Here is a 56,383-nt window from a genome sequence, read left to right as displayed (position 1 = left end):
CGTTATGCCCTGACCGCTGAGCGTTTTGGCGGCCAGCGGGCACGCGACATTGGCCTGCTGGCAGAAAGTTACCCCGCCGGTGAGCTGGATCAGCACGTCGAACACTGGATCGCCAACCTGCTGCTCAACAGCCCTGCGGCGATGCGCGCCAGCAAGGACTTGTTGCGCGAAGTGGGCAACGGCGCCCTCACCCCGGCGTTGCGCCGCTATTGCGAAAACGCCATCGCGCGAATTCGCGTCAGCGCCGAGGGCCAGGAAGGCTTGCGCGCCTTCCTGCAAAAACGTCCGCCCAGCTGGCAAGCACAGGAGCCGCGTTCATGAGCCCACTGACGACTGTGCTGGTGGCCAACCGCGGCGAAATTGCCTGCCGAGTGATGCGCACCGCCAAGGCCATGGGCCTGACCACCGTGGCGGTACACAGCGCCATCGACCGTGATGCGCGCCACAGCCGCGAGGCGGACATCCGTGTCGACCTGGGTGGCAGCAAGGCCACCGACAGCTACTTGCAAATCGACAAGCTGATTGCCGCCGCCCAAGCCAGCGGCGCCCAGGCGATCCATCCCGGGTATGGGTTTCTATCGGAAAACGCTGGTTTTGCTCGCGCGATTGAAGCCGCCGGGTTGATCTTCCTCGGCCCGCCCGCATCGGCCATTGATGCAATGGGCAGCAAATCGGCCGCCAAGGCGCTGATGGAAAAAGCCGGCGTGCCGCTGGTGCCGGGTTACCACGGCGAAGCTCAGGACCTGGACACCTTCCGCGCGGCCTGCGAGCGCATCGGCTACCCGGTGCTGCTCAAGGCCACCGCGGGCGGTGGCGGCAAGGGCATGAAGGTGGTCGAGGACGTCAGCCAACTGGCCGAGGCCCTGGCTTCCGCCCAGCGTGAGGCACTGTCGTCGTTTGGCAACGGGCAGATGCTGGTGGAGAAATACCTGATCAAGCCGCGTCATGTGGAAATCCAGGTCTTTGCCGACCAGCACGGCCACTGTTTGTACCTCAATGAGCGCGACTGCTCGATTCAGCGTCGCCATCAAAAGGTCGTGGAAGAAGCGCCGGCGCCGGGCCTGAGCGTTGCACAGCGCAAAGCCATGGGCGAAGCCGCCGTGCGCGCGGCCCAGGCCATCGGTTATGTGGGCGCGGGCACGGTGGAGTTTTTGCTCGACGCGCGTGGCGAGTTTTTCTTCATGGAAATGAACACGCGGCTGCAGGTGGAACATCCGGTGACTGAGGCGATCACCGGCCTCGACCTGGTGGCCTGGCAGATCCGTGTCGCCCAGGGCGAGCCGCTGCCGATCACCCAGGACCAGGTGCCCTTGATCGGGCACGCGATTGAAGTGCGCTTGTATGCCGAAGACCCGGCCAATGATTTTCTGCCGGCCACCGGGCAGCTCGCGCTGTACCGCGAGTCTGCACCCGGCCCGGGCCGTCGCGTGGACAGCGGGGTAGAACAAGGCGACAGCGTTTCGCCGTTCTACGACCCGATGCTGGGCAAGCTGATTGCCTGGGGCGAAGACCGTGAACAGGCGCGCCTGCGCTTGTTGAGCATGCTCGATGAGTTCGCGGTGGGTGGGCTCAAGACCAACCTGGGCTTTTTGCGGCGCATCATCGGCCATCCGGCGTTTGCGGCGGCTGAATTGGATACCGGGTTTATTCCGCGCTATCAGGCTGAGTTGTTGCCGGTGCCGGGCGAGTTCAGCGACGAGTTCTGGCAGGCCGCAGGCTCAGCGCTTATGCAGAATCTGCCGGCAGGTGATGGGCCGTGGGCGGACACGCGGGGGTTTCGCGCGGGGCTGCCTGCCGAGGTTTCGCTGCATTTGAGCAGCGGCGCGCAGGATCGTCGGGTAACGTTGGGTGGAGGCGCTGCGCAGTTACGCGGCGAGCAGTTGTGGCTTGAGCACAACGGCGTACGCCGCGCCCATCTGTCGGTGCGCGGCGAAGGGTGCGTGTACCTGCGCTGGGACGGCGAGATGCATGCAGTGAGCCTGTTCGACCCGATTGCAGCGGTCGAGGCCAGCCAATCTCATCAGGGTGGGCTCACGGCGCCCATGAACGGCAGCATCGTGCGGGTGTTGGTGGACGTCGGCCAGGCCGTCGAAGCCGGTACACAATTGGTGGTACTGGAGGCGATGAAGATGGAGCACAGCATTCGCGCGCCGCACGCAGGCGTGGTCAAGGCACTGTTTTGCCAGGAGGGTGAAATGGTTGCCGAAGGCAGTGCCTTGGTGGCGCTTGAAACAGCGGACTAAAACTTCGCCGTGGCCTGCACGACAACGCCGAGGATTCGGCATTCGTCGGTGAACAGCTGCTTGGGGTAGGTGGGATTGAGCGGCACCAGGTAACGCTGGCCGCTTTCTTCCATTAACTGGCGAAAGGTCGCCTGGGGGCTGTCGGCCCATTGGGCGACCACCAGTTTGCCGGGTTCGGCGTCAATGGCCGGGTCCACCAGAATCAACATGCCAGCGCCAATGCTCAAACCACTGGGGGCAGTCATCGCGTCTCCCGTCACCGGCAGCCAGTAGGCTTCGCCTTGGGCGTGGTAATCGGTTAGTTCAAAACGTGCGGCGCCGTAGACCGAGCGCTCTTCACGTATTTCGCAGACGCCCTTCCAGTCGCTGACCGGGTAGCGAAAATACGGGTTGTAGTGTTTTTCCAGGGGCGGGGCCTGATCGGCTTTCTGCCGAATTTCCAGCGCAACCTCCAGATACTCCAACCCTAACTCGGCGAGCACCCGGTTCATGTCCGCCAGGCTTGGCACGCGGCGCTTGTTGAGCCAATGGCCCACGCCGCCCTGAGACATGCCCAGGCGTTCAGCCAGTTCATCCTGCGTGACCTTGCGGTCTTTCATGTTGGCTTTGACCAACGCTATCCAGTTATCCATGGGCCGTGACAATACGTTGTGCAGATGCCACGACAATAAACAGTTTGTAGTAATCCATCAAATGACATAAATACGATTCGTATTAGTATCAGGCGCAGGTTTTCGACATTCACTCAGAGTAGCCACCCTCATGACGACCCGCCCGTATCATCTGCCCGGCACCGCTGAAACCGAACAACTGTCGGGGCTGCGCACCAGCGGCGCGGCCCAGCGCGCATTGGATCATTACTTGAAAGAGGATGTGTCGGCACCGCTCCCGGAAGAGAGCTTCTTCGACATCAAGCCCAACGTCAGCCACGAGGATGCCCTGGTGCATGCTTCGGAGTTGTTACGCAGCGCGGCAGCGGCGGCCTACGAACTGGCGAGCAGCCGGCAGGGCAACCAGCGGGACCTGGCGTTTTCAGTGGTGTATTTGATTGATATGGCGAAGGTGATGGTGGAGCGGACGTTGCAGTCGCCAGCGGCTCAGGCAAACGCATAACAGACACGAAGCAAAAATATTTCTATCCCACGGATAAAAACATTTGACTTGCAAATGATAATGATTATTATTGGGCTCAGCTGATCGCGAGATCAGTCGATAGACCAAGGGACCTTAGGTCGGACTCTTGGAATATCTCCTCATCAGGCTAATCACGGTTTTTGACCCGGCTCTTTGGCCGGGTCTTTTTTTTGCCAGTTTCCCTGGCATGGCTTCAGGCTAATGAAGACTGTGTGTTGCTTGATGGCGCGCATGGTAGCAAAAGACCATCTTCAAAAGAAAGCCGAACGAGCGCTCCAGGCTCGATCTTTCCGAAATAGCGCTTGAGAATCAATCTCATAGATTCTAAGCTGCTGCTGCGTCAGGGATGATGCCCCCTCCCCCGTGCAAAAATATTGCATCAAGATTTTGCCTGACTCCTGTGTAAGATATCCGCCACAACACTCATATTCAGGCAATCAGACTATGACCGTGGCCTTGACCTCCATCAAGATCAGCACCGACTTCGACAGTGGCAACATCCAGGTTCTGGATGCGAGTGATGCCTATCAGTTATTGCTGGCGATCAAACCCGACACCCGCAGCGCACACTTCCAGTGGTTCCACTTCAAGGCCGAAGGCATGCACGTGGGCCACACCCACACCTTCCGCCTAAGTAATGCGAGTCAGTCCTCTTACAAAAATGCCTGGAGCGGCTACAACGCCGTGGCGTCCTACGACCATATCAACTGGTTTCGCGTTCCCACGCGCTTTGATGGCGAAACATTGCACATCAGCCTGGAAACCCGCGAAAAACAGGCCTGGATCGCCTACTTCGAACCCTACAGCCGCGAGCGTCACGACGCCTTGATCGAGCAGGCCTTGAACCGCGCCGGTACCCAGTTACTCGCCACCGGCAAAAGTGCCGAAGGCCGTGATATCCAACTGCTGCGCCGCGGCAAGGGTGGCGAGGGCCAGCGCAAGGTCTGGATCATCGCCCAGCAACACCCCGGCGAGCACATGGCCGAATGGTTCATGGAAGGCGTCATCGAACGCCTGCAACAGGACGGTGACGCCGAGCTGAAAAAGCTGTTGTCCGTGGCTGACCTGTACCTGATCCCCAACATGAACCCCGACGGCGCCTTCCACGGCCACTTGCGCACCAATGCCATGGGCCAGGACCTCAATCGTGCCTGGCAGAGCGCCAGCCAGGAAATCAGCCCTGAAGTGCTGTTCGCCCAGCAGCAGATGGAAAAATACGGCGTCGACCTGTTTCTCGATATCCACGGCGACGAAGAAATCCCCTACGTGTTTACCGCCGGCTGCGAAGGCAACCCTGGCTACACGCCTCGCATCGAAGCGCTGGAAAAACACTTTCGCAGCCACTTGAGCGCATTGACTCGCGACTTCCAGACCACCCACGGTTATACCCGCGACCTGCCGGGCGAGGCCAACATGACGCTGGCCTGCAATGCCGTCGGAGAGAAATTCGACTGTCTGTCGCTGACCCTGGAGATGCCCTTCAAGGACAACGACGATGCGCCCAACCCGAAAACCGGTTGGTCAGGTGAGCGCTCCAAACAGCTGGGCAAGGACGTATTGAGCACGGTTGCCGATATCGTCACGGCACTGCGCTAAGCCGCCCCGCCCCCGGCATCAGTCCTTGGTGCCGGTCATGCTTTGCAGCACGCCGTCACGGCGAACCAACCCGTGAAACAGCGCCGCCGCCAGGTGCAACAGCACCGTCAGAAACAGCAGATACGCCAGATACCCATGGGCCTTGCGCAACACCGCAAACAACGGCGCATTCGCCCCCACCAGCGCCGGCAACTGCACTGAACTGCTGAGCATCACCGGGTCACCGGCCGCCGAAATCATCGCCCAGCCCAGCAACGGCAACACCAGCATCAACGCGTACAACAGCACATGAGAGGCCTTGGCTGCCAACCTTTGCCACAGCGGCAAATCATCCGGCAGCGGCGGTTGCCGAGTGGAAAAACGCACCACCAGCCGCACGATCACCAGTGCCAGAATCGCAATCCCCAGCGGCTTATGCAGGTGAATCAGCCACTCATGGCGCTCCGACACCGACGCCGCCATGCCCGCACCGATAAACAACATAGCGATGACCATCAGCGCCATCAGCCAATGCAGCACACGCGCCAGCGGCGCGAAATAGCGTGGTTGAACATTCATGGCTTCGACTCCTGAGGGGCGCTGTGCAGCGGGCTGACTTCACCGGCACGACGCACGTACGAGCTGGCGTAGGCTGCCGAACGCGCCGCCAGCAGCGGGTCGTCGGAGGCCTGGATGCCACTGGGCAAAATCAGCGGATCAAAGTTGATATCACGGCAATCGCCGTCCGCTTGCGGCTGGCTGCTCTGCAGTACCAGGGTGCCGGCGTTGAGCACCTTGTGTTCGCCGGTCCAGGTTTTGCTCGCATCGTCCAGCGGGTCGCCGGGGTTGGCCAGGGTCATGTTCAACTGCCAGCGCAGCGGGCCGGATGCCAGACGCTGCACCAGGTCTTTTTCAAGAAAGTCACTGCCTGAAGGCGCGGTATCGCCCGCTGCATCCTGGCTCTGCGGCACGACGCCCCAACGCACTGCCTGGCGCTTGCCGTCAGCGCTGACCAGATAAAACGCATTGATGCCGTTGTAGGTTTCTGTCGCATAGCTGGCCGACGGCTTGGCCGTCTTGACCCATGCCAGGAACGGCGCGGTCTCCGGGTGCGCGGCAAAAAACGCCGGCATGCCCGCCGGGTTCGGCTTGCCGGTGGCCGGGTCTGGCGCGCCCGCCTTGAGCATCTGGAAAAAGGCTTCAGGCGTGCCCACCGGGAACACCGGCATGCTGTTCATCCCCGTGCGCCATTGCTGGCCGTTGGCTTGGCTGAACTGCAAGGCAAAGCTGCGGATCGGCACACTGCTGTCCGGCGCGTAAGGGTTGCCGCTGGGCAAGGCAAATCGACCAATCACCGGCGTTTTCGCTTCGCTGAACACTTGGGCACTGGAATACGCCCGCGCCTCGGGGCTGCTCTCGAAGTAACCCGCCACGCACACGCCCTTGGCATGGTTGCGGCGAAAGCCAGGGTGCAGGCCGTTATTGGTTTCCAGGGCATTAACCAGGGTTTTGGGGCGCAGGCGCTGTGGGTCGAGGGTGCCGTTGACGTAGGCAAACGCCCCGGCAACAACGGCAACCACGGCACCGATACCGGCGAGCCGTGCGATCAGGCTCGCGGTACTCAACGCAGGACGGGGCGGTGATGAGTGATCTACCATGAAGTGACTCCAGGGCCAGAGGCCTAAGCGGTGAAACATAAGGTCGGAGCATTAAGACGAACGCCGATCCGCTCTATTCCCACGCCCTGTGTTTATTTTTCAGGCTTGGGAATAACCTTCAACGTCAGACGTCTCTCTAGTCCCAGCGTAGCGACCAGCCAGATTCCCATGCACGAACTCGACGAACAGTTACGTGAACTGATCCCCAGGATGCGGCGCTTTGCCGTGTCCCTGACCCGTAACACCAGCAGCGCCGACGACCTGGTGCAGTCGACCCTGGAACGCGCAATCACCCGTTGGGCCGATAAACGCATCGAAGGCGACCTGCGCGCGTGGCTGTTCTCGATTCTTTACCGGCAATTCCTCGACGCCCACCGCCGCAGCCGGCGTTACGCGCGCATGCTCGACTTCTTTACCGGCCGTGACGACGCGCAACCTTCCGTGGAGCGCACGGTGATGGCCCAATCGGCCTTGCAGGCTTTCGACCAACTCAACACCGAACAGCGCGCCCTGCTGCTCTGGGTGTCGGTCGAAGGGTTAAGCTACAAGGAGGTTGCCGTCATCCTCGAGGTGCCCGTCGGCACCGTCATGTCGCGCTTGTCCCGGGCGCGCCAGGCCCTGCGCCAACTCAGCGATGGTGAAATTGCCAGCCCTTCCCTGCGGATACTCAAATGATCAGCCTGCCCCCCAGCGAACGCGATTTGCATGCCTACGTCGATCACCAACTGCTGGAGAGCGATCGCCGCGTGCTTGAAACCTACTTGGCGGTCCACCCCGACGTCGCCGCCCAGGTGCATGCCTGGCAACAGGATGCGCAAGCACTGCGCGCGTCATTGAGCGGGGCCTTGCAACAACCGGCCAACCCCGAGCTGGACCCGGCGCTGATTCGCCAACGCATCAAACACCAATCGCGCCGCCACTTCGCCACGGCTGCCGTGCTGTTGATCGCCGTCAGCCTGGGCGGTGTTGGCGGCTGGCACGCCCGCGAAGCGACCCAGCCTGCCCTGTTGCCGATGGCCGACGCCATGCAAGCGTTCCGCCTGTTTGCCCAGGACGGCATCATGCCCGCCGACTACAACGCCCAGGACGGCGGCTCGATGCAGGCCTGGCTGGATCGCTACTTCAACCAGGCGCACCGCCTGCCGGACTTGAGCCAGGCAGGTTTCAAACCGGTCAGCGGGCGCTTGCTCACCACTGAGCAGGGCGCTGCCGCCATGGTGCTGTACGAAGACCCGCAAGGCCGGCGCATCAGCTTCTACATCCGCCCGCCCGGCCCGGAAAACGGCTTTCTGCCCCGCGGCAGCCGCAGCGCCGATGGCTTGCAGGCCGAGTACTGGTCCGGCAGCGGCTACAACTACGCGATGGTCAGCCCGGTGGACCAGCCAACCACGCAGATGATGAAGTTCTAAAAGCCCACGTCCAGCACCACGTTGTCCAGATAGATGCCGCTCGGCGGCGTGGTCTGGTCGGTATAGACCTTGGCGTTGTAGTTGAACACCTGGCTGCCGGTGCCCAGGCCGTTGCCAGGGTTGACCTCTGCCGTTGAACTGGCCCGACGCGCCGTGCCCACGCTGCCCCAGCGGGTCGTGCTGGCACTCTTGAAGATGTCGTAAGCAAGGAGGTTACCGGCGGACACCATCTGCCGGCGGCCACCCACACTCACCGGGTTCTGCCCATCACTGAGGCCCACGGTGTAGGCGCTGCCCTTGGTACAGGCCACGCTGGCCTGCCCGTTGACAGTGGAAAATGCACTGACCACCGGCGCGCTGCCAAAGGCGATGGCGGGCGTAGTGATCTGGCAGTCATTGACCACGGTCATGCTCACATTCAGCGTGGTGGTGCCGTTGTTGATCTCGCGGCCCGCGCAAATCCCACCAATGCCAATGCCCGAACAGTAGTTCCAGTTCCAGGCGATATTCAGGGTTTCGCTGTACACACCTGCAGCCACGTTACTGCCGATGGTGGTGGCGAAATACAGCGGCACAACTTTGGTGCCCGGCCCGAACACCAGGCCAAGGGAGGCGGCAATGCCGCCACTGCCGCCAAAATCGAACGCGGTGCCGCGCGTCATTGGGAACGCGGTGGTGTTGTTGGCGTAGATCGTATAGCTGATGACGTCCCCGGTCGGCCCGACCAGGCCGCCTTGCGCGGAACCGGTGACGGTCGCATAGAAATGGTCACTCGAGGTCAAGACTGACAGCAGCGCTGACGTGCAGCTCAAGCCAGCGTTGGTGGTCGAACTCGGCTGGGAGGTGGTGCGCACGGTCATTGAACTCACCGTGGTGCCGAAACTGGCCGGCACGGTGGCGCCCACCGTGCACACCGCCTGCACCTGCACCGACACTCCCAGGCTTGCCAACAACAGTAACCGCAACAGCCAATCCTTGACCCGCACACACACACTCCTTATGTCATTGGCACACCAGTGGCCCAATCAGCGGTACCTGCTCCTGCGTGGTATCCAGTTCGAACGTCGCCTGGCAGGTCTGGCCATCGCCGACGGTGACCTGCAAGGTGTTGTGCGCCGCCAGGTTTTCCAGGTAGACCAGGCCGTCCCACCCCACCACCGCCAGCGCGCCGCTTTGCTCGTGCCGCACCTGGCTGCCCAGGGGCAATTCCTGATGCTGGGCGTCGACCAGGGTGATGCTCGCCGCGAGCACCTGGCGCACCGGAAACTCCAGCAAGTAGCCACTGCCCCGGCGCACGGCCACGCGTTGTTCGACGTTGGGCACTTGCATGTTGGCCGGCAGGTTCAGCGGGTCGATCTCGTATTTGGCCCGGTAGTAGGCGCTGGTCCACGGCACCAGCAAGTGCCCGTTGCGGTCGGTCTCACCCACCACTTGGTTCTCGTAGCGCACCGGTACGCCGCCAACGCCATCGGTGCTCACCACCACAAACGCATCGTCGACACGGTTGGCAGCGAACACGTGGTGGTCCATCCACACCAGCGAGCCACTGGCATCCGCCCAACGGGTTTGCGCGTCGCGGTTGCCATACACGCCGGCCTGCAATTGCACCGACTGCAGGCGCCAGGTCAGGTCAGCCTGTCGATAAGCCGGCCCGTCACCGCTGGCGTAACCCAGGTTAAAGCCCACGCCGCCCTCGGCCGGCACTGCCCGGCTGTAGTTGACGCGCTGCTGGCTTTCTCCGGTTTTGCTGCGTTCGCTGCCCACGCTGAGGCTGCCGTAGATGTCGAAGGGCACCACCACTTGGGCCTGCACTGCCCAGCTGCTGTCACCAACTTCGTGGTTGGCCGACAGGTAAAAACTGCTGTTGCGCCACAGCGCTTTGCTCCAGGTCATGTTCACCAGGCGGGTACGAGAATCATCCGCCGCCTGCACATCGAAATACCCCACGCCCAAACTGCCGAAGTCGTTGAGGTTCAGGCTCAAGGTCGCTTGCTGGCTGCGCTTGCTGAGGCTGGCATAGGGCGTGTCGACCAGGCTCAGGTCGGCGTATTCATCGCGGCGCTCTACCCGTTGATAAGACACGCTGTAACGCTGATTGCTGTATTGGTAGCCCAGGCTCAGTTGCTGGCCTGTGCGCCCGTCTAACTGGCTTTGGCTGACGGCGGTATTGAGCACGCCGAAGTTGCCCATGCGCAGGTTGCCGCCGACACCGCCCAGGGCCAGGTCACCCGCGGCTTCGGCGTGGCTTTCCAGGGTAAACGCATCCGACAGCCCGTACCGAAAGGTACCGCTCGCCACGCCGGCGCCGTAGCCAAAATCGCGCACGGTGTAGTCGCGGCGCAGGTTCCCCGCCGCCACCGAAAAGTCCGACAAGCCCTTTTGCAACAGCGTACTCGTGACGTAGAACGGCACCGTGGTCGAGACCTGCCGGCCCAGGGCGTCGGTGGTCACCACCACCGCCTCACCCGCGCCGTTGATGAACGGCACGTTGGTCAGGGTGTACGGCCCAGGCTGCAGGTCGGCGCTGCTGGTTTTGTAGCCGTTGATAAACAGGTCCACCGACGACGGCACGGCGGCCTCACCGGCAAACTGTGGCAGCGGGTAGGTGACCAAATCCGGACGCACGCCAAAATCGCGCGACACCTGTACCCCGCCAAGACGCACTGAGGTGCTCCACGGCAAGGCGCCACTGATCACATCGCCGGCCTCATAGGTCAGCAGGCGCTCGTCGTCGGAAAACCGCCACGTGGTGTCATAACGCCGATAGCCGTTGTACAGGCTGCTGCCGGCTGTCTCCCGGCCAAGGGTGGTGCGGTACTGGCCGGTGTTGGACAAGGTGCCCCAGGTGTCGAACAACCTGACTTCGTTGAAGATGCCGAGGTAGGTGCCGGCGTCATCGGTGTCGTTGAGGTAGGCATCATAGTTGAGCAGCGCGCCAAAGCTGGTCAGCGCCTGGGTGCGCGGGTAATTGTCGCGACTGCCGATAAATTGCTCCGGCAACCAGGCCGGCGGCACGCTGAGCATCAGGCGCTGGCCCTGGCTGTCGTAATCGGTGTGCATGCCTGGCAGGTTTTCCAGCGCAACCTCGGCGGGCACCTCACCCGGCAGCTTCATACCGATGTCCTGCAACACCGATGCCGGCAAAAACAACTGCCCGGCACGCTGATTGACGGCGACCACGCGCCCGGTATCCCTCTGGTTGACCACCAGTTCCAGAAACAGCTGCGCATCGGCAATAGCCTCCATACTGCTGGGAGGGGGCGGCAATGGCGCGGCCACGCTCGGCGCCGCAAACACCAGGCCAGACAGGCCACTCACCACCCACACCGATCGCCATAAACCTCTCGCCCGTTCATGGCTCACCAAGGCTTTGCGTCCATCAATGGACATCTCCATCCGTTAACACCAAGGGCTGCTCCATGCCCTACCGCACTGATTTATCGCCCGGGTGCAAGGTTCTCCAATTGCGTCGCACCATTGACTCGCACCTGCAGCGGCTGATCAGCCGGCAGCCCCTCCGGCACCGGCCAGCGCATGGTTGCGCCCGGCAGCACATAGCCCATCAGGCCTTCCACCAGCGGCCGCGGCTGGCCGCCCTGTTTGAACGTGGCGTCGGTCAAGCGCGCGTGCACGGCGCCCTGGTTGCGCATTTCGACGTAGTTGCGCCCGCCCACTGTGACCTTTTTCCAGCTCAGGTCCGGCTTGCCGGCGCTTTTGGGATCGCGCTCGCGTGTACCGTCGACCTTGCTCCAAAGGCCCGGGCCATAGGCGAACAGCGGCACCGAATAGCGCATCTGGAAGCGAATCGCGGCGGCCGTCTTGCCATCAGCCGGGGCCGCAGGCGGCGTGGCCGGGGGGATTTCATCGATGATGATCCGGTAGGCCAGTTCCCGGCCCGGCGGCACCTCTTTGGTCCGGGTCAGGCGCACCAGCTGTTTCTGCCCCGGCTCGATTTTCGCCACCGGCGGGCTGCCGATCACGTCGCGCTGGTTCTGGTACTGCTCGTCAAAACCGCTCTGGGTCCAGGCAAACACGCGGATTTGCAGGTTGGCGGTCTCCGTGCCGCGATTTTCCAGCCACAGGGCGCTGGCCTGTTGGTCGGCCTCCAGCACCGGGTCAATCGGCCAGATCAGCACGGAGCTTGCCGCCTGCGCCTGCCCTGCCGTCAACGCCAACAACGCGCTCAAACCTGCTACCCAAAAGTGCCGGGAAGCTGCATACATAAGTCTTACTCCTCATTGCCAATCGCCTTACCACGACAGCTGCACCTGCAACGTGTCGCTGTACGTCCCCCCAGGCGTATTACCCGGTAACTGCACTCGCCCATAAATCGGCAAGGTGATGCTGGCTGCGTTGCTGTAGGCCACGCTCACGCTTTGGCTGATGCCCAGGCTCTGGCTGAACGCCGCGTCCCGAAACAGTTGATAAGCCACTTGGGCAGTGCCGCTATTGAGCTGCATCCGCCGACCGCTGTTGTTGTGCAAACCGCCATCGACACTCATGCTCAGCGCAACCCCGGGCGTACATTGCAGGGTCACGCCCGCCGTGAGTGCGACAGACGCGGTGCTGGTCGCCAGGGCCGAATAAGTGCCGAAGGCCAGGCTGCCGTAGTTCGTGCCGCCACCCACCACCAGGCATCCAGGGGTGATGGTCGCGCTGACCTGGAACGACTGACTGGTCACCGCCAGCAGCGATACCGGCATGCCCCAGCCGATGCACACCACACACGCCGCCCACCCTGCCCGGCTCATGGCGCTTAGAACGTCAGCGTCACGTTGACCGTGTCGGTGTAAGTCCCGGCCGGCAGCCCGGCCTTGCCGTTGGCCTTACCGTAAATATTCACCGCCTGCGCCACACCCGTGCTGGGCGCCAGGTTGATCACCCCACCGATGGCGAGCAAATTGGAGTGACCACTGTCGGTGAACAGGTCATACGGCACGTAATTGGCCACACCGTCGTACAGCGCGCGGCCACCGCCCACGGACTTGCCGTCGTTGGCGCCGGCAGACACGGTCAGCGTCGGTGAAGTGCCCGCCGAACACAGAATCGACAACGCGCCACCGCCGCCGCCCAGCACCTGGCCGTCGGCTTCAGTGAACAGGCTGTTGGCCGTACCGAAGTTCAAGTTACCGAAGCTCATCCCGCCAGTGGCTGCCGCGCCATTGACCTGGCAACTGCTGGTCAACACCAGCGTTGCGGTGACGGTGCCGGCGACCGTGGCCGCCTGCGCACCCGACACCCACACCAGTGCCATCAATGGAAAAACTGCTTTTGATACAAGTGCATGCATGATGTTCATCCTCATGATTTACCAATCCAGAGTCACCGTCAGGGTGTCTGTGTAGATGCCGGCCGGTAGGGCCCTGGTATTCGCCACCACCGAGCCGAATACCGGGATCGGTACTTGCGTGCCCTTGGTCACGACGAAATTGCGTTGTTGGCCAACGCTGTAAGTGCTGTGGCCCAGCGGATCAGCCGACAGCCGATACGGAATGGTCTGACGCCCGTTGCTCAAGCGTCGCGTGGTGCCATCGCCGTGCGCGCCGCCGTCGATAGTCACGGTGAAACTGCTGACCACCGACGGGTTGCAGGACACCGACAGCGGCGCCTTGTCGCCATCGGAAACGGCTGCGCCCAGTGGGTTGATCCAGGTCGGGCCCTGGCTGCCAAAATCGAGCATTGCCGTGCCGCCCACAGGGCTCACGGGCGCGCTCACGGGCGAGCTTGCGGCGCCCTTGCTCACCTCACAACTGGCAGTTATCACCAGCCGCGCATGAATCTGCCCGGCCACGGCCGCCTGGGCGTCCTCCGCCAGCAGCAACAGGCCGCCCATGGCCACGAGGGCCCAGCCCCGGCTTACCATGTGACCGTGACCTTGAGCAGGTCGGTGTAGCGGCCGACGGCGGGGATGTCCTTGAGCGGTTCGATGCGGCCATATAAGGGCAAGTCGACGCTGCCCGAGTCCGGCACGCGGCCACTGAGCGGTTCATTCACGGGCAAGGCAATACGTCGCGCGGCGTCGGCGTAAAGGCGATAGGGAATAGGTTTGCTCGAGGGGGTCGCGGCGCTGAGGTAGCGCACTTCGCCGACGCCGCCATGCAGGCCGCCGTCAACGCGCATTTGATAGGGTGTGTCCGGGTTGCATTCCAGGCGCGGCTGGCGCTGGCTGATCAAGGCCGCACTCAACGGGCCGGCCGGGTCATCCAGACGCGGGCCGCTGCCAAAGTCCAACACGCCCAGCTGCTCGATACCCGCATCGCGGGTGATGCCCACCAGCTGGCAGCCCCGTTGCACGTCGATGCGCACTTCTACCTGAAGTTGCGCAGCGTAAACCGTGTTACAGAGTATGGCGCCCATCACTGCCAATACTGCTCGTCCCTTCACAGCCCCAATTCCTTATACAGGGGTGACAACTGTGTATGAGGTTAGCCATTTAAGGAGAAACCGCCAGTTTGCCCAGGATTGCCCCTAAGCCATGCTTTTTCGAGATAGCTGGCGGCGCGCTTCTCTATTGGTCAAATCGCCTCGGGCGCCCTAAAGTGAGCGACCACCGCACGACAGAGTGACTTGCATTGGCTGTGCTTCCCCTGATTCAGCGTTTGCTGGGCAAAAAAACCGCCGTCCTGGCCCCCTCGCCTATCCCGGCGTTCTTTGAGAACAAAGCCAGGCAACAGGGCTATACCCTGAGTGCAGGCCAAAACCGGGCGATTGCCGCCCTCGCCCGCGAGACCCAGCACCTGCTCGCCAACCGTGCAACGCGCAGCCTGTACCTGCACGGCCCGGTGGGGCGCGGCAAGAGCTGGCTGCTCGATGGGTTCTTCCAGGCGCTGCCGATTGCCGACAAGCAGCGCGTGCACTTCCATGCGTTTTTTGCCCGCCTGCATCGGGGCATGTTTACGCACCGTGAGCACGACGACGCCCTGAGCGTGACCCTCGATGAGCTGCTGGCGGGATGCCGGGTGCTGTGTTTCGACGAATTCCATGTTCACGATATCGGCGATGCCATGCTTATCAGCCGGTTGTTCAAGGCCTTGTTCGAGCGCGGCGTGCTGGTGCTGGTGACCTCAAACTATGCACCCGAGGGGCTGCTGCCCAACCCGCTGTACCACGAACGCTTCAAACCGGTGATCGACCTGATTGCCGCGCGGATGGACGTGCTGGAGGTCAGCTCACCCCAGGATTTTCGCAGCTTGCCCCAAGCGCATGCCGAGCAGCACTTCAGCGCCGGCCAGTATGTTTGGCCGGGCACGCCCGCCCAGCGTGAAATGCTCGGGCTGCCCACCACCGATTGCCCTGCGCAACGCCTGACCGTCGGCAACCGCCAGCTGATATGTCGCCACCATCAGGCGCCAACCATCGCGTTCACCTTCAACGACCTGTGCGAACAACTCACGGCCGTGATGGATTACTTGCTGCTCTGCGAGGACTTCGACCACTGGATTGTCGACGGGCTGCCCCAGTTGGCAGACTGCCCGATTGCCGTGCAACAGCGGTTTATCAACCTGGTGGACGTGCTGTACGACCAGGACAAACGCCTGACGCTGATCGGCCAACACCCCTTGGCGCATGCCCTTGAAGGGCAGGCCATCGACCTCGCTCGCACCGCGAGCCGTCTGAACCAATTGCAAACCGTCTGCCCGCAACCGGCGCCTCACCCGGTATCATGAGCGCCTTTTTACGCCCTCTTGCCGAGTGACTGCGCCGTTCATGAATACCCTCGCCCAACTCAAGGCCGGCCAACTGGCTGGCATCACGCGCCTGGACCTGTCCTGCGGGCTGACCGAATTCCCGCGGGAAATCTTCGAACTGGCCGACTCCCTGGAAATCCTCAACCTCACGGGCAACGCCCTGAGCAGCCTGCCCGACGACCTGCATCGCCTGTCGCACCTGCGCGTGCTGTTCTGCTCGGACAACGCCTTCACCGAGCTGCCGGCGTGCCTGGGCCAGTGCGCACAGCTGAGCATGATCGGCTTCAAGGCCAACCAGATCAGCCACGTGCCCGCCGCCGCCCTGCCGCCGCAGTTGCGCTGGCTGATCCTCACGGATAACTGCATCAGCCAATTGCCCAGCGAATTGGGCGAGCGGCCGTTGCTGCAGAAACTGATGCTGGCCGGCAACCAACTGGCGCACCTGCCGCAAAGCCTGGCCAACTGCCACAACCTGGAACTGATCCGCATCGCCGCCAACCGCCTGACTCAACTGCCGCAGTGGCTGCTGACGCTGCCGAGCCTGACCTGGCTGGCCTATGCCGGTAACCCGGTGGAAATGGCCGTGGCTGTGGCGGGCGATGACGCGACTCCGAACATCCCGTGGTCGGAACTGGAACTGGGCGAAGTACTGGGCGAAGGCGCCTCGGGGATCATTCGCAAGGCGGCGTGGCGACCGCGGGGGTTGTCTGTCGCAGTCAAACTGTACAAAGGCACGATCACCAGCGACGGCTCTCCGCTGCACGAAATGCAGGCCTGCATCGCCGCAGGGCTGCACCCCAACTTGATCAAGGTGGAAGGCCGCGTGGTGGGCCATCCCGATGACCAGGCCGCGCTGGTGATGGACCTGATCGACCCGAGCTATCGCAACCTTGCCGCGCTGCCGAGCCTGGCGTCCTGCACGCGCGATATCTACGCGCCCGACACGCGCTTCAGCCCCGAAGTGGCCTTGCGCATGGCGCGCGGCATAGCGTCGGTGGCGGCCCATTTGCACCGGCACGGCATTACCCATGGCGACCTGTATGGCCACAACATTCTGTGGAATACAGAAGGTGATTGCTTGCTCGGGGACTTTGGCGCGGCGTCGTTCCATGCCACGGCGGACACCTTGGAAACCCAGGCGTTGCAGCGTATTGAAGTGCGGGCGTTTGGGGTACTGCTGGGGGAGTTGCTGGAGCGGGTTGACACGCCGTTCAACGACCAGGCGTTGGTCGCGCTGCAAAAACGCTGCTGCCAGCCTGATGTGTTGGCGCGGCCGAGCTTTGAAGAGATCGAGACCTTGCTGCAATCTCTGCCACACCACTGATCAAATGTGGGAGCGGGCTTGCTCGCGAATGCAGTGTGTCAGTCACCCAATCAGTGACTGACACTACGCATTCGCGAGCAAGCCCGCTCCCACATTTTTTACCGCGTTCTATTCAGCGATAAATCAGCCAGCCAGGCCGACGAACATATCCTGCACGTCGTCATGGTTGTCCAGGCCTTCCAGGAAGGCTTCGACTTCGGCCATTTGCTCATCGGTCAAACCACTCACCGGGTTCTTCGAGATGTAGCCCAGCTTGGCCGACAACACCGTGAAACCCTGCTCTGGCAGGGCTTTCTGCACGGCATCCAGGTCGGTGGTTTCGGTGATGAACAGGGTCGTGCCCTCTTCTTCGCCGTCTTCAAAATCCTGGGCGCCGGCTTCGATAGCCGCCATTTCCGGATCAGCGTCCGGCGTGTCCGGCGACGCTTCGATCAGGCCGACGTGGTTGAAGTCCCAGGCCACAGAGCCCGAAGCACCCAACTGACCTTTGCGGAACGCCACGCGGATTTCCGCCACGGTGCGGTTGATGTTATCGGTCACGCACTCGACGATCAGCGGCACCTGGTGCGGGGCGAACCCTTCGTAGGTCACGCGGTGGTACTGCACGGTTTCACCCAGCAGGCCGGCGCCTTTCTTGATCGCACGCTCCAGGGTTTCCTTGGGCATCGAAGCCTTTTTGGCTTGCTCAACCACCAGACGCAGGTGGGCGTTGGTCGCGGTGTCGGCTCCGTTGCGGGCGGCGATGGTGATTTCTTTCACCAGCTTGCCGAAGATCTTGCCCTTGGCATTGGATGCCGCTTCTTTATGTTTGACTTTCCACTGTGCGCCCATGACTCACTCTCTTCTGTCCATCGCGCCGAGACGTCTACTGGCCGGCGCTTTGGGGGCAGAGTTTATAGGGCAAAAAAAATTCGTTCCAGCAAAAAACCGTCAACACGCCAACTCGAAAAACGCCTGGATCAGGCGCAGTGAGCGGCGTCGCTGCATGCAACCGAGCATGTGCCGGTTGACCAGCCCGTCGCCCTGCAAGGGAATGGCATGCACGCGCGGATCGCGGCTGACCTCCATTGACGACACCACCCCCACGCCCAGTTCAGCGGCGACGGCTTCGGTCACCGCCTCACGGCTGTCCAGTTCGAGCAAGACTTTGGGCTGCACAGCGGCGCTGGCGCACGCGCTGTCGAAGGTGCGCCGGGTAATCGAGCCGGGCTCGCGAAGCACCATGATCACTTCGTGCAATTGCTCAAGGCGAATGCCCGCCGGGTCGGCCAGCCACGGATGCCCTGCCGGCACCAAGGCGCAGATGCGCGATTCGTTCAGGGCTTGCAGGTGCAGGCCATTGCGCGGTTCCACCTCGGTGAGCACCGCCACATCCGCATGCTCGGACAACAGCGCCGCCAGGGTTTCCTGAGCATTGCCCAAGCGCAGGTTGACGGTGATGCCCGGGTAGCGCGCACGTAACCTGGCGATCATCGGCATCACCAGATGCGGGCCGTCGGCCGCCACCTCCAGGCGCCCGGTGAGCAACTGACGGTTGGCTTCCAGCAGGGTCTGGGCCTCGTCCACCAGGCCGAAGATCGCGCGGGTGATCGCCGCCAGGCGCGTGCCCTCCTCGGTCAACTCCACCCGCCGCGCCGTGCGCCGTAACAACGGGATCTGATAGTGCTCCTCCAGAGCCTTGATGTGCCCGGTCACCGCCGGCTGGCTGATGAACAGCCGCGCCGCCGCTCGGGTGAAACTGCCCTCGCGGGCTACGGCATCGAATGCACGCAGTTGGAACAAGTTCATAGCTATCGGCCTCACTGATAGCTCGCATAACAACAAACAATTTGATTGATAACAAGCCAAACTGCAATTTAGGCGCCGTAGATTCAACCCCCGAGACTTGCGAGGACTTGAGATGACCACCGCCGCGCCCATTCTGCTCACACCCGGCCCGCTGACCACGTCCGTGCGTACGCGTCAGGCCATGCTGGTGGATTGGGGTTCATGGGACCAGCGATTCAACCAACTCACCGCCAGCGTCTGCGAGCAGTTGCTGGCGATTCTCAACGCTGCCGACAGCCACCACTGCGTGCCCCTGCAAGGCAGCGGCACCTTTGCCGTCGAAGCCGCCATCGGCACCCTGGTGCCGCGCAATGGCAAGGTGCTGGTGTTGATCAACGGCGCCTACGGCAAGCGCCTGGCGAAGATCTGCGAAGTGCTCGGCCGCGATTTCAGCACCTTTGAAACCGCCGAGGATGAACCGACCACTGCGGCCGATGTGGACCGTCTGCTGCTCGCCGACCCGGCCATTACCCACGTGGCGCTGATCCACTGCGAGACCAGCACCGGCATTCTCAACCCGCTGCGGCAGATCGCTGAGGTGGTGAAAAGCCACGGCAAGCGCTTGATCATCGACGCCATGAGTTCCTTCGGTGCGCTGCCAATTGACGCTCGCGAAGTGCGGTTCGACGCACTGATCGCCGCCTCGGGCAAATGCCTGGAAGGCGTGCCGGGCATGGGTTTTGTGTTTGCCAACAAACAGTCGCTGGCCGCCGCCCAAGGCAACTGCCACTCCCTGGCGATGGACCTGTTCGACCAGCACCGCTACATGGCCAAGACCGGGCAATGGCGCTTCACCCCGCCAACGCACGTGGTCGCCGCCCTGCACGAAGCGCTGCGGCAATACCACGAAGAGGGCGGCCTGCCTGCGCGCCACCAACGCTACGCACGCAACTGTCAGGCGCTGCTGGACGGCATGGCCGAACTGGGCCTGCGCAGCCTCCTGCCGGCAGCGATCCAGGCGCCGATCATCGTCACCTTTCATGCGCCAAAGGACCCGCGCTACCAGTTCAAGGACTTCTACGAGCGGGTCAAGGCCAAGGGTTTCATCCTTTACCCCGGCAAATTGACTCAAGTGGAAACCTTCCGCGTTGGCTGCATCGGCCACGTCGAAGCGGCCGGCATGCGCGCAGCGGTCAAGGCGATCGCGCAGGTGCTGCAAGAAATGGAAGTGCTGGACGTCTGATTGCCCCATTACCCACAGGATTTGAACCATGAACTATCAAAACCCCAACACCCTCCAGGCCGTTATCCTCGATTGGGCCGGCACCGTGGTCGACTTCGGCTCGTTCGCCCCCACCCAGATTTTCGTCGAAGCCTTCGCCGAATTCGACGTGCAAGTCTCCATCGAAGAGGCCCGTGGCCCGATGGGCATGGGCAAGTGGGACCACATCCGCACCCTTTGCGACCAGCCGCAGGTGGCCGAGCGTTACCGCAAGGCGTTCGGCCGTACGCCGACGGATGATGACGTGACCGCCATCTACCAGCGCTTCATGCCATTGCAGATCGAGAAGATAGCCGAACACTCGGCGCTGATTCCCGGCGCCCTCGACACCATTGCGCGGCTGCGTGTGCAAGGCATCAAGATCGGTTCCTGCTCCGGCTACCCCAAGCAAGTCATGGACAAGGTCGTCGCCCTGGCCGCCACCAATGGCTACTTCGCTGATCACGTGGTCGCCACCGACGAAGTCCCCAACGGCCGCCCATGGCCGGCCCAGGCACTGGCCAACGTGATCGCGCTGGGCATCGATGATGTGGCGGCTTGCGTGAAGGTCGACGACACCGTGCCGGGCATCCTCGAAGGCCGCCGTGCGGGCATGTGGACCGTCGCTCTCACCTGCTCGGGCAATGCGCTGGGCCTGACCTACGAGCAATTTCGTAACCTGGACGCCGCCACCCTGAACAGCGAGCGCAAACGCATCGAGAAACTCTTCGAAGGCGCGCGCCCGCACTACCTGATCGACACTATCAACGACCTGCCTGCAGTGATCACCGATATCAATCAGCGCCTGGCGCGCGGTGAAATGCCGCAAAGCCACTGATTGAGGTCAAAACAACGGCATTTACGCCAGGCAAAGCGCTCAAAACCGGCATACAGTTAAAGGACTCCGTCACCAAGAACGGAGGTTTGCCCTGATGAGTGAGGAACACAGCGATGCCGTGGAAAAACTCCGATACACGCTACAGCACCATGTCGATTGCGCTGCACTGGTTGATGGTGGTGCTACTGGCGGTGGTTTACGCCTGCATAGAGTTACGCGGCCAGTTTCCCAAAGGCAGTGGCGCGCGTACGTTGATCGTCGAAATGCACTTCATGTTTGGCCTCACCGTGTTCGTGCTGGTGTGGCTGCGCCTGTTCGCGCGCAGCCTGGGCGTTGCGCCGAAAATCGTGCCGGCACCCCCGCAATGGCAAAGCCTGTTGGCCACGCTGATGCACGTTGCGCTGTATGCGTTGATGATCGGCATGCCGATCGCCGGTTGGCTGATTGTCAGTGCCGAGGGGCATTCGGTGATGTTCTATGGCATTGAGCTGCCGCCGTTGATCGCTGAAAACAAGGCTCTGGCCAAAGAGATTGAGCACTGGCATGTGCTGTTCGGCAAGGTCGGCTACTGGCTGATCGGGCTGCATGCATTGGCGGGGATCATTCACCACTACATCCTGCGCGACAACACGGCGCTGCGGATGATGCCCGGTCGAGTCAAAACCGGCGGCTAAGCCTCTACGCAAACCCTCGTCGGCCTTGCAGGCCGCCGGTATGCACGAAGATCAGACGAGTGCCGGGGGGAAAACGCCCGGCCTCGATCTGCTGCTTGAGCGCCAACAAGGCCTTGGCGGTGTAAAGCGGCTCCAGCGGCACACCACTGGCCTGTTCCGTGGCGTGCATGAATTCAAGCAATAACGGATCGACCTTGGCGAAACCGCCTCGGCTTGCGTCCATCAACTCATACCCTTGCTGCACGATAGCCTGCACGTTTTGAGCGACGCCGTGGTCGTCCGGCACCGCCATTGCGCCATAGACCGTGCGCGCGCCCGCCTCGGCCAACGTCAACCCGGCCAGCGTCGTACCGGTGCCCGCCGCCAACCACCACGCGTCGTAGTCGGCCCAGCCCAGGGTGTTCAATTGCGCGCGCACTTGATCGACCAATGCCGCACAACCCAAGGCACCGGCGATTCCACCGCCGCCTTCCGGCACGGGGTAAAGTTGCGGGTATTGTGCGTGCCACGGCAACCAGAAATCCGCCGCATGCCGCGCGCGATAGCCGCCGTAACCGAGCCAATGCAGCTGCATGCCGAAGGCTTTCAGGTCGAGCACAGTGGGTGTGTCTTGCGGATGGCCGCGCAACAGGCCTACGGTCGGGAAACCGAAGCGTTTGCCGGCCGCCGCCAGCGCGTGCAGGTGGTTGGAGTGCGCGCCGCCGAGGCTGATGACTCCGCGGGCTCCGGCCGACTGGGCATCGGCCAGGTGCTGGGTGAGCTTGAACCACTTGTTGCCGCTGATCAGCGGGTCGATGCGATCCAGACGCAGCACGGCCAGCTCGACGCCGTTCAGCCAATCCAGCTGCAACAGTTCAAGGGGCGCGTGGGGAAGCCAGTCGAAAGGGCCCATCGGGAGGCATCTGAATAGAAAAAGGGGCGGTAGTCTAACACCGCCCCTTTTTCCGTCTTACAGCTCGGCAGCGAGGCGCGAGCCCTGATTGATGGCGCGCTTGGCATCCAGCTCGGCCGCCACGTCGGCGCCGCCGATCAGGTGCACGTTCTGGCCTGCGGCGACCAGGCCGTCCTGCAGCTCGCGCAGCGGGTCTTGCCCGGCGCAGATGACGATGTTGTCCACCGCCAGCAGCTGCGGCTCGCCGTCGGCGCCGATGCGGATATGCAGCCCCTGGTCATCGATGCTCAGGTATTCGACGCTGTTGAGCATCTGCACACGCTTGTTCTTCAGGCCTGTGCGATGGATCCAGCCGGTGGTCTTGCCCAGGCCGTCGCCGACCTTGGAGGTTTTGCGTTGCAGCAGGAACACTTCACGCGCCGGCGCATGCGGCGCCGGCTTGATGCCGGCAACGCCACCACGGGCTTGCAGTTGCGTGTCGATGCCCCACTCCTTCCAGAACGCTTCGCGGTTCAGGCTGGTGGACACGCCGGCGTGCACCAGAAATTCAGAGACGTCAAAGCCGATACCGCCAGCGCCGATCACCGCCACGCGCTTGCCCACCGGCTTGCGCTCAAGAATCACGTCCAGGTAGCTCAGCACCTTGGCGTTGTCGATGCCTGGAATCGCTGGCGTACGCGGCGCAATGCCGGTGGCGAGGATAATCTCGTCATACCCGCCCGCCGCCAGTTGCGCGACATCCACACGGGTGTTGAGGCACACCTCGACGTGGGTGGTCTGCAATTTGCGCTTGAAGTAGCGCAGGGTTTCAAAGAACTCCTCTTTGCCCGGCACGCGCTTGGCGATATTGAACTGGCCGCCGATTTCGCTGGCGGAATCGAACAAGGTCACTTGATGGCCGCGCTCCGCCGCCACGGTAGCCGCTGCCAGGCCTGCAGGACCGGCGCCGACCACGGCGATTTTCTTGATCTGCTTGACCGGCAGGTAGTTCAGCTCGGTTTCGTAGCAGGCGCGCGGGTTGACCAGGCAGGTGGTCAGCTTGCCGCCAAAGGTGTGGTCCAGGCAGGCCTGGTTGCAGCCGATGCAGGTGTTGATTTCATCGGCGCGGCCGGCCGCCGCCTTGTTGACGAACTCCGGGTCGGCCAGAAATGGCCGCGCCATCGAGACCATGTCGGCATCGCCTTCGGCGAGGATCTGCTCGGCAATGTCCGGCGTATTGATGCGGTTGGTGGTGATCAGCGGAATCTGCACCGCACCGCGCAGCTTGGCGGTGACTTTGCTGAACGCGCCACGCGGCACTTTGGTGGCGATGGTCGGGATGCGCGCTTCGTGCCAGCCGATACCGGTGTTGATAAGGGTCGCACCGGCCTGCTCGATGGCCTTGGCCAACTGCACGATTTCTTCCCAGCTGCTGCCGCCTTCGACCAGGTCGAGCATCGACAGGCGGAAGATAATAATGAAGTTCGGGCCCACGGCTTCACGCACGCGGCGCACGATGTCCACCGCCAGGCGCATGCGGTTTTCGTAGCTGCCACCCCAACGGTCGGTGCGGTGGTTGGTGTGGGCGGCCAGGAACTGATTAATGAAGTAGCCTTCGGAACCCATGATTTCCACGCCGTCGTATTCGGCGACCTGGGCCAGCAGCGAGCAGGTGACGAAATCCTGGATCTGCTTTTCGATGCCTTCTTCGTCCAGTTCCTTGGGCTTGAACGGGTTGATCGGCGCCTGGATCGCGCTCGGTGCGACTTGCTTGGGGCTGTAGGCATACCGCCCGGCGTGGAGGATCTGCATGCAGATCTTGCCACCCGCTTCGTGCACGGCCTGGGTCACGATTTTGTGCTTCTGGGCTTCCTCGTCAGTGGTCAGCTTGGCCGCACCGGCATACACGCCGCCCTCGTCGTTCGGGCCAATCCCGCCGGTGACCATCAGGCCGACACCGCCACGGGCGCGCTCGGCAAAGTAGGCGGCCATGCGCTCGAAACCACCTGGCTTTTCTTCAAGGCCTGTGTGCATCGAGCCCATCAGGGTGCGATTGCGCAAGGTGGTAAAACCCAGGTCCAACGGGGCCAGCAGGTGCGGGTAGGCAGCAGCGGTCATGGTACAGCTCCACAACGGATCATCACGGGACGTGGCAGGCTCGAATGGCCTGGCATCGGTTTATGCCCCACAGACTAAGAGGCGATGGACTGCCGCTCAATGACTGAAACTGACAAGTTATTGATCCAAATGCACAGCGCCCCTTGGCAAGCAGGTGCCTGAGCCCTACCCTAGTCGGCGAACCCTGCACACGGTCTGTTGTCTGTTGCCCCATGCGTAAACTTCTAGCGTTCACCCTCGTCATGGCCCTGGTTGCCGCCGTCGCCGCGTATCTGGTCTGGACCCAGGAGCGCCCTGTGGCGCATTACCTGTCGGACCTGCGCATTTCCCTGGCCGTCAATGAAGGCGAGCCTGCCGATCGTGGCAACTTGCTGGGCATTCAGCCGGAGTTGTTCCCCGCCGATTACCAGAGCCTGGAACGCCTGCACCTGAAGCTCGCGGCGTACCTGCAAAAGGCCCGTGATCAGGGGCTGATCAATCAAAAGACCATCGTGGTCCTGCCCGAACATATCGGCACCTGGCTGATGCTCAGCGGCGAAAAAAACGAGTTGTACCAGGCGGTCCATTTAAAAGACGCGATGAACTGGCTGTCGGCCAGCAACCCTCTGCAGTTTGCGCGCGCATGGATTAGCGCCACCGGCGATAACCGCATGGATGACGCCTACCTGCGTATGAAAGCCTCCGCCATGGCGCGCGACTATCAGCTGTTGTTCGGCGGCCTGGCCAAAGAGTTTGGCGTCACGCTGGTGGCCGGCTCCATCACCCTGCCCAACCCGAGTGTCGAACAAGGCCAACTGCATGTCGGGCATGGTCCGCTGTACAACGCCAGCCTGGTGTTCGGTGCCGACGGTTTGCCAGTGGGCCAGCCACAGCGCCAGTTCTACCCCATCTACGATGAGCGCGGTTTTATCCAACCGGGCGATGAAAATATCGTCAACGTGGTCGACACCCCGGCTGGGCGCCTGGGCATCCTGATCGGCAGCGACAGCTGGTACCCGGACAACTACCGCAAACTCAACGAGCAAGGCGCGCAGTTGGTCGCCGTGCCGGCATTTGTGACTGGCCGCGACACATGGGATCGCCCATGGCGCGGGTTCAAAAGCGTGTCGACGCCACCCGAAATCAGCCTCAAGCCCGAGGAACTCAGCGAAGGCGAAGCCTGGCACCGTTTGACCCTGATCAGCCAACAGCCGATCAGCCAGGCAAGCGCCGGCATGAGCGTGTTCTTGCGTGGACAGTTCTGGGACTTGGGCACTGCCGGGCACAGTTTTCTCAGCAGCAACGGGCGAGTCAACGCCGACAGCGGCGCCCGTGGCGCACGCCTGCTGAATATCTGGTTGTAGCGCCTTGAAGCCGGTGCGCCTCGGGGATCTGTCGGTGGGCTTCGTGCACACCCTGGCGGACGCCATTCAAAGCCACGGCCTGGACCCGCAACCGCTGCTGCTGCAATACGGCCTGGACGCCGCGCGCCTCGCCGAAGCCGGTGCGCGTCTGTCGATCCCGCGTTACATGCGCCTGGGCCATGCGGCCATCCAACTGACCGGCGACCCGGGCCTGGGCTTGCGCATGGGCCAGCTCAGCCGCCTGAGTCAGGCGGGCCTGGCAGGCGTCACCGCCGCGCAAGCGCCCAACGTGCGTGAAGCCGCGCGCACATTGACGCGGTTCGAGGCGCTGTACGGCTCCAACTATCGCGGGCAGTCGAGTTTTCACGAAGATGCCGAAGGGGCGTGGCTGCGGTTCTATTCCATCAGCCCCTACAACGCCTACAACCGCTTTGTGGTGGATTCGATCATCGCCGGCTGGCTGCAGCAATTGTCCAGCCTGGCCCAACAACCGGTGCAGGCGCAGCGCATCGACATCGAATTTGAAGCGCCCCCCTATTGTGACCAGTACGCCATGCTGGGTGACGGCCCGGTGCAATTTGGCGCCGACGCCAATCAACTGCGCCTGACCCAGCAAACCCTGGCGATGCGCAACCCGCAGCATTGCCCCAGTACCTGGCAGCTGTTGTTGAAGTTGTGTGAAGCAGAGCTGGAGCAGTTGACGCGCACCCGCAGCCTGCGCGAGCGCATTACCCGTTTGCTGGGGCCGATGCTCAATGGCGGCCGGGAACCCGACCTGGAAGAAGTGGCGGCACGCTTGAAGCTGCCCACCTGGACCCTGCGCCGCAAACTGGCTGAAGAAGGCACACAGTTTCGCGCGATTCTCAACGACACCCGTCGCGATCTGGCCATGACCTACATTCGTGACACGGAACTGGCGTTCGGCGAAATCGCCTACTTGCTCGGTTTTGCTTCGGCCCAAGCCTTTCAACGGGCGTTCAGGCGGTGGAACAACCAGACTCCAGGGGAATTTCGCCGCAGTCAGCGGCATTCCGCCTGAAGTCGGTATTACAGCTCGGTGGCGTCATCGACCGGATCCAGCGGATCCAATTCAAACGCGTGGTACTCCAGCAGTTCTTCTTGGTAATCGTCCATGATGGACTCCTTGTGGGTTTAAAGCGGCTGCCAATAAATGACCCGCACAGCCAGCCTAAAGTGCCGTGATGACGAAAAAATGTCTGCGCCATGACGTTCCTGCACATCCTGATTAAACGTAGCAGCGCTGGGTTCATTTAGCGCTCGACATTTGACGTGCGATTGCAATCATTGCAAATGCAACCAGATTTCCATTAGGGTACGAACCTCTGTTGCCCGGAGCTTCAACCAATGCCCGCCTCTACCGCTAACGCCGCGCAGCTGTGTATTGACGCACTGAACGCCGCCGAACCATCGCGCAGTTCGCCGCTGTACACGGTGATGACCATGGCCGATACCCTGGAACTCAGCAGGCACGCCTGGGTGATTCGCGGCCAGTCACGCAGCCGGCGTGTGGGTAGCTGGCCCAGCTGGTTCGCGCGTAATACCGGCGAAAAACCACTGCTGTACCTGCACAGCGCAGCGTCGTCGGCGCAGCTGTGTGCGTTGTCGGATGAGACCGCGCAGCGCGGCATCCTGTGCAACGACATCGAGAACCAGCCTTCGCACTGGCCCAAGGGCGCGCAACCCTCCCTGCCGCTGTGGCTGGCAAACCACCCGCGTTGCACACCGTATGATCCGGCCTCGGGTGAGGAAGCCCGCGCAATTGTGCTGGCGGGGTTACGCGCGCTGTATGTGGACGGCAAGCCGGGCTTTTATTACCTGGCGCTGCATGATCAAGAGACCGCCGTGACGTTGGATGCGCAAGACCGTGAGGATGCGCTCAAGGGCATGTACCCGATCCGACGTCGCCAAGGGGATGTGCGATTGCTCGGTGCAGGTCGGGCGCTGGTGGAAGTCGCTTATGCTGCACAGTTGCTTGAACAGGACTGGAGCATCACGGCGCAGCTGTGGAGCTGCCCCAGCTACACGCGACTGGCCCGCGAGGCTGCGGCCGCTGCGCGCTGGAATCGGCTGCACCCCATGGCGCCCCAGCAGAGCTGTCACTTGCGTGAAAGCCTGGCCGGGGATACCACGCCGGTCATCGCCGTCACCGGTTATCCGCAGCCGATTGTCGATCAATTGGCGCCGTACGTTGACGCGCGTTTTGTGGCGTTGGGCGCAGGCTCGGTGCAGGCCGCTGCGCCGAGTCGTTTCTGGATCGTGGTGTGTGCGTTGAGGGCGTTGGCGGATGAAGGGCGTATTGACGCACAACAGGTGGAAATAGCGATGAAACGCTATCCACTTAAATGAATGGGAAACGCGATAAAAAATGTGGGGGCGGGCAAGCCCGCTTCCACATTGGATCTGCACCGCGTCTCAGATCTTGCGTCGGTTACGGGTTTGCACACCCGCCTCCACCGCCAACCCCGCCGCACGCTCCAGGGTGTCGGCAAACAACTGGCGCTGCTCCGGCTCGATTTGCGACAGGAACAACTCGTCGACGGTGCTTTCGTAGATCGTCCACATTTTTTTGCGCAACACCCGACCCGCGTCGGTGATCGAGGCAAACGCCGCTCGGCCGTCGCCGTCTGAACGCGAACGCACCACCAGGCCGTCCTTCTCCAGACGGTCCACCAGGCGCGTCAGGTTGTAGCGCTCGATCGCCAGCACATCGGCCAATTCGTGCATACGGCGAGTGCCCTCGGGGCCGCTTTCCAGGCCCCACAGCGCGTCATACCAGGCGTACGGCGGCAGGCCCGCCTCAGCCAGCCGACGCTCGATTTCACGGATGACCGTCCTGTGGGCCCTGACAAAACGGAACCATACATCAGGCTCATTCGACGACATGCAACACCATCCGGGAAATTTCAAGAAGGTTGCAATAGTAGCTCATCCCGCGATAGATTCAGGCATGTCGTTGCAATTGCAACTACATTGGCGCCGCTCCCACAAGGAGCTCGCTGCTTCAAATCCGCCTACCCTGGAGCTTCACATGACCCCCAATAACGCTGTAAGACTGGACGACGATCCACAGGAAACCCGCGAGTGGCTGGAGTCCATCGAATCGGTGCTGTCCACCGAAGGCCGCCCGCGCGCCCATTACCTGATAGATCAGTTGCTGGATTTCGACGTAGCGCGCCATGGTGACTTCTACGGGCGGGTGACCACCCCCTACGTCAACACCATTCCCGTCGACCGCCAGTTGCCCTACCCCGGCAACCTGGCCATCGAGCGTCGCACCAACGCGTTTATCCGCTGGAACGCCATGGCCATGGTCTTGCGCGCCGGCAAACATTCCGGTGTGGGTGGGCATATCGCGACTTATGCGTCAGCTGCTGTGCTGTACGACGTAGGTTTTGACCACTTCTTCCGTGGGCGTACCGACACGTTCGATGGCGATCTGGTGTACATCCAGGGCCATTCCTCTCCCGGCATCTATGGCCGCGCGTATCTGGAGGGGCGCATCAGCGAAGCGCAGTTGGATAACTTCCGCCGCGAGGCCGGTGGCGAAGGTTTATCGTCCTACCCGCACCCGCGCTTGATGCCGGACTTCTGGCAATTCCCCACCGTGTCCATGGGGCTGGGGCCGATCACTGCGGCCTACCAGGCGCGATTCATGCGCTACCTGGAATTTCGCAACCTCAAGCAACACCAGGGCCGCAAGGTTTGGGCCTTCCTCGGTGATGGCGAAATGGACCAGCCGGAATCCCTCGCCGCCATCTCCCTCGCCGGTCGCGAGAAACTCGACAACCTGATCTTCGTGGTCAACTGCAACCTGCAACGCCTGGACGGCCCGGTGCGCGGCAATGCCAAAGTGATTCAGGAATTCGAAAGCCTGTACCGCGCCGCCGGTTGGAATGTGATCAAAGTGATCTGGGGCGGTGGCTGGGACGCGCTGCTGGAAAAGGACCAGAGCGGTCTGCTGCGCCAGCGCATGATGGAATGCGTGGACGGCGATTATCAGAATTACAAATCGCAGAACGGCGCCTATGTGCGCGAGCATTTCTTCGGTAAATACCCCGAGTTGCTGGCACTGGTTGCGGACATGTCCGACGACGAAATCTGGAAACTCTCACGCGGTGGCCACGACCCGGACAAGGTCTACAACGCGTATGCGGCTGCCGTGCGCCACCAGGGCCAACCGACGGTGATCCTGGCCAAAACCGTCAAGGGCTTCGGCATGGGTGAAGCCGGCGAAGGCCAGAACATCAACCACCAGCTGAAGAAAATGGGCGCCGAGGCGGTAAAAGCTTTCCGCGACCGCTTCGGGTTGGACGTGGCGGATGACCAGCTCGACGACATCCCCTACCTCAAGCCCGCTGCCGACAGCGAAGAAGCCCGCTACTTCGCCGCGCGTCGCCAGGCCTTGGGCGGCTATGTGCCCGCGCGCCACAGTGCCATCGAGTCATTGCAAATCCCCGAACTGAGCGCATTTGCGACCCAACTCAAAGACACGGGCGAGCGCGCCATTTCCACCACCATGGCCTTTGTGCGCATCCTTGGCACGCTGCTCAAGGACCCGCACCTGGGCAAGCTGATCGTGCCAATCGTGCCGGATGAGTCGCGCACCTTCGGCATGGAAAGCCTGTTCCGTCAGATCGGCATCCATTCAGCGGTGGGTCAGCTTTATACCCCACAGGATGCCGGGCAACTGAGCTACTACAAGGAGAGCAAGGACGGACAGATCATGCAGGAAGGCCTGAACGAATCCGGCGCCATTTCCTCGTGGATCGCGGCCAGTACGTCCTACAGCAACCACGGCCTGATGACCGTGCCGTTCTACATTTTCTATTCGATGTTCGGCTTCCAGCGCGTCGGCGACCTGGCCTGGGCGGCGGGCGATGCGCGGGCGCGTGGGTTTCTGCTGGGGGCCACGGCGGGGCGCACCACGTTGATGGGCGAAGGCTTGCAGCATGACGACGGCCACAGCCATATCCTGTCGTCGGTGATCCCGTGCTGCGTGTCGTATGACCCGACGTTCGCCTACGAGCTGGCGGTGATCATTCGCGAAGGTATGCGGCGCATGTATGTCGAGCAAGAGGACATTTACTACTACATCACCCTGCTCAACGAGAACTACCCACACCCGGCCATGCCCGATGGCGTGGAGCACGGGATCCTCAAGGGCATGTATCAACTGAGCAGCCACCCGCAAGCGCAGGTGCAATTGATGGGCAGCGGGTCAATTTTGCGCGAAGTGATCGCCGCGGCCGACTTGCTCGAAAAGGACTTCGCCGTGCACAGCAACGTGTGGAGCGTCACCAGCCTGACCGAGCTGCGCCGTGACGGGCACGCGGCGCAGCGCTGGAACCTGCTGCACCCGGAAAGCGAGCCACGCGCGAGTTACGTTGAGGAATGCCTCGCCGGGCAAGCCGGGCCGGTGGTAGTGGCCACGGACTACATGAAATTATTCGCCGATCAGGTTCGTCCCTTCGTCCACGGCCGTCGCTTTGTAGCGCTGGGCACCGATGGGTTCGGGCAATCGGACACCCGCGAAACCTTGCGTGAGTTTTTCGAAGTGGACCGGCACTTTATCGTGCTGGCGGCCTTGAAGGCACTGGCCGATGACGGCGTGATCGGCCGGGACACCATCACTCAGGCCATCAGCCGCTACGGGATCAACGTCGACAAGGCGGATCCCGTAGCGGTCTGAGTTACTGCGCGGGCGTGGGCAGCGGCGGAATCGCCTCTGTTGGCGCCGGCAGGCTCGGATTGGTCGGCGCCGGCGCCGGCTCGCTTGCCGGGGTTGGGGCTGCGTCTTCCTTGGGTGCAATCGGTGCCGTCTCGGCAGGCGGCGTCACCGTTTGCGAAGCAGCTGGCGCTGTCGGTTCTTCCTTCGGTGCCTCGACCTTCTCGGCTACCGGCGCCGCCTTGGGTTCCGGCACACCGAGGTCAGCCTTGGGCTTCTCGGGAATATGCTCGGCCTTCTTCACTTCCTGCGGCAGGAATACATCCACCAGCGCGAAATAACGGTCGTAGAACTTGGGCGCCGAGACCGTCTCGCTTGCCACCTTGACCATCGAGTCATCGGTGGAGCCGATCGGCATCGACACCGAGCCCAACACACCCACACCGAGGCTTGCGGAGTTGTTGACCTTCTTCAGCGCATAGCGATCCTGCAAGGCGTTGGCAAACATCGTCGAGTGGTTATTGCCTTTGCCGTCATCGGCACACACCACGTTGAAGCTGATCTGCAGGTGCGTCTCGCCGGTCTGCTGAAAGCTCTTGTTACCCACGACCAGCTTCGGATCGCTGCTGGTGATGATGTAGCCCTGGCTCAGCAGGGCACGACGCGCCGCTTCGCAGGCCGCCACATCGCTGACCGGGTAATCACGGGAGAATGTACCGGAGTCGTCGAAATTCTCATGTTCATAAATAGCGGTCTTGGGTGACGAGCAGCCCGCGGCGCCCGCCAGCACCAGCGCCAACCCGAGGCTACGCAAGTGAAATGATGTCGACATCGAAAATCCTGAGGAAAACAGTCCGGGCGGTATTGTGCAACAGAACGGGGTCCTGGCGCGCGCATTCCTGTCGGTAAAACGTCACAGGCCTACAGGACGGTGCCTGCAGGAAAAAGCCCGGCGCCCATATGGTCGATAAACACACGCAGTTTGGCTGAAGCATGGCGACTTGCTGGCCATAACATCCAGAAGCTGCCGCGGTGCTCGAGAAAGTCATCCAGCACCCGCTGCAAATGCCCTTGCTGCACCGCGTCCCTGACCATGTAATCCGGCAGGCAGGCGATGCCCAGGCCTTCGTGCACCACATGGTTGAGCGATTCAATGGTCGTGCTGACCAACGGCGTGCGCAAAACAGGTTCTGCAGCGCCTGGCACAGGACGCAATGGCCATGGCTCCAATTTGCCGGTGGCGCAGAATTTGTGGCGCAGGCAAGCGTGGCCGCTCAAGTCCCGGGGCTGCTGCGGGGTGCCATGTTGCTCGAAATAGGCTGGCGTCCCCACCAGCACCAGACGGTAGTGCCCCAGATGACGCGCCATCAAGCGCGAATCTTCCGGCCGGCCTGTACGAATCACCGCGTCGAAGCCTTCCTCGATCACATCCACCATGCGGTCGGAAAAATCCACATCCAGTTCGATGTCCGGGTACGCACGCATGAAATCGCTGAGCACCGGCATCAACAGCCCACGCACCTGCGGCACGCTGATCCGCAACTTGCCGCGCGGCGTGAGGGTGGCCTCGGTCAGCTCCCGCTCCGCGGCCTCGACTTCGGCGAGAATCCGTCGCGAACGCTCGAGAAACAACGCCCCCTCGCTGGTCAAGGTGATGCTGCGCGTACTGCGGTGAAACAGGCGCACGCCCAGGCGCTCCTCGGTGCGTGCGATGCTTTTGCCCACCGCCGAGGAAGACACGCCAAGTACGCGGCCAGCGGCGGTGAAGCTGCGGGTTTCCGCGACATGCACGAATACCGAGAGACTGCTCAGGCTGTCCATGGGCTTACCTGCCAATTGCGGACGTAGGTGTCCGATAAGTTCGGAACCTTAGCCTGTTTTTCCGCAGCTCACAGCCCCCTACCCTGCTTCCTGGCCTTTTTCCATGGATAGCGTGCGATGAGCAACAGCCCTGCAATAACCGATTCGGCCCCCGCCAACCAACGTCAGGCCCTGCCACTGGGTGGCTTGCTGGCGTTGGCTTCGGCCGGGTTTATCACCATTCTCACCGAGGCAATGCCCGCCGGGCTCTTGCCGCAGATGAGCGACGGCCTGGGCGTCTCGCCGGCACTGGTGGGCCAGTTGGTCACCCTGTATGCCCTCGGCTCATTGCTCGCAGCCATTCCTCTCACGCTGCTGACCCGAGGCTGGCGTCGACGGCCATTGCTGCTGATTGCGATCGGCGGCTTTGCCTTGGTCAACAGCGTGACAGCGTTTTCCAGCCATTACGGGGTGACCTTGGTGGCACGTTTCTTCGCCGGTGTTTTCGCCGGGCTGCTCTGGGCGCTGCTGGCGGGATATGCCAGCCGCATGGTTGCGCCGCACCTACAAGGGCGGGCGATTGCCGTGGCGATGCTTGGCGCGCCCCTGGCCTTGTCTCTGGGTGTGCCGGCGGGCACGTTCCTGGGCACCACTGTTGGTTGGCGCTTGAGTTTCGCAATCATGACCGGGCTGACGCTGTTGCTGCTGATTTGGGCGCGCTGGCAGCTGCCGGATTTTGCAGGCGAACCTGCGGGAAAACGTCTGGGGCTGCGCCAAGTCCTGAATTTGCCAGGCATTCGTCCGGTGCTGTGGGTGACCTTTACCTACGTGCTGGCCCACAACATTCTCTATACCTACGTGGCGCCCCTGCTGGGGCCCGCCGGAATCGCCGCCGAGATTGATCGTGTGCTGCTGGCATTTGGCCTTGCCGCGCTGCTGAGCATCTGGCTGGCGAGCGTACTGATTGATCGATGGTTGCGGGTGTTGCTCGTGGCCAGCTGTGCGCTGTTTGGCTTGATCGCCCTGGCGCTCGCGTTCTGGATCGAGTCGCCAGTGGTTGTCTACGGCGCCTTGGCGTTATGGGGCCTGGCGTTCGGCGGCCTGCCAGCATTGCTGCAAACCGCACTGGCCAAGGCGGCCGGTGCATCGGCGGATGCAGCGCAGTCGATGCTGGTCACTGTATGGAACCTTGGCATTGCCGGCGGCGGGTTGGTCGGTGGCGTATTACTTCAAGGCTGGGGCGTCGGCGCCTTCGCGTGGGCGGTTGTGCTGCTGATGCTATTGGCTGTGATCGCCAGCCTGAAGAGCAGCCAATAAAAAGCCCCCGATCCTTTCAGAGCGGGGGCTTTTTACTTCAAACCAACATCAGAATTTCTTGATGTCAGCCTTGGTTTCCAACTGCTTGCGGTAGGCGGCAAAGTCTTGCTGGCCAATACGGGAAGCGAGGAAGCGGCGGTATTGCGCCTTTTCTTCGTCCGTAGGCGCAGCGGCTTCGTTGACGCCGTTCAAGCGCACGATCACCAGGCTACCGTCCGCCAGGGTCACGGTAGTGAAGGTCGGCTTGTCCTTGCTCGCAGGCTTGGGCATGCGGAACAGGGCTTGCAGCACGGCCGGGTCGATCGCTTCCTGGCTACGGGTAGCCGCTTCAGTGACTTTCCAGGCCTGGCCGTCGATCGGCTGGTTCAGCGCAGTTTTGCCATCACGCAGGCTGGCGATCAACTCGTCAGCATGAGCCTTGGCAGCCGCGCTGGCGCGCTCCTTGGTCATCTGCGCACGGATAGCGGCCGAGACGCTTTCCAGTGGCAATTGCGTAGGCTTCAGATGCTCTTTGGCCCGCAGCACAATGATGGTTTCCGGGTCCAGCTCAATGGCGGTGCTGTTGGCACCTTCATCCAGCACTTCCGGGCTGAATGCAGCAGTGACCACGGCACGGTTGGCGGCAACACCTTCGCCACCTTCATGGCCAAACGGCGCCGAGGTGTGCACGGTGAGCTTCAGGTCAGACGCCGGCTGAGCCAGGTCGGAGGCTTCGAATGCCGCATCTTCCAATTGCTTGGTAGCCTCGACAAAACGTTGCTCAACCTGCTGAGTTTTGAGCTCGCGCGTCAGCTTGTCTTTCAGGCTGGCGAACGACGGCACTTGCGGTGCTTCAACGCCCAACAGCTTGATCAGGTGCCAACCGAAGGTGGTGCGTACCGGCGCTGACACCTGGTCCTTGTTCAAGGCGTACAGGGCAGTTTCGAAGTCCGGATCGTAGACGCCAGGACCCGCGAAGCCGAGGTCACCGCCATTGGCGGCCGAACCTGGGTCCTGGGAGAACTCCTTGGCCAGGGCGTCGAACTTCTCACCCTTGGCCAGGCGTGCCTGGATTTCTTCGATCTTGGCCTTGGCTTGCGCGTCGGTTGTCTTGTCGTTGACTTCAATCAGGATGTGCGCGGCACGACGCTGTTCAGCGAGGTTGGCGGTTTCTTTCTGATAGGCAGCCTGCAGCTCATCGTCCTTGACAGTGACCTGGTCGAAGAACGAAGACTTCTTCAATTCCAGGTAGTCGATAACCACCTGGTCCGGGGTCATGAACTCTTTGGCGTGCTGGTCGTAGTAAGCCTTGACCTCATCGTCGGTGAGCTTCACCGCCGTAGGATCGGCCTTGATGTTGACGGTGGCGAAGTCGCGGGTCTGTTTTTCCAGACGGGCGAATGCCAGCACTTCGGCGTCGGTGACAAAGCCGCTGCCGGCGAGACCTGCGCGAACCTGGCCGATCAGCATTTCCTGGGTCAGCATCTGACGGAATTGCAGACGGCTGTAGCCCAGTTGACGGATCACCTGGTCAAAGCGTTCGGCGTTGAACTGGCCGTCCACCTGGAATTCCGGCGTCTGCAGGATCACTTGGTCAAGCGCCGCTTCAGAGAAGCCGAACTTGGAATCGGCAGCACCTTGCAGCAGCAGTTTGCGATCGATCAGACCCTTGAGGGCCGCATCGCGCAGCAGTTTTTCGTCCAGCAGGGAAGCATCGAAATCCTTGCCCAGCTGTTGCATCAGCTGGCGACGTTGCATGTCGACGGCCTGGCTCAATTCGGTTTGGGTGATCTCTTCACCGTTGACCTTGGCCACGTCCTGCTTGTTGTTGGTCGAAGCCTGGAAAATGGCCTCGATACCGGTGAACGCCATCAATGCGACGATGATCCCGATAATGGTCTTGGCAATCCAGCCTTGTGAATTGTCCCTGATATTTTGCAGCATGCGTCCCCCAGAAACGGTTGATCTTCAAAAATTAGGCAACCGTGGAGCGTGGGTAGAGTCCGGATAGAAGAAAGGCGCATCCGAGGATGCGCCTTCTCGTAACTGGCGGAGCGGACGGGGGTTTGAACCAACACCCCAAGCCCTGGCGACCCGATGGATACTTGGGTCAGCTGCCGCTCCGCTGCCAGGCCAGACCTGCGTCTGACCCGGGTAGGTAAGGCTTGAGCGAAGCTTAGTTAACGGCTTCTTTCAGGGCTTTACCGGCTTTGAAACCTGGTTTCTTGGCAGCAGCGATTTGCAGTGCTTTGCCAGTCTGTGGGTTACGGCCAGTGCGAGCTGGGCGGTCGGTCACAGAGAAGGTACCGAAGCCTACCAGTACTACAGAGTCGCCGGCCTTCAGAGCGCCAGTGACGGATTCGATTACTGCGTCCAGCGCACGGCCAGCAGCAGCTTTCGGGATATCAGCGGATGCGGCGATAGCATCAATCAGTTCCGACTTGTTCACTCTAAGTCCCCTTATATATCTATTGAGTATGATTCTAAGTTTTTTGGTGAAAGCAAAAACCAGTGCTGAATGGCCTACAGACACTTAAGAGCCGCTTTATAACAAGGGCTCTAAAAAGCTGTCAAGGAAGCCACCCGGCTTAATCGCATTAATGCGTGCTAATTCTTTCCTTGGAATCAGACTCGCGTTTTTCATCCTTCGAGACTATCTCCGGAGCCACATCCGGCAAGGGCTCCGGCGCGTATTGCAGCGCAATTTGCAGGACCTCGTCAATCCATTTAACCGGTTTAATCTGAAGATCCTGCTTGATGTTGTCCGGAATTTCCTTCAAGTCGCGAACATTCTCTTCAGGAATGATCACCGTCTTGATACCACCGCGGTGTGCAGCGAGCAATTTCTCTTTCAGACCACCAATGGCCAATACCTGACCACGCAGGGTAATTTCCCCTGTCATTGCCACATCGGCTCGCACAGGTATGCCGGTCAACGCCGATACCAGTGCCGTGCACATGCCTACGCCAGCGCTAGGACCGTCTTTGGGCGTCGCCCCTTCCGGCATATGGATGTGGGTGTCGTGCTTCTCGTGGAAGTCCAGGGGAATCCCCAGGCTCTTGGCGCGGCTGCGCACCACGGTCTGTGCGGCAGTGATGGATTCGACCATCACATCACCCAGCGAACCGGTCTTGATCAACTGGCCTTTGCCCGGAATCACAGCGGCTTCGATGGTCAGCAATTCGCCACCCACCTGAGTCCACGCCAGGCCGGTCACCTGCCCTACCTGGTCTTGCTGCTCGGCCAGGCCGTAACGGAATTTCTTCACACCCAGGAAGTGTTCAAGGGAGTCGGCGACAACCTTCACAGAGAAGCGTTTTTCCAGCGCGTGTTCTTTGACCGCCTTGCGGCAAATCTTCGCAATCTGGCGCTCAAGGCCCCGTACACCCGCCTCGCGCGTGTAATAACGCACGATGTCGCGAATCGCTTCGACCTCAAACTCGATCTCGCCTTTTTTCAAGCCGTTGGCTGAAATCTGTTTAGGCGCGAGGTATTTGACGGCGATATTGATCTTCTCGTCTTCGGTGTAACCCGGCAGACGAATCACCTCCATCCGGTCCAGCAGCGCTGGCGGAATATTCATGGAGTTGGAGGTGCACAGGAACATTACATCGGACAGGTCGTAGTCGACTTCCAAGTAATGGTCGTTGAAATTGTGGTTCTGCTCGGGGTCGAGCACTTCGAGCAATGCAGAGGCTGGATCGCCGCGCATGTCGCTGCCCATTTTGTCGATTTCATCGAGCAGGAACAGCGGGTTGCGCACGCCCACCTTTGTCATCTTTTGAATCAATCTTCCTGGCATCGAACCGATGTAAGTACGGCGATGGCCACGAATTTCCGCTTCATCACGCACACCACCGAGGGCCATGCGCACGAATTTGCGGTTGGTGGCGTTGGCGATGGACTCAGCCAGGGACGTTTTACCGACCCCCGGAGGACCCACCAGGCACAACACCGGACCACGAATTTTCTTCACGCGCTTTTGCACGGCGAGGTATTCGAGGATGCGTTCTTTGACTTCTTCGAGGCCGTAGTGGTCGGCGTCGAGGATGTCTTCAGCGCGAGCCAAGTCCAGACGCACTTTGGTCTGAGCCTTCCACGGCACCTGTACCAGCCAGTCGATGTAGGAACGCACCACGGTGGCTTCGGCAGACATTGGCGACATTTGCTTGAGCTTGTTCAGCTCAGCAGTAGCCTTGGTCAGCGCGTCTTTTGGCAGGCCGGCAGCATCGATGCGCTTTTTCAGCTCTTCGATTTCATTGTGGCCGTCCTCACTGTCGCCGAGTTCTTTCTGAATGGCCTTCATCTGCTCATTCAGGTAGTACTCGCGCTGGCTGCGCTCCATTTGTTTTTTCACGCGACCGCGGATGCGTTTCTCAACCTGCAGCAGGTCGATCTCGCCATCCAGCAGCGCCAGTACGTGCTCGACACGAGCCGGCAAGTCGATAATTTCGAGGATGTCTTGCTTCTGCTCGATTTTCAGCGCCATGTGCGCGGCCATGGTATCGACCAGGCGGCTTGGCTCATCAATGCTGTTGAGCGAGGACAGGACTTCAGCCGGGACTTTTTTACCCAACTGCACATACTGCTCGAACTGCGAGAGCAGGCTGCGCACAAACACTTCAGATTCACGCTCAGGGGCTTCGACTTCGTCGATCAGCGCCACTTCGGCGCGCAGGTGGCCGTCCACCTCCATGAAACGCTCGACCGCACCACGTTGCTCACCTTCCACCAGCACCTTGACGGTGCCATCGGGCAGCTTGAGCAATTGCAGGACGGTAGCAACGGTACCGACGCGATACAGGGCGTCTTCGCCTGGATCATCATCAGCAGGATTTTTCTGGGCCAACAGCAGGATCTGCTTGTCGCCCGTCATCGCGGCCTCGAGGGCTTCGATAGACTTCTCGCGCCCCACGAACAGCGGGATAACCATGTGCGGATAGACGACGACATCACGCAACGGCAGGAGAGGCAATTCGATGGTTGTCTTCATGATTTCGCCTCTATGACAGTTGAAAAGTAAGCTTGAAAACAAGATGGGGGCTGCATGCAAAAAAAACAAGCTCAATGCCAGCAGTTAAACGCATGAATAAACGCGAATTAAAAAAACTGCTGCAAAAAACAGCCCCAAAAAAGAAGGGGCCCCGAAAGGCCCCTTGCTTGTACTGCAACTGCAAAACGCTTAAGCGTCTGGTGCAGCCTTGGCAGCCGGCTCACTGTTTTCGTAGATATACAGTGGCTTGGATTTGCCTTCGATAACGCTTTCGTCGATCACCACTTTACTCACCTCGGACTGCGAGGGGATTTCGTACATGGTGTCGAGCAAAACGCCTTCGAGAATCGAGCGCAAACCACGTGCACCAGTCTTGCGCTCCAGTGCCCGCTTGGCCACTGATTTGAGTGCGTCGGTACGGAACTCGAGGTCTACACCTTCCATCTCGAACAGCTTGGCGTATTGCTTGGTCAGGGCGTTTTTCGGCTCGGTGAGGATCTGAATCAAAGCAGCCTCATCCAGCTCGTCCAGCGTGGCCAGGACCGGCAGACGGCCAACGAATTCCGGGATCAGACCGAACTTGACCAGATCGTCAGGCTCGACTTCACGCAGGGACTCGCCCACCTTCTTGCCTTCTTCCTTGCTGCGCACTTCCGCACCGAAACCGATGCCGCCACGCGTGGAACGTTGCTGAATAACCTTTTCCAGACCAGAAAACGCACCGCCACAGATGAACAGGATGTTGCGCGTATCAACCTGAAGGAATTCCTGTTGCGGGTGCTTGCGACCACCTTGAGGCGGAACGGAAGCAACCGTGCCTTCGATCAGTTTCAACAGGGCCTGCTGCACGCCTTCACCGGAAACATCGCGGGTGATCGACGGGTTGTCGGACTTGCGCGAAATCTTGTCGATTTCGTCGATGTAGACAATACCCATCTGGGCCTTCTCCACGTCGTAGTCGCACTTCTGCAGCAGTTTCTGAATGATGTTCTCGACGTCCTCACCCACGTAGCCAGCCTCGGTGAGGGTGGTGGCGTCGGCGATGGTGAACGGAACGTTCAACAGGCGAGCGAGGGTTTCTGCAAGCAAGGTTTTACCCGAGCCTGTAGGGCCGATCAGCAAGATGTTGCTCTTGCCGAGTTCGACTTCGTCACCTTTCTTGTCACGCTGGTTCAAGCGCTTGTAGTGGTTGTACACCGCTACGGCCAGAACCTTCTTTGCACGCTCTTGACCAATCACATACTGATCAAGGATGCCGCTGATTTCTTTAGGCGAAGGCAATTTATGCGCGCTGCTTTCGGCCTGAGCTTCCTGCACCTCCTCGCGGATGATGTCATTGCACAGGTCGACGCACTCGTCGCAGATAAACACCGAGGGGCCGGCAATCAATTTGCGTACTTCATGCTGGCTTTTGCCGCAGAAGGAGCAATAGAGCAGCTTGCCGTTGTCCTCGCCGTTGCGGGTGTCAGTCATTCGTTCGATCCAAATCCGATAGGCTTGCAACACAAGATGAAGGCTTATGCGGGCTTTTTCAAGCCCGCCGGTGGTCGGACATGCCGACCAGCCCTATTTTGAGGTGCTTATATTAAGCGGGGCGCTTTTCGATCACTGCGTCGATCAACCCATAGGCGCGTGCAGCTTCCGCGCTCATGAAGTTGTCGCGATTGGTGTCACGCTCGATTTCTTCCAGGGTGTGCCCGCTGTGCTTGGCCATCAACGTGTTGAGGCGCTCACGAATAAACAGGATTTCCTTGGCGTGAATTTCGATGTCCGACGCCTGGCCCTGGAAGCCGCCCAGCGGCTGGTGAATCATCACGCGCGAGTTAGGCAGGCAGTAGCGCTTGCCCTCGGCACCCGCGGTGAGCAGGAACGCGCCCATGCTGCAGGCCTGACCGATGCAGGTCGTCGACACGTTTGGCTTGATGAACTGCATGGTGTCGTAGATCGACATACCCGCCGTCACCGAACCGCCCGGGGAGTTGATGTAAAGATGGATGTCCTTGTCCGGGTTTTCCGCTTCAAGGAACAGCAGTTGCGCGCAGATCAGGTTGGCCATGTAGTCCTCTACAGGGCCGACCAGAAAGATCACTCGTTCCTTGAGCAGGCGCGAGTAGATGTCATAGGCGCGTTCGCCACGAGCAGATTGCTCGACAACCATCGGGACCAGGCCGCCAGCGGCCTGGATATCAGAGTTCTGCTGAATATAGGAATTACGGAACATGCTCTGCAGTTACTCCCAAATAGTCATGTCTTGAAAACGCATAAGCCAGCGCGAGGCTGGCTTATGGTTGTATTTCGAACGAGTTGGACAATCAGTCGGCTTGTGCTGCTTCCGCCGGTTTGACTGCTTCTTCGTAAGAGACCGCTTTGTCGGTCACCTTAGCCTTCTGCAGAACAGTATCCACAACTTGTTCTTCCAGCACAACCGAACGTACTTCGTTCAGCTGCTGGTCGTTCTTGTAGTACCAAGCCACGACCTGCTCTGGCTCCTGGTAGGCGGAAGCCATTTCCTGGATCATTTCGCGAACGCGATCTTCGTCAGGCTTGAGGTCGAATTGCTTGACCACCTCAGCCACGACCAGACCCAGCACAACGCGGCGCTTGGCTTGCTCTTCGAACAGCTCGGCCGGCAGTTGGTCAGGCTTGATGTTGCCACCGAACTGCTGAACCGCTTGAACGCGCAGGCGATCCACTTCGTTGGACAGCAGGGCCTTAGGCACTTCGATCGGGTTGGCGGCCAGCAGACCGTCCATGACCTGGTTCTTGACCTTGGACTTGATGGCCTGACGCAGCTCACGCTCCATGTTCTTGCGAACTTCGGTGCGGAAGCCGTCGATACCGGTTTCCTTGATACCGAATTGAGCGAAGAACTCTTCGTTCAGCTCTGGCAGCTTAGGCTCGGAAACACTGTTGACGGTCACGGTGAACTCGGCGGCTTTGCCGGCCAGGTCCAGGTTCTGGTAGTCAGCAGGGAACGTCAGGTTCAGAACGCGCTCTTCGCCAGCTTTGGCGCCAACCAGGCCGTCTTCGAAGCCAGGGATCATGCGGTTGGAACCCAGCACCAGCTGAGTGCCCTTGGCGGAGCCGCCAGCGAATACTTCGCCGTCAACCTTGCCAACGAAATCGATGTTCAACTGGTCTTCGTTCTGAGCAGCGCGATCGACCGCTTCGAAACGGGTGTTCTGCTTGCGCAGGATTTCCAGCATGTTGTCCAGGTCGGCATCGGCCACTTCAGCGCTCAGGCGCTCTACGGCGATGTCTTCGAAACCAGCAACGGTGAACTCCGGGAACACTTCGAATACGGCAACGTATTCCAGGTCTTTGCCGGCTTCCAGGGATTTAGGTTCGATCGAAGGCGAGCCAGCCGGGTTCAGCTTGTGCTCGACAACAGCTTCGTAGAACGAAGCCTGGATCACGTCACCTACAGCTTCCTGACGCGCATCGGCGCCAAAACGACGCTTGATTTCGCTCATTGGCACTTTGCCTGGACGGAAACCAGCGATCTTGGCCTTTTGGGCAGTCTGCTGCAGACGCTTGTTGACCGCAGTCTCAATACGCTCTGCCGGCACGGTGATGCTCAGGCGGCGCTCGATAGCAGTAGTATTTTCAACAGAAACTTGCATGGATATTCCTCGTTGCACAGACGTTAGCCGGCCGTTTCCGACCCCAGAATCAAGGGCATGCATTCTAGTGGGTCAAACTCAAGAAGTCACCCTACTGAAAACGGGTAGAAAAACAGCAGGCCATTTATAGGTTCAAGTGCACGCATGCACTTTATCCCGTTAGCAAATACAGCTCATCACGCCAGGGCTCTGCATCAGCCTTCTATATATAGAAGAGCGTAGATGCGCCCCCTTGGCGACCGACCTTGCGTGCAAGGCCGAAGGGCGCGGCAGCAGCATCGAGACACACAAATACGACGAAACGCCCCACCCTGGAAACTCAAGACACTTAAACAAAAACGGCACAGCCCTTTTCAGGTACTGCGCCGTTATTCGCTATTAAATAGCTGCACTGACCCTGATATAGCCGAGAATCAGTTCTACACGCTCAAAACCGGCAACGATTCTAACGCCAAGGCATTGAGAATGCTTGCTTTTTCTTGGCGTCAAGACACCGCTCGTGGCAGATGGAAATCTTCAGCGCAAAAAAAAGCGCCAGATCAATGATCTGGCGCTTTTTCTGAATATGGGGTGGACGAAGGGGATCGAACCCTCGACAACGGGAGTCACAATCCCGTGCTCTACCAACTGAGCTACGCCCACCATATTGCATTAACAAAGAACCCAAACATCTTCTTTGTCGAACCTCGCATCCCCTGACGGCGGTGCAAAGCTTTAATTGGTGCGGATGAAGAGACTCGAACTCTTACGCCTCGCGGCGCTGGAACCTAAATCCAGTGTGTCTACCAATTCCACCACATCCGCGCTTGAAGCTCTTAAAGCAAAGGCGCCAGATGATTAATCTGGCGCCTTTTAAAATATGGGGTGGACGAAGGGGATCGAACCCTCGACAACGGGAGTCACAATCCCGTGCTCTACCAACTGAGCTACGCCCACCATATAGCGCTACTTGTGCCAAAGCTGCCTAATGGCGCACCCGGCAGGACTCGAACCTGCGACCATCCGCTTAGAAGGCGGATGCTCTATCCAGCTGAGCTACGGGCGCCTGATTAATCTGTACTCTTGGAGGATTACAAACTAAGTGCTTCCAGCCTTGCACGACAACAATTGTGCTCGACCTTCTTAACCAGTGCTAGGCTGTGCCCGACAAGTGCGACGAATAGTATAGACGCCTCGGAAACCCGTCAAATCTTTTTTGAAAAAAATTCATTTTATTTAAGGGGTTAGGGCAATTTGCAGACCAAGCGCCTTTGCCCTCACGTCTTGGCATGCGAGAATGCGCGCACTTTTCTTCCCCCTCTCGATGGTTAATCACGCGTAATGACTGCACAACTTATCGACGGCAAATCAATCGCCGCCAGCCTGCGCCAGCAGATCGCCAAACGAGTCACCGAGCGTAGCCAGCAAGGCCTGCGCACGCCTGGCCTCGCGGTGATCCTGGTCGGCAGCGATCCTGCCTCTCAGGTTTATGTCTCGCACAAGCGTAAAGACTGTGAAGAGGTCGGCTTTATTTCCAAGGCCTACGACCTGCCGGAAGACACCACCCAGCAGGCCCTGACCGACCTGATCGACAGCCTCAATGACGACCCGGGCATCGACGGCATCCTGCTGCAGCTGCCACTGCCCGAGCACCTGGATGCTTCCAAACTGCTGGAGCGCATCCGTCCCGACAAAGACGTCGACGGTTTCCACCCGTATAACGTCGGCCGCCTGGCCCAGCGTATCCCGTTGCTGCGCCCGTGCACCCCGAAAGGCATCATGACCCTGCTGGAAAGCACCGGTGTCGATCTGTACGGCCTCGATGCCGTCGTCGTCGGCGCGTCCAACATTGTCGGTCGCCCGATGGCCATGGAGTTGCTGCTGGCTGGCTGCACCGTGACCGTCACTCACCGTTTCACCAAAGACCTCGCTGGCCATGTCGGCCGCGCCGACCTGGTAGTGGTGGCTGCCGGCAAACCCGGCCTGGTCAAAGGTGAGTGGATCAAAGAAGGCGCCATCGTCATTGACGTGGGCATCAACCGCCAGGAAGACGGCAAGCTCGTCGGCGACGTGGTGTACGAAACCGCCCTGCCCCGCGCCGGCTGGATTACACCAGTGCCAGGCGGGGTTGGCCCGATGACTCGAGCATGCCTGCTGGAAAACACCTTGTACGCGGCAGAAACACTGCACGGCTGATAAGTGACTGCCATGAAAAGCCCCGCCTGACAGCGGGGCTTTTTTATTGGGCGCAATTAACCGACGACGATGCGTCGTACCTGCCGGTGGCTGCGCTACTCGCCTGGCCTGCCTCGTTTACAACACTGAAAGTGGGCCATTTGCCTGTAAGCACCCCTGCCTGACTATGTGGGCAACTTCATCCGGCGCACGCGGGTAAAACCGTCGGCCTAAGCCGCCTTGAAAAAAACCTGGCGCGATGACCAGGTTTTTCTAAAAATCGGTACAACCCTGACCAATCATCGGCTTACAGCCTTTCTTTAAAGGCTCTCTATCGCTTTCTGATCCATACTCCTAATATTAATTTCGTGTATTCGTAAGTTTTCCAAAGTGGCCAAACCCAGCAAATTCAGGGGTTTGGCCACTTTGGGATACCCACCATTCGATAGCGGAACGCAGTCAGTGGTACAAGAATTGGTACGAGATCCATCCCCACCCCGGCGTCCTGCCGACCGAACACGACCCTCCCAAATAACACCGGTTGCTAAGCTGTTCACTCCACCAGAGAAACGCAAATGCCAAACTCAAACCTACTCCCTTCACTGTTGGAAGATGTGGTTCCAGCCACTGTTACGGTGGGCAGCGCCCATAAAAAGCCTGCAGCTCTACCTCGGTGAGCTGCAAAAGATGATCTGCGAGCAGTATCTACCTGCGTTCGAGGAGGTCGGCTCTAAGCCGTGAAAATCTACGTCTTACGCAACCACATCGAATGTGTGTTGGCCAAACGCTTACCAAAGGTTAGCGTGATGGCTGAACCAAACCGCAGAAACGCAAAAGCCCCGCTAATGCAGGGCTTTCGTTTGAATCTTAACGGTAGACCGGGGAGTCGAACCCTGGAGATGCTATCAACGTCCGACGGCTTTCAAGACCGCTATGCAACTGCCCGCAGGCCGTGGCCTTTTAATGTTCATTGATTCGCGTGAGGCGAGTATTGCACCAGAGATGGACGTCTTTTTCAGTATTTCCCTCACTGGCAAAAGACTCACCCTCACGCGGAATCATTACTTGGCTTGGCGAAGCACGAGCTCCGAGAGACGGGTCTTAACCCGGAAGCAGAACTCGCGAATTTGAAATTGATAAGCGGGCATGACCATGTGGTTTAAATCGGGACCTAATGAGTCTTTGATTTCCATGTACTTGGCCGTCTTGGCAGCAATGGCCTGGTATTCCGCCTCGTATTTGTTGTAAGACACTTTGTTGTAGACCTTTAAGACATCCAGCTCTTTACGGCATTGCTCAGCGCGATTTTGGTTCAGGTCTGTTTCTGATTCTGCCTGCGCGGATTCCGGAGCGGCAGGGACATGTGAATCAGCACGGGCGTTCGCAGGCGCAGCCTCATAGCGGACTGTCCAGTTTTCTGGAGTGGTGTGTGCGACTTCAGGGGGGGCTTTCTGGACGACGGCAGGAGGTGGAGCCACGTCAGGTTTTTCTGGCGTTTTCGTAGCGCATCCCGAGAGGGCCAGTCCTACCACTACAATGATGCCACACATTTTATCCATCGGTTCCACCAATAGTCCATTACGGTTGGCTGAGTCGTTAGGTTCTGGGTAAAAGTAATAACTCACTCAATGATCGAGTGAAATTTTCTACCAGCCTCAAGGCGCTCAGCCCCTCTTCCTTGAGTACGCAGATAAACGATAATAGTAAAAAAACAAAAACATGACGAGTAAAAGCTCGCCAGAAAGGCTACAAATTTAATCGGTTAAATTAGTGTGGGGCCACGCTGCGCATGCGCCTGGTGGTGGCCCGTGTAAATCGCAGCGCCGATGGGGATGGCTGCCATTGTGGGCCAAGGGCAAGCGCCCCGAACCAATTGACGCCATTATAGGGACGGTCACCAAATGGATTTACCGAAGGATTGGTGAGGACGCCAAGCCCTTCGAATAGTCAAGGTTTCGGCCCCCATGAGAAACCGTCTTACGCCATCAACCCCCAGAAACGCAAAAGCCCCGCTTTCGCGAGGCTTTTGTGTAAATCTTGGCGGGAAACTAGGTTTGTACGAAAAGTACTGCCGCATACAGCGTAGGCTGCAGGCCAGCGAGACCATCGCCGAAAAGCTCGTCGCCAGCTTGTCGTAGCGAGTCCCTATTCTGCGATTCTCTTTCAGCCAGCCAAACATCCGCTCAATGATGTTGCGCTGCCGATACTTTGGACGATCAAAGAGTCGGGGCAAGCCAGGTCGGGGTTTGCGTGGCATGGCGCGTAGCGGGATCACCGGCTGCATTCGGTAACGGTCGCAGTAATGACGCAGATGTTCTGCGTCATAGCCTTTGTCAGCCAGTAACCAGCGACTACGTTTGCGTGGTCGCCCCGGCTTGCCGGGAATTCGCACCTGATCCAGCAGCGGCTGGGCGTGGGCGATATCACTGGCTTGCCCCGGCGAAAGGATGAAGCGTAAGGGAACGCCATTAGCGTCGCAGACCATATGGATCTTTGTAGTAAGGCCGCCTCGACTGCGTCCAATGGCGTGGTCTAGCGGTTCTTCAGGCCCCCCTTTTTCCCGGCGCCTGAAGAGGCTCGGGTTGCACGTACCGCCGTGGAATCGATCATCCAGGTATCCAGATCAATCAATCCTTCCCGGTTCAGTCGAATATGCAAACGCTCCAGTATTAGGTCAAACGTGCCGTCGTCGCGCCAGTCACGAAAACGCTGATACACCGTCGACCACGGCCCGAAGCGTTCCGGCAGGTCACGCCAGGCAGCGCCTGAGCACAGTATCCAAAGGATTCCGTGGAGTACCAGACGATCATCACTGCGTGGTCGTCCCATTTTCTGCTCGGGAGAAACCAGATCCTTGATCAATTCCCATGATGCGTCGGAGAGTTCGTAACGTTTTGCCATGCGGGCCTCAAGCCAATCATGGCGGCAATTCTACCCGTACCGACTTTTCGTACAAAACCTAGGGATTCGAACCCTGGGAACGCTATTAACGTTCGCCAGTTTTCAAGACCGCTACGCATATAAAGACGGGCTGACGCCTTGAGGGCCTGCAGAGTTCCTTTTCTCGAAGCAATTGATAAGGCTTGAAGGCGCATTCCACCTGGGGTACTTTTTTAGTTTAGGAACTGCTTTTCTAAGCAAATTGCCCCATAAAAAACCCAGCTAGCACTCCAGACCACCCAGGTCAACAAAAACTTGACAGGCCGTTTTTTTTATGAGATGATTTTATAGATTAGTGTTTTTAGCTAGTGTGTTTCTGAGTTCGAATCTCAGTGCCTTGCTGTTCCCCCTACTGTTTCTTAGTTTTTTGCGTTTCATCAGCGTTTTAGTGCAAAAACAAATCAGAACAGAGCTTTAAATCAACAAAAAAGGGGGTACTTATGAATAATAAATCTCAACGTCGTACAAAAAGCAATGTCATCACTTATGTTGCATGTTTTTTTGAGACAGTATGGGCAGCAATGGTATCGGTAATGGCGGCCAGCACGAGCGGTGTACAGGGTATCCTGTCACTAGCTAAGAACATTATTTCTCTTCGCTGATTCCTGCGCACCTTTAATTAGATGCTTCGGCCTCACTTCTCAAATACCTTCTGACTGGTACTCTTATTCCTTCTTAGGAGAACCAGAAATGCCCAACTCAGACCTGCTCCCCTCTCTTCTGTCCAAGCTCTACGAAAACCAGCTGGCCCTTGAGGCTTCCATCATGGAGATATCGAACTGGATCGAGCAGCGTGGCTCCGCCGAGGTAGCCGAGAACGTGCGCGGAGCTCTGGACACCATTGATGACAACGAGAAGTTCATCAAGCTGACCCTGGCGGTCCTTATGTCGCCCGAGTGAAGTTGATCTGACGCTGAGCGCTTCACTACTTGCAAGCAACCGACCACAGCTGATCGAGCTTCGTAGTGTAGCTCTGGCTCATCATGTCCCGGCGCATCCCCCAGTCGGGGTTTGTCGGTACACTGGCCGATCGCAGCGTCCCCCTTCCCCACCTGTCATTGATCTGGTCCAGCACGGTCATCACTCTGGTGGCCTCGACTGGCTGAGACACCGCGAATAGATCGTCCGTGTATTCACCTGGCTGGCAAAGGTTGAGCAACATCACCTCGGCTTTGCTGTACTTGAAGTCTGGTCGAAATATCCGGTCAAGGGCGTCAACTGCAGCCTTTGTCAGCAGACGCACATCGTCAGTTGGATACGGCATATCCACCACTACACCATTGGCATACTTGGCTTCTTCGGGGTTGAACATGCCTGTGCGGATGCAGACACGGACCTTTTTGCACAGCGAGTTTTGAGCTCGCAGCTTTTCAGAGGCGCGCATCATGTAGGTGGCCACCGCCTCCTTGATCGGCGGCAAGTCGGTAAGGCGCTTTCCGAACATCCGGCTACAACAGATTTCCTTCTTGGGTGGGTCGGGCTCGTCCAGTTCCAGACATGAGGTGCCGGCCAGTTCGCGGGCGGTCTTCTCGATGACCACGCTGAATTTTTTGCGAAGCGTCCAGGGGTCGGCCTTGGCCAGATCCATCGCTGTCTTGATGCCCATCGTGTCCAGGTGAAGCTTCATCTTCCGGCCGACACCCCACACCTCTGAGACGTCGGTGTTGCGCAATACCCAGTCACGCTTTACCGGGTCAGTGATATTCACTACACCGCCGGTCTGGGCCTGCAGGCGCTTCGCTGTGTGGTTGGCCAGCTTGGCCAGGGTCTTTGTGTGGGCGATTCCGACGCCCACCGGGATTCCGGTACACTGAAAGACCCGTGCGCGGATCTGGCGTCCGAGGACATCCAGGCTGGCAATACCGCTCAGGTCGGCGAAGGCCTCATCAATGCTGTAGATCTCGACGGCGGGCACCATGCTCTCGATCAGCATCATGACCCGCTCACTCATGTCCCCGTACAGGGCGTAATTTGATGAAAACGAGACAATGCCGTGCTGCTTGAGCTTGTGCTTGATCTGGAAATACGGCTCGCCCATCTTGATGAAAGGCTTCGCGTCGTAGCTTCGGGCGATGACACAGCCGTCGTTGTTGCTTAGCACCACAATTGGCACCTTTGCCAAGTCAGGGCGGAACACACGCTCGCAGCTTGCATAAAAACTGTTGCAGTCAATCAGCGCAAAGACAGGTGTCTGTTCAGACATGGCTGCGTACGGTGCTTGTGATCACGCCCCAAATCGACAGCTCGTCGCCCTCCAGAATGTACCGCGCCGGGTATTTCGGGTTCTCCGACAGAAGGATCACCTCTCTTCCGCGCTTACACAGACGTTTGCAGATGGGGTCATTATTCAGCAGCGCCACCACTACATGCCCGTGTGCCGGCTCAATAGACCGGTCCACAACCGCCAGGTCACCCTCAAAAATTCCCGCGCCCTGCATGCTCTCGCCAGTGATGGCGATCAGATAGACGTGCGGCGCCCTGATATTTAAGACCTCATCCAATGAGATGTGCTGCTCAATATGGTCGGCCGCCGGCGATGGAAAGCCAGCTGGTACCCGAAAAGAGCAAAAGGGCAGCTTCGTGCCGCCCTCGGCGATAGGACCTAAAATTGCGAAGCTCATGACGCAGCCTTTTACATACACTGTACGAATGTACAGTTAATAACGCAGATAGCTTGCGGTCAATTTGGCGTAAGAGATATCTGACAAGCGGCCCCGTCAGACAAACTCATCTGCGTAAGCGGCGACAGCCTCTTCTGTGAGTTCCCGCCACTCACCGCTGTCGATTACGCCGCGCTCTTTCATATCGTCAGCCAGCGACAGGCGCCTCTCGTAACGATCTTCAGCTGTCGCCGATATGAAGTCGGTTTCATTGCGCAAGGCGAACCACGCCTGCATCGCGTTGATTTGCTCGCTATGGATCGTCATGACGAATACTCGAGGCCAGTGTCTACAGTGTAGAGATTGGCCAGCGCCCAACTGTTCAGCAGGTCCGACAAGCGGAGAGCATCATGTGCGGAAGACTTACCCAGTACCGGGGAATTCACGACTTCGTGGCAGCGTTGAGCATGCCTAACGCTCTGGCTAACTCTGTCGGTGAATTGCCAGTGGAGCGTTACAACGTAGCCCCCACAACCCAAGTCGCCCTGCTCCACCTACAGGGTGATCTGCTGCACGCCGACATGGTGCGCTGGGGTCGGCGGCCACACTGGGCCAAGGACAGGGCCGCACCGATCAATGCGCGCGTCGAGAAAGTAGCCCATGGACGGTTCTTTCGTGCGATCTGTCCGCACCGGGCAATCGCACCCATCGATAGCGGCTGCGCTTGTCGCGATGGCGACTGTACAGACGCTACCACCACGCCCCCGGCGCTTTCCGTCTGATCAGGGACAGCGCTGGCGGCCCAGTTCGACCACGCCACAGGCACCCTGAATGGATCGCCGAACGGATGGGAAAAGCAACCGGCAACATGATCCTCTAGCACCATGGGGAATGGATTAACGAGGATGGGCCGGACGCGGTGGGCGTGCTACAGCTGGCACTAAAGCTTCCGCCGACGCCAGTTTTACACTTGACGCCTTAAAGCCCTATGACTGGCGCAACGGACCACTGCAGTGCGGCTTGATCAGGTGCGCAATGGTTCTCGTACAGAGCGTATCGGTACAAGCCGCGCCGAGGTATCGCCCAGACGAATCGAAAGCGTCCGCTTACTATCTTTGCCGGCAATGCTGCCAACCACAACCTCACGCATCTCGTGTTCACTGACCAGAGCTTTAGCGTGTCGGGTTGAAGCCTCCTCGATCAAGCGTTCAGTTCCCGGTGCCGCGCGGCAGCTGCGTCCTCGACCGCAATAAACAGCGCCTCGATGGTCGCCGGGGTCAGCGCATGGGCTGCATCTACCCCTTCGACAAAACCTTTAGCGCGCGCCAGGGCCAGCTTCAGGGCGTGCAAATCCTCAGCACGCGCCTGGTGTGACAGGTGGTTTTGCATCTTGGTGCGAAGCCCTGCCGGTAGGCTTATCGCGTCCAACTGCTGGCTGACGTTCATCTCGCAACTCCCTGCACTTCGGCTAATATTGTGGCCAATTCGCACAACGGGTACTGAGCTTGAATCAGCTCGCAGCCTGCGCAGTGTCACACCGGGTCATGAGCATTACTCGGCCATTGCGTGGCCAGGCATAAACGGCAGCGTACCGCTTCTTCCCTCATGATCCATCGCTCATTCAACAGGCCTAAAGCGAAATCAGCACACAAGTCGGGCGACAGTGGGCTAGAAGCAGGACACTGAACCTTTATGTATTCATCCATGCGGATTCGAACCCTTTAATAAGACGGTAATGGAATTCCCGCCCGTGCTCTGGGGATAAGACCTCGCCGGCGATCAAACCGTCTAAAAAACCGATTAACTGGTTATACAGACTGGGCGGCGCCCACTCAGTCAAGGACTGGATGCGGAACGCCTCTACGTGGTGACGCACTCTAAATAAGATGTACTCGGGGTCTGCCAGGGTCATGAGGTCGTTGAAAAATTGCTGGGCGTTATCGATGGCCAGTGGATGAGTGAGCGGCGCGTACATAATTATTGTTGCCTTTGTAGATGGACTGCACGTCGAAGCAGTTATGGCGGAACTGGTAACGCAGTCTAGGGCTGCCTAGCTGCCTGCACCGAGAAAAAAAGTCCCCGTCAAGTCAAGACGTGCAGCCCCTTTTTATAAGTGGATTATTGGTAACGCCTAACTGGGAGAATGCCATTCATGGAGAATCCTCCGACACAGCCCTCAGAATCTTTGCTAAATCCCGCAACGGATATTGCATGTTGCCAATTTCACAGCCATCGGAATGGACCATCGGAATTTGAGCATTGCTGGGCAATTGTGTGGCAAGGCAGTAGCTGCAGCGCACGGCTTCGTCACTCATAAGCCATTTATCATTCCACAGTCCGAGTGCAAAATCGGCCGTCGTTGTGTCGGCCACTGCCGGCGGAAGATCTCGATTTAGGGTCATACTCCACCTCGCCATGCGCTGGACAGCGTTGCCATTCGTATTCGGGCAACCAAATTCTTCGGGGAAGACTTTGTTATCGTTCAGCCACGCAAAGACCTGGCCACATGCTCGGACGATCTCTGGATCAAGTCCCCATACATCGGCAACGGCGGAGCGAACATGTCTTCCGGCGTTCCACAAGGTGAACAGAAAACTGGCTACCGTACGGCCCTGCCTGGTGTCCTTTTGAGCGGTTAATAGCAGGCGCTCAAGTGCTTGTTGAGTTTCGGGATCGAAAGTAAGTGACACGGCGTAATTCCTTTTTACGTGATCGATGGACTTACGAAGAGCTACTGCGGAGGTAGCGGGTACCCTGCCTGAGGCCGACTTTCCATTCAGCTATCAAAGCTCTACCTTTAACATAGATGATTGCAGCGACTAACGCGATAGGCCTCAGCGATGCATAGAGCCCACGCAGCTTCGGCTTGTCCGCCAGAAGGTAGCAAAGGTTAAGTCGCTGATGGCCACACCATAAGCACCGACATGTAATGCCGCAGCGTGACTGGTGATAGTATCGGTGGCGTGGATTGTGTGGGCCAAAGCCGACGCTGAGGGGCGCCAACCGATGCTGCTGGCGATTGACGCATGCACTGATGGGCCCTGAAAGAATATGCACATTCGTTGACAGGTGAAGTGAATAATCTGCACAACTACCAATCCATGCAATAGAACTTGGATACCAGAGACTAAGGTTGACTAGTATTAGTGGGTCAAGGCATCGTAAGCACTCACCAATTTTCTGAAATAGCCCCCTGTACTACACTAGAAGGTTCCACCGCACCGTCACTTGAGGCCCTCGCAGATTTCCCCATTCACTTTTCGCAACCCATCTGCCCTAAGAAAAATTGGCGTTTTGAGAGCTCCATACACTCCAAGCACGCTCAGCTGCAGACATAATGGGTCCTTCGATAGAAATTTTTGATTGATCCGTCAGAGGCTAAGGCCGATAGATAAATAACTGGCAGCGTCGCTGGTTTTTTCCCTATGGAGTCACCATGAATCTACGTTCCATTAATATCGCTCCCAGATCCGCTCTCTGCTTCGGCCTTATCACTATGCTTGTAATTGCACTTGGAGCCTTTTCGTACATACAGCTCGGAAAATTGAGAGGAACAGAGCAGGACATTGAAAATAATTGGCTCGCAAGTATACAGACTGCTGACGATATACAGATTGCACTTTTGGGCGCCCGTTTAGAGAGCATTCGCTTACTAGCCACTTCGAGCCTAGAAGAAAAAGCGGCAGCTTCACAGCACCTCCAGGACGCGCAGAATATACTTAATAAGCAAACCGAATATTATCGAAACAATTTAATATCCGATGAAGACGAACGAGCGAAATTTAATGAAGCCGCTACGACGATGGAGAAATATATAGACGGGCTCAAAACCATACTCGATTTAGATGGCACGAAGCATGAGAAAGCAGTTCAATTCGCAAATACTGAACAGCGTGATCGCGCCAACGACTACCAGACTAAGCTTACAGCATTGAGAGATCACAACGTCAAAGGAGCAGCTACAGCAGGCACTACAGCGACGGCTGTGTACTCACACAGCATTACAATCGTCGACTCGGTGATTGGTGCATCATTAGTTCTTACCATATTTCTTGCAATTGCACTTACCCGAAGTATAGTTCGCCCTATGAACTTCTCTGTAAAGATGGCAGAAGAGATCGCAGCAGGCGACCTTAGGCTTGCTCTTGAGGTAACCGGAAATGATGAGTCCGCAAGGTTAATGCGAGCGCTCAATACAATGCAAGGAACCTTGCGTGATACCATAAGCGAGATATCTGAGGCTGCCACGCAGCTTAGCACTGCCGCAGTTGAGATGAGCTCGATAACAGAAGGCGCAAGCTTTACCCTTCAGCAGCAAAATAGTGAAATCGAACAGGCTGCAACTGCGGTGACCGAGATGAGTGCCGCGGTTGATGAGGTTGCTCGCAACGCTATTTCCACATCAGAATCAGCTCGTGAATCCAACAAAGCTGCAGCGGCAGGAAACAATAAAGTTGGTGAAACACTCAAAGCAATGCGCAGCTTAACGGACAGGATTGAGATCACGTCCGAACAAGTACAACTGCTAGCTGGACAAACGCAAGAAATAAGTACCGTTTTAAGTGTAATTCGAGCAATCGCGGAGCAAACCAATCTCCTAGCGCTAAACGCTGCTATTGAAGCTGCTAGAGCGGGTGAACAAGGAAGAGGATTCGCAGTGGTTGCGGATGAAGTTAGAGCTCTTGCTCATCGAACCCAAACTGCAACTCAGGAAATCGAACAAATGATTTCAAGCATTCAGGCAGGTAGTGCGCAAGCTGTAGAATCGATGATTAGTAGCACCCATGAGGCGCATAGCACTAGGCAAACGGCGGAAGAGGCTGGCCAGTCGCTCAAAGCTATCACATCAGCTGTTCAGCTGATCGATGATCGGAATCAGCAGATCGCGACTGCATCGGAAGAGCAGGCTCATGTAGCAAGAGAGGTAGATAGAGCCCTCATAAGCATTCGAGAACTCAGCGTTCAAAGTAGCGAAGGAACCCATCAGACTCTTCTAGCAAGTAACGAGCTTTCGAGACTTGCAATATCACTTAATCAGATGGTTGGTCGTTTCAGAATTTAAATACCAAACCTACCGTCAGCCCTGCCATTTAATTTAATCGGCTATCGCCCTGAGATATGCCTGACACGCGCGCAGCGCGATCAGTCCGTTGTCCCCATCGTCGGTGATGGCGATAATTCGTTGCGCATGCGCTGGGTCAAGTTGGGCTCGACGGGCTGCATGAACCACGCTGACGGAGCCGGCGGCGGTAGGCACTTTAGAGCCACTGGCTGGATCGTCGGCAAGGAGGACTGACAGCCGCACATCAGCAGTGGCAAGGCGATCGCGCAAAAGAGCCTGGTTGCGTTTAGCATCGGATAGTTCTCGAGTGTGTTGTTGGTCCTGG

The 56,383-nt window shown here is 59.4% G+C and carries 51 protein-coding genes, 4 tRNA genes and 2 pseudogenes (1 of these 57 cut by a window edge); 21 read left to right on the top strand and 36 right to left on the bottom strand.

The window, feature by feature from the left end:
• Positions 1 to 321, top strand: the 3' end of a protein-coding gene (locus ACP7B3_RS23740) for a gamma-carboxygeranoyl-CoA hydratase (protein ID WP_242199373.1). Its footprint begins 486 nt before the window's first position; 321 of the gene's 807 nt are visible here — the last part of the coding sequence; the start codon falls outside the window, past its left edge; it ends in the stop codon at positions 319 to 321.
• Complete coding sequence (locus ACP7B3_RS23735; RefSeq protein ID WP_426181230.1) at positions 318 to 2,243, top strand: acetyl/propionyl/methylcrotonyl-CoA carboxylase subunit alpha; 1,926 nt, start codon at positions 318 to 320, stop codon at positions 2,241 to 2,243. The genes ACP7B3_RS23740 and ACP7B3_RS23735 overlap by 4 nt, the downstream gene beginning before the upstream one ends.
• Here ACP7B3_RS23735 and ACP7B3_RS23730 read toward each other — a convergent pair.
• Positions 2,240 to 2,875: a LexA family protein gene (locus ACP7B3_RS23730; protein ID WP_369303203.1), complete on the bottom strand. Its 636-nt coding sequence runs from the start codon at positions 2,873 to 2,875 to the stop codon at positions 2,240 to 2,242. The genes ACP7B3_RS23735 and ACP7B3_RS23730 overlap by 4 nt on opposite strands.
• A gap of 130 nt (positions 2,876 to 3,005) precedes the next feature.
• Here ACP7B3_RS23730 and ACP7B3_RS23725 point away from each other — a divergent pair, with 130 nt between their 5' ends.
• Positions 3,006 to 3,356, top strand: a complete 351-nt coding sequence (locus ACP7B3_RS23725) for a DUF6124 family protein (protein WP_416363122.1) — start codon at positions 3,006 to 3,008, stop codon at positions 3,354 to 3,356.
• Positions 3,357 to 3,821: 465 nt separating this feature from the next.
• Entirely contained in the window at positions 3,822 to 4,973 is a 1,152-nt protein-coding gene (locus tag ACP7B3_RS23720) for a M14 family metallopeptidase (protein WP_404483373.1), read from the top strand.
• Positions 4,974 to 4,991: 18 nt separating this feature from the next.
• On the opposite strand, the gene ACP7B3_RS23715 is transcribed toward ACP7B3_RS23720, so the two are convergent.
• A complete protein-coding gene (locus ACP7B3_RS23715; protein WP_426181225.1) occupies positions 4,992 to 5,531 on the bottom strand; it encodes a cytochrome b in 540 nt (179 codons plus the stop codon).
• Positions 5,528 to 6,610: a catalase family peroxidase gene (locus tag ACP7B3_RS23710; RefSeq protein WP_426181222.1), complete on the bottom strand. Its 1,083-nt coding sequence runs from the start codon at positions 6,608 to 6,610 to the stop codon at positions 5,528 to 5,530. The genes ACP7B3_RS23715 and ACP7B3_RS23710 overlap by 4 nt, the downstream gene beginning before the upstream one ends.
• Before the next feature lie 168 nt (positions 6,611 to 6,778).
• On the opposite strand from ACP7B3_RS23710, the gene ACP7B3_RS23705 reads away from it, so the two are divergent.
• Positions 6,779 to 7,285, top strand: a complete 507-nt coding sequence (locus ACP7B3_RS23705) for a sigma-70 family RNA polymerase sigma factor (protein WP_106578821.1) — start codon at positions 6,779 to 6,781, stop codon at positions 7,283 to 7,285.
• The gene (locus tag ACP7B3_RS23700; protein WP_426181219.1) at positions 7,282 to 8,019 is read left to right on the top strand and encodes an anti-sigma factor family protein; all 738 of its coding nucleotides are present in this window, start codon (positions 7,282 to 7,284) and stop codon (positions 8,017 to 8,019) included. Before ACP7B3_RS23705 ends, ACP7B3_RS23700 begins: the two co-directional genes overlap by 4 nt.
• On the opposite strand, the gene ACP7B3_RS23695 is transcribed toward ACP7B3_RS23700, so the two are convergent.
• Genes ACP7B3_RS23695 through ACP7B3_RS23665 form a run of 7 tightly spaced genes read right to left on the bottom strand, consistent with a single transcriptional unit; the run spans position 8,016 to position 14,403 of the window.
• On the bottom strand, positions 8,016 to 9,005 hold the full coding sequence (locus ACP7B3_RS23695; RefSeq protein WP_426181216.1) for a Csu type fimbrial protein: 990 nt from the start codon (positions 9,003 to 9,005) through the stop codon (positions 8,016 to 8,018). The two genes, ACP7B3_RS23700 and ACP7B3_RS23695, sit on opposite strands and share 4 nt — an antisense overlap.
• 16 nt (positions 9,006 to 9,021) lie before the next feature.
• Complete coding sequence (locus ACP7B3_RS23690) at positions 9,022 to 11,415, bottom strand: fimbria/pilus outer membrane usher protein (RefSeq protein ID WP_426181213.1); 2,394 nt, start codon at positions 11,413 to 11,415, stop codon at positions 9,022 to 9,024.
• Between the two features lie 41 nt (positions 11,416 to 11,456).
• On the bottom strand, positions 11,457 to 12,242 hold the full coding sequence (locus ACP7B3_RS23685) for a fimbrial biogenesis chaperone (RefSeq protein WP_426181210.1): 786 nt from the start codon (positions 12,240 to 12,242) through the stop codon (positions 11,457 to 11,459).
• A 27-nt stretch (positions 12,243 to 12,269) separates the two neighbouring features.
• On the bottom strand, positions 12,270 to 12,770 hold the full coding sequence (locus ACP7B3_RS23680) for a Csu type fimbrial protein (RefSeq protein WP_370003162.1): 501 nt from the start codon (positions 12,768 to 12,770) through the stop codon (positions 12,270 to 12,272).
• Between the two features lie 5 nt (positions 12,771 to 12,775).
• Positions 12,776 to 13,309, bottom strand: coding sequence for a Csu type fimbrial protein (locus ACP7B3_RS23675; RefSeq protein ID WP_404483384.1), 534 nt, complete (start codon positions 13,307 to 13,309; stop codon positions 12,776 to 12,778).
• Between the two features lie 18 nt (positions 13,310 to 13,327).
• Positions 13,328 to 13,882, bottom strand: a complete 555-nt coding sequence (locus tag ACP7B3_RS23670) for a spore coat U domain-containing protein (RefSeq protein ID WP_262207546.1) — start codon at positions 13,880 to 13,882, stop codon at positions 13,328 to 13,330.
• Positions 13,876 to 14,403: a Csu type fimbrial protein gene (locus tag ACP7B3_RS23665; protein WP_106578827.1), complete on the bottom strand. Its 528-nt coding sequence runs from the start codon at positions 14,401 to 14,403 to the stop codon at positions 13,876 to 13,878. Before ACP7B3_RS23665 ends, ACP7B3_RS23670 begins: the two co-directional genes overlap by 7 nt.
• Before the next feature lie 188 nt (positions 14,404 to 14,591).
• Between ACP7B3_RS23665 and zapE the strand changes: the two genes are divergently transcribed.
• Together zapE and ACP7B3_RS23655 are read left to right on the top strand one after the other, a co-directional pair.
• Positions 14,592 to 15,686: a cell division protein ZapE gene (gene zapE, locus ACP7B3_RS23660; RefSeq protein WP_426181205.1), complete on the top strand. Its 1,095-nt coding sequence runs from the start codon at positions 14,592 to 14,594 to the stop codon at positions 15,684 to 15,686.
• Between the two features lie 40 nt (positions 15,687 to 15,726).
• Positions 15,727 to 17,031: a protein kinase gene (locus tag ACP7B3_RS23655; RefSeq protein WP_426181202.1), complete on the top strand. Its 1,305-nt coding sequence runs from the start codon at positions 15,727 to 15,729 to the stop codon at positions 17,029 to 17,031.
• Between the two features lie 123 nt (positions 17,032 to 17,154).
• Here ACP7B3_RS23655 and ACP7B3_RS23650 read toward each other — a convergent pair whose 3' ends face one another.
• Positions 17,155 to 17,862, bottom strand: coding sequence for a YebC/PmpR family DNA-binding transcriptional regulator (locus tag ACP7B3_RS23650; RefSeq protein WP_090402660.1), 708 nt, complete (start codon positions 17,860 to 17,862; stop codon positions 17,155 to 17,157).
• A gap of 99 nt (positions 17,863 to 17,961) precedes the next feature.
• Complete coding sequence (locus tag ACP7B3_RS23645; protein ID WP_145163954.1) at positions 17,962 to 18,819, bottom strand: LysR substrate-binding domain-containing protein; 858 nt, start codon at positions 18,817 to 18,819, stop codon at positions 17,962 to 17,964.
• A 112-nt stretch (positions 18,820 to 18,931) separates the two neighbouring features.
• Here ACP7B3_RS23645 and ACP7B3_RS23640 point away from each other — a divergent pair, with 112 nt between their 5' ends.
• The 3 genes from ACP7B3_RS23640 (at position 18,932) to ACP7B3_RS23630 (ending at position 21,571) form a co-directional block, all read left to right on the top strand.
• The gene (locus tag ACP7B3_RS23640) at positions 18,932 to 20,041 is read left to right on the top strand and encodes a 2-aminoethylphosphonate--pyruvate transaminase (protein ID WP_426181198.1); all 1,110 of its coding nucleotides are present in this window, start codon (positions 18,932 to 18,934) and stop codon (positions 20,039 to 20,041) included.
• Positions 20,042 to 20,069: 28 nt separating this feature from the next.
• Positions 20,070 to 20,897 carry a phosphonoacetaldehyde hydrolase gene (phnX, locus tag ACP7B3_RS23635; RefSeq protein WP_145163950.1) on the top strand — a complete coding sequence of 276 codons (828 nt, stop codon included), beginning with the start codon at positions 20,070 to 20,072 and terminating at the stop codon, positions 20,895 to 20,897.
• A gap of 113 nt (positions 20,898 to 21,010) precedes the next feature.
• On the top strand, positions 21,011 to 21,571 hold the full coding sequence (locus ACP7B3_RS23630; protein ID WP_242199336.1) for a cytochrome b: 561 nt from the start codon (positions 21,011 to 21,013) through the stop codon (positions 21,569 to 21,571).
• 4 nt (positions 21,572 to 21,575) lie between these two features.
• Here the strand turns inward: ACP7B3_RS23630 and ACP7B3_RS23625 are convergent, their stop codons facing one another.
• Positions 21,576 to 22,463 carry a 1-aminocyclopropane-1-carboxylate deaminase/D-cysteine desulfhydrase gene (locus ACP7B3_RS23625; RefSeq protein ID WP_426181193.1) on the bottom strand — a complete coding sequence of 296 codons (888 nt, stop codon included), beginning with the start codon at positions 22,461 to 22,463 and terminating at the stop codon, positions 21,576 to 21,578.
• Positions 22,464 to 22,520: 57 nt separating this feature from the next.
• Entirely contained in the window at positions 22,521 to 24,560 is a 2,040-nt protein-coding gene (locus ACP7B3_RS23620; protein WP_426181190.1) for an FAD-dependent oxidoreductase, read from the bottom strand.
• Between the two features lie 212 nt (positions 24,561 to 24,772).
• Here ACP7B3_RS23620 and ACP7B3_RS23615 point away from each other — a divergent pair, with 212 nt between their 5' ends.
• From ACP7B3_RS23615 to ACP7B3_RS23605, 3 genes are all read left to right on the top strand, one after another.
• Positions 24,773 to 25,903: a carbon-nitrogen hydrolase family protein gene (locus ACP7B3_RS23615; protein WP_242199333.1), complete on the top strand. Its 1,131-nt coding sequence runs from the start codon at positions 24,773 to 24,775 to the stop codon at positions 25,901 to 25,903.
• Positions 25,904 to 25,907: 4 nt separating this feature from the next.
• On the top strand, positions 25,908 to 26,942 hold the full coding sequence (locus ACP7B3_RS23610; protein WP_426181187.1) for an AraC family transcriptional regulator: 1,035 nt from the start codon (positions 25,908 to 25,910) through the stop codon (positions 26,940 to 26,942).
• Positions 26,943 to 27,268: 326 nt separating this feature from the next.
• Positions 27,269 to 28,270 carry a transketolase-like TK C-terminal-containing protein gene (locus tag ACP7B3_RS23605; RefSeq protein WP_426181184.1) on the top strand — a complete coding sequence of 334 codons (1,002 nt, stop codon included), beginning with the start codon at positions 27,269 to 27,271 and terminating at the stop codon, positions 28,268 to 28,270.
• 66 nt (positions 28,271 to 28,336) lie between these two features.
• Here the strand turns inward: ACP7B3_RS23605 and ACP7B3_RS23600 are convergent, their stop codons facing one another.
• Positions 28,337 to 28,807, bottom strand: coding sequence for a MarR family winged helix-turn-helix transcriptional regulator (locus ACP7B3_RS23600; RefSeq protein ID WP_426181181.1), 471 nt, complete (start codon positions 28,805 to 28,807; stop codon positions 28,337 to 28,339).
• A gap of 145 nt (positions 28,808 to 28,952) precedes the next feature.
• On the opposite strand from ACP7B3_RS23600, the gene aceE reads away from it, so the two are divergent.
• A complete protein-coding gene (gene aceE / locus ACP7B3_RS23595; RefSeq protein ID WP_426181178.1) occupies positions 28,953 to 31,613 on the top strand; it encodes a pyruvate dehydrogenase (acetyl-transferring), homodimeric type in 2,661 nt (886 codons plus the stop codon).
• A gap of 1 nt (position 31,614) precedes the next feature.
• On the opposite strand, the gene ACP7B3_RS23590 is transcribed toward aceE, so the two are convergent.
• Complete coding sequence (locus ACP7B3_RS23590; RefSeq protein WP_426181175.1) at positions 31,615 to 32,421, bottom strand: DUF2242 domain-containing protein; 807 nt, start codon at positions 32,419 to 32,421, stop codon at positions 31,615 to 31,617.
• Positions 32,422 to 32,510: 89 nt separating this feature from the next.
• A complete protein-coding gene (locus ACP7B3_RS23585) occupies positions 32,511 to 33,410 on the bottom strand; it encodes a LysR family transcriptional regulator (RefSeq protein WP_426181172.1) in 900 nt (299 codons plus the stop codon).
• Between the two features lie 117 nt (positions 33,411 to 33,527).
• Between ACP7B3_RS23585 and ACP7B3_RS23580 the strand changes: the two genes are divergently transcribed.
• Positions 33,528 to 34,706: an MFS transporter gene (locus ACP7B3_RS23580; RefSeq protein WP_426181169.1), complete on the top strand. Its 1,179-nt coding sequence runs from the start codon at positions 33,528 to 33,530 to the stop codon at positions 34,704 to 34,706.
• 48 nt (positions 34,707 to 34,754) lie between these two features.
• Here ACP7B3_RS23580 and ACP7B3_RS23575 read toward each other — a convergent pair whose 3' ends face one another.
• The 10 genes from ACP7B3_RS23575 to ACP7B3_RS23530 form a co-directional block, all read right to left on the bottom strand.
• Entirely contained in the window at positions 34,755 to 36,629 is a 1,875-nt protein-coding gene (locus ACP7B3_RS23575) for a SurA N-terminal domain-containing protein (RefSeq protein WP_426181166.1), read from the bottom strand.
• Between the two features lie 232 nt (positions 36,630 to 36,861).
• On the bottom strand, positions 36,862 to 37,134 hold the full coding sequence (locus ACP7B3_RS23570; protein WP_003174819.1) for an HU family DNA-binding protein: 273 nt from the start codon (positions 37,132 to 37,134) through the stop codon (positions 36,862 to 36,864).
• Positions 37,135 to 37,282: 148 nt separating this feature from the next.
• Positions 37,283 to 39,679 (bottom strand): endopeptidase La, encoded by a 2,397-nt coding sequence (gene lon / locus ACP7B3_RS23565; RefSeq protein WP_119739770.1) that lies wholly within the window; start codon positions 39,677 to 39,679, stop codon positions 37,283 to 37,285.
• A gap of 189 nt (positions 39,680 to 39,868) precedes the next feature.
• Positions 39,869 to 41,152 (bottom strand): ATP-dependent Clp protease ATP-binding subunit ClpX, encoded by a 1,284-nt coding sequence (clpX, locus tag ACP7B3_RS23560; protein WP_017136464.1) that lies wholly within the window; start codon positions 41,150 to 41,152, stop codon positions 39,869 to 39,871.
• Positions 41,153 to 41,264: 112 nt separating this feature from the next.
• A complete protein-coding gene (gene clpP / locus ACP7B3_RS23555) occupies positions 41,265 to 41,900 on the bottom strand; it encodes an ATP-dependent Clp endopeptidase proteolytic subunit ClpP (RefSeq protein WP_083357884.1) in 636 nt (211 codons plus the stop codon).
• Between the two features lie 91 nt (positions 41,901 to 41,991).
• Positions 41,992 to 43,302, bottom strand: a complete 1,311-nt coding sequence (gene tig, locus ACP7B3_RS23550; protein WP_106578847.1) for a trigger factor — start codon at positions 43,300 to 43,302, stop codon at positions 41,992 to 41,994.
• A gap of 566 nt (positions 43,303 to 43,868) precedes the next feature.
• A tRNA-His gene (locus tag ACP7B3_RS23545) sits at positions 43,869 to 43,944 on the bottom strand.
• Positions 43,945 to 44,021: 77 nt separating this feature from the next.
• Positions 44,022 to 44,106 (bottom strand) — tRNA-Leu (locus tag ACP7B3_RS23540).
• Between the two features lie 56 nt (positions 44,107 to 44,162).
• A tRNA-His gene (locus ACP7B3_RS23535) sits at positions 44,163 to 44,238 on the bottom strand.
• Between the two features lie 32 nt (positions 44,239 to 44,270).
• Positions 44,271 to 44,347, bottom strand: a tRNA-Arg gene (locus tag ACP7B3_RS23530).
• A 275-nt stretch (positions 44,348 to 44,622) separates the two neighbouring features.
• Here ACP7B3_RS23530 and folD point away from each other — a divergent pair.
• Positions 44,623 to 45,477 (top strand): bifunctional methylenetetrahydrofolate dehydrogenase/methenyltetrahydrofolate cyclohydrolase FolD, encoded by an 855-nt coding sequence (gene folD, locus ACP7B3_RS23525; protein ID WP_426181161.1) that lies wholly within the window; start codon positions 44,623 to 44,625, stop codon positions 45,475 to 45,477.
• A gap of 1,040 nt (positions 45,478 to 46,517) precedes the next feature.
• Here folD and ACP7B3_RS23520 read toward each other — a convergent pair.
• The gene (locus tag ACP7B3_RS23520; RefSeq protein ID WP_426181158.1) at positions 46,518 to 47,024 is read right to left on the bottom strand and encodes a hypothetical protein; all 507 of its coding nucleotides are present in this window, start codon (positions 47,022 to 47,024) and stop codon (positions 46,518 to 46,520) included.
• 485 nt (positions 47,025 to 47,509) lie between these two features.
• Positions 47,510 to 48,357 (bottom strand): annotated as a pseudogene (locus tag ACP7B3_RS23515) (IS5 family transposase); the annotation flags it as partial.
• Positions 48,358 to 48,836: 479 nt separating this feature from the next.
• Here ACP7B3_RS23515 and ACP7B3_RS23510 point away from each other — a divergent pair.
• Positions 48,837 to 48,998 carry an L-serine ammonia-lyase, iron-sulfur-dependent, subunit alpha gene (locus ACP7B3_RS23510; protein ID WP_218570666.1) on the top strand — a complete coding sequence of 54 codons (162 nt, stop codon included), beginning with the start codon at positions 48,837 to 48,839 and terminating at the stop codon, positions 48,996 to 48,998.
• An 88-nt stretch (positions 48,999 to 49,086) separates the two neighbouring features.
• On the top strand, positions 49,087 to 49,296 hold the full coding sequence (locus tag ACP7B3_RS23505; protein WP_145163928.1) for a hypothetical protein: 210 nt from the start codon (positions 49,087 to 49,089) through the stop codon (positions 49,294 to 49,296).
• Positions 49,297 to 49,321: 25 nt separating this feature from the next.
• Here ACP7B3_RS23505 and umuC read toward each other — a convergent pair whose 3' ends face one another.
• From umuC to ACP7B3_RS23490, 3 genes are all read right to left on the bottom strand, one after another.
• Positions 49,322 to 50,599: a translesion error-prone DNA polymerase V subunit UmuC gene (umuC, locus tag ACP7B3_RS23500; RefSeq protein ID WP_145163926.1), complete on the bottom strand. Its 1,278-nt coding sequence runs from the start codon at positions 50,597 to 50,599 to the stop codon at positions 49,322 to 49,324.
• Positions 50,592 to 51,017 carry a LexA family protein gene (locus ACP7B3_RS23495; RefSeq protein ID WP_145163924.1) on the bottom strand — a complete coding sequence of 142 codons (426 nt, stop codon included), beginning with the start codon at positions 51,015 to 51,017 and terminating at the stop codon, positions 50,592 to 50,594. Before ACP7B3_RS23495 ends, umuC begins: the two co-directional genes overlap by 8 nt.
• A gap of 96 nt (positions 51,018 to 51,113) precedes the next feature.
• Positions 51,114 to 51,323, bottom strand: coding sequence for a hypothetical protein (locus tag ACP7B3_RS23490; protein ID WP_145163922.1), 210 nt, complete (start codon positions 51,321 to 51,323; stop codon positions 51,114 to 51,116).
• Between the two features lie 83 nt (positions 51,324 to 51,406).
• On the opposite strand from ACP7B3_RS23490, the pseudogene ACP7B3_RS23485 reads away from it, so the two are divergent.
• Positions 51,407 to 51,712, top strand: a pseudogene (locus tag ACP7B3_RS23485) (SOS response-associated peptidase family protein); the annotation flags it as partial.
• Positions 51,713 to 52,196: 484 nt separating this feature from the next.
• Here ACP7B3_RS23485 and ACP7B3_RS23480 read toward each other — a convergent pair.
• The 3 genes from ACP7B3_RS23480 to ACP7B3_RS23470 all read right to left on the bottom strand — a co-directional run bounded on the left by ACP7B3_RS23480 (position 52,197) and on the right by ACP7B3_RS23470 (position 53,686).
• A complete protein-coding gene (locus ACP7B3_RS23480) occupies positions 52,197 to 52,442 on the bottom strand; it encodes a hypothetical protein (protein WP_145163920.1) in 246 nt (81 codons plus the stop codon).
• A gap of 244 nt (positions 52,443 to 52,686) precedes the next feature.
• A complete protein-coding gene (locus ACP7B3_RS23475) occupies positions 52,687 to 52,971 on the bottom strand; it encodes a hypothetical protein (protein WP_145163918.1) in 285 nt (94 codons plus the stop codon).
• Positions 52,972 to 53,146: 175 nt separating this feature from the next.
• A complete protein-coding gene (locus tag ACP7B3_RS23470) occupies positions 53,147 to 53,686 on the bottom strand; it encodes a DUF7673 family protein (protein WP_145163916.1) in 540 nt (179 codons plus the stop codon).
• A 746-nt stretch (positions 53,687 to 54,432) separates the two neighbouring features.
• Between ACP7B3_RS23470 and ACP7B3_RS23465 the strand changes: the two genes are divergently transcribed.
• Positions 54,433 to 56,058, top strand: a complete 1,626-nt coding sequence (locus ACP7B3_RS23465; RefSeq protein ID WP_145163914.1) for a methyl-accepting chemotaxis protein — start codon at positions 54,433 to 54,435, stop codon at positions 56,056 to 56,058.
• A 33-nt stretch (positions 56,059 to 56,091) separates the two neighbouring features.
• Here ACP7B3_RS23465 and ACP7B3_RS23460 read toward each other — a convergent pair.
• Positions 56,092 to 56,383 (bottom strand): lysis system i-spanin subunit Rz (locus ACP7B3_RS23460; protein WP_426181149.1); only part of this gene is annotated, 292 nt, incomplete at its 5' end.

This window comes from Pseudomonas sp. TWRC1-2, from assembly GCF_049896685.1.
GTDB lineage: Bacteria > Pseudomonadota > Gammaproteobacteria > Pseudomonadales > Pseudomonadaceae > Aquipseudomonas.
Note: the sequence above shows the minus strand (reverse complement) of the source record. Positions and strands in the feature narration are given on the sequence as shown.

Coding starts and splice junctions, on each gene's coding strand:
- ACP7B3_RS23510 (WP_218570666.1), top strand. CDS start 48,837: ATGAATAATAAATCTCAACGTCGTACAAAAAGCAATGTCATCACTTAT.
- ACP7B3_RS23585 (WP_426181172.1), bottom strand. CDS start 33,410: ATGGACAGCCTGAGCAGTCTCTCGGTATTCGTGCATGTCGCGGAAACC.
- ACP7B3_RS23490 (WP_145163922.1), bottom strand. CDS start 51,323: ATGACGATCCATAGCGAGCAAATCAACGCGATGCAGGCGTGGTTCGCC.
- tig (WP_106578847.1), bottom strand. CDS start 43,302: ATGCAAGTTTCTGTTGAAAATACTACTGCTATCGAGCGCCGCCTGAGC.
- umuC (WP_145163926.1), bottom strand. CDS start 50,599: ATGTCTGAACAGACACCTGTCTTTGCGCTGATTGACTGCAACAGTTTT.
- ACP7B3_RS23700 (WP_426181219.1), top strand. CDS start 7,282: ATGATCAGCCTGCCCCCCAGCGAACGCGATTTGCATGCCTACGTCGAT.
- ACP7B3_RS23625 (WP_426181193.1), bottom strand. CDS start 22,463: ATGGGCCCTTTCGACTGGCTTCCCCACGCGCCCCTTGAACTGTTGCAG.
- phnX (WP_145163950.1), top strand. CDS start 20,070: ATGAACTATCAAAACCCCAACACCCTCCAGGCCGTTATCCTCGATTGG.
- ACP7B3_RS23670 (WP_262207546.1), bottom strand. CDS start 13,882: ATGGTAAGCCGGGGCTGGGCCCTCGTGGCCATGGGCGGCCTGTTGCTG.
- ACP7B3_RS23465 (WP_145163914.1), top strand. CDS start 54,433: ATGAATCTACGTTCCATTAATATCGCTCCCAGATCCGCTCTCTGCTTC.
- ACP7B3_RS23715 (WP_426181225.1), bottom strand. CDS start 5,531: ATGAATGTTCAACCACGCTATTTCGCGCCGCTGGCGCGTGTGCTGCAT.
- clpX (WP_017136464.1), bottom strand. CDS start 41,152: ATGACTGACACCCGCAACGGCGAGGACAACGGCAAGCTGCTCTATTGC.
- clpP (WP_083357884.1), bottom strand. CDS start 41,900: ATGTTCCGTAATTCCTATATTCAGCAGAACTCTGATATCCAGGCCGCT.
- ACP7B3_RS23590 (WP_426181175.1), bottom strand. CDS start 32,421: ATGTCGACATCATTTCACTTGCGTAGCCTCGGGTTGGCGCTGGTGCTG.
- ACP7B3_RS23475 (WP_145163918.1), bottom strand. CDS start 52,971: ATGTACGCGCCGCTCACTCATCCACTGGCCATCGATAACGCCCAGCAA.
- ACP7B3_RS23710 (WP_426181222.1), bottom strand. CDS start 6,610: ATGGTAGATCACTCATCACCGCCCCGTCCTGCGTTGAGTACCGCGAGC.
- ACP7B3_RS23600 (WP_426181181.1), bottom strand. CDS start 28,807: ATGTCGTCGAATGAGCCTGATGTATGGTTCCGTTTTGTCAGGGCCCAC.
- ACP7B3_RS23725 (WP_416363122.1), top strand. CDS start 3,006: ATGACGACCCGCCCGTATCATCTGCCCGGCACCGCTGAAACCGAACAA.
- ACP7B3_RS23480 (WP_145163920.1), bottom strand. CDS start 52,442: ATGAACGTCAGCCAGCAGTTGGACGCGATAAGCCTACCGGCAGGGCTT.
- ACP7B3_RS23580 (WP_426181169.1), top strand. CDS start 33,528: ATGAGCAACAGCCCTGCAATAACCGATTCGGCCCCCGCCAACCAACGT.
- ACP7B3_RS23620 (WP_426181190.1), bottom strand. CDS start 24,560: ATGACCGCTGCTGCCTACCCGCACCTGCTGGCCCCGTTGGACCTGGGT.
- ACP7B3_RS23735 (WP_426181230.1), top strand. CDS start 318: ATGAGCCCACTGACGACTGTGCTGGTGGCCAACCGCGGCGAAATTGCC.
- ACP7B3_RS23705 (WP_106578821.1), top strand. CDS start 6,779: ATGCACGAACTCGACGAACAGTTACGTGAACTGATCCCCAGGATGCGG.
- ACP7B3_RS23505 (WP_145163928.1), top strand. CDS start 49,087: ATGCCCAACTCAGACCTGCTCCCCTCTCTTCTGTCCAAGCTCTACGAA.
- aceE (WP_426181178.1), top strand. CDS start 28,953: ATGACCCCCAATAACGCTGTAAGACTGGACGACGATCCACAGGAAACC.
- ACP7B3_RS23685 (WP_426181210.1), bottom strand. CDS start 12,242: ATGTATGCAGCTTCCCGGCACTTTTGGGTAGCAGGTTTGAGCGCGTTG.
- ACP7B3_RS23675 (WP_404483384.1), bottom strand. CDS start 13,309: ATGCATGCACTTGTATCAAAAGCAGTTTTTCCATTGATGGCACTGGTG.
- ACP7B3_RS23575 (WP_426181166.1), bottom strand. CDS start 36,629: ATGCTGCAAAATATCAGGGACAATTCACAAGGCTGGATTGCCAAGACC.
- folD (WP_426181161.1), top strand. CDS start 44,623: ATGACTGCACAACTTATCGACGGCAAATCAATCGCCGCCAGCCTGCGC.
- ACP7B3_RS23640 (WP_426181198.1), top strand. CDS start 18,932: ATGACCACCGCCGCGCCCATTCTGCTCACACCCGGCCCGCTGACCACG.
- lon (WP_119739770.1), bottom strand. CDS start 39,679: ATGAAGACAACCATCGAATTGCCTCTCCTGCCGTTGCGTGATGTCGTC.
- ACP7B3_RS23645 (WP_145163954.1), bottom strand. CDS start 18,819: ATGAACTTGTTCCAACTGCGTGCATTCGATGCCGTAGCCCGCGAGGGC.
- ACP7B3_RS23720 (WP_404483373.1), top strand. CDS start 3,822: ATGACCGTGGCCTTGACCTCCATCAAGATCAGCACCGACTTCGACAGT.
- ACP7B3_RS23680 (WP_370003162.1), bottom strand. CDS start 12,770: ATGAGCCGGGCAGGGTGGGCGGCGTGTGTGGTGTGCATCGGCTGGGGC.
- ACP7B3_RS23495 (WP_145163924.1), bottom strand. CDS start 51,017: ATGAGCTTCGCAATTTTAGGTCCTATCGCCGAGGGCGGCACGAAGCTG.
- ACP7B3_RS23650 (WP_090402660.1), bottom strand. CDS start 17,862: ATGGGCGCACAGTGGAAAGTCAAACATAAAGAAGCGGCATCCAATGCC.
- ACP7B3_RS23730 (WP_369303203.1), bottom strand. CDS start 2,875: ATGGATAACTGGATAGCGTTGGTCAAAGCCAACATGAAAGACCGCAAG.
- ACP7B3_RS23690 (WP_426181213.1), bottom strand. CDS start 11,415: ATGGAGATGTCCATTGATGGACGCAAAGCCTTGGTGAGCCATGAACGG.
- ACP7B3_RS23630 (WP_242199336.1), top strand. CDS start 21,011: ATGCCGTGGAAAAACTCCGATACACGCTACAGCACCATGTCGATTGCG.
- ACP7B3_RS23605 (WP_426181184.1), top strand. CDS start 27,269: ATGCCCGCCTCTACCGCTAACGCCGCGCAGCTGTGTATTGACGCACTG.
- ACP7B3_RS23655 (WP_426181202.1), top strand. CDS start 15,727: ATGAATACCCTCGCCCAACTCAAGGCCGGCCAACTGGCTGGCATCACG.
- ACP7B3_RS23615 (WP_242199333.1), top strand. CDS start 24,773: ATGCGTAAACTTCTAGCGTTCACCCTCGTCATGGCCCTGGTTGCCGCC.